Source organism: Methylobacterium sp. A49B (assembly GCF_053346215.1).
Window position 1 is genome coordinate 56,715 of sequence record NZ_JBKFBO010000097.1, and the last position, 53,083, is coordinate 109,797.

General features: G+C 69.9%; 62 protein-coding genes (1 of these 62 running past the window's edge). 34 read left to right on the forward strand and 28 right to left on the reverse strand.

The window, feature by feature from the left end:
* Positions 1-175, forward strand: partial view of a hypothetical protein gene (locus ACLBX9_RS15675; protein WP_447719572.1) — the 3' end only. The gene continues 320 nt to the left of window position 1, outside the view; 175 of the gene's 495 nt are visible here — the last part of the coding sequence; its start codon lies off the left edge, out of view; the stop codon is at positions 173-175.
* Between the two features lie 17 nt (positions 176-192).
* Here ACLBX9_RS15675 and ACLBX9_RS15680 read toward each other — a convergent pair whose 3' ends face one another.
* From ACLBX9_RS15680 to ACLBX9_RS15715, 8 genes are all read right to left on the reverse strand, one after another.
* Positions 193-438 carry a hypothetical protein gene (locus tag ACLBX9_RS15680; RefSeq protein WP_447719573.1) on the reverse strand — a complete coding sequence of 82 codons (246 nt, stop codon included), beginning with the start codon at positions 436-438 and terminating at the stop codon, positions 193-195.
* An 88-nt stretch (positions 439-526) separates the two neighbouring features.
* Positions 527-1,375 carry an HIRAN domain-containing protein gene (locus tag ACLBX9_RS15685; protein ID WP_447719574.1) on the reverse strand — a complete coding sequence of 283 codons (849 nt, stop codon included), beginning with the start codon at positions 1,373-1,375 and terminating at the stop codon, positions 527-529.
* Positions 1,372-1,668: a hypothetical protein gene (locus ACLBX9_RS15690; RefSeq protein ID WP_447719575.1), complete on the reverse strand. Its 297-nt coding sequence runs from the start codon at positions 1,666-1,668 to the stop codon at positions 1,372-1,374. The genes ACLBX9_RS15685 and ACLBX9_RS15690 overlap by 4 nt, the downstream gene beginning before the upstream one ends.
* 45 nt (positions 1,669-1,713) lie before the next feature.
* On the reverse strand, positions 1,714-3,549 hold the full coding sequence (locus ACLBX9_RS15695) for a ParB/RepB/Spo0J family partition protein (RefSeq protein WP_447719576.1): 1,836 nt from the start codon (positions 3,547-3,549) through the stop codon (positions 1,714-1,716).
* Between the two features lie 74 nt (positions 3,550-3,623).
* Positions 3,624-3,809 (reverse strand): hypothetical protein, encoded by a 186-nt coding sequence (locus ACLBX9_RS15700; RefSeq protein ID WP_447719577.1) that lies wholly within the window; start codon positions 3,807-3,809, stop codon positions 3,624-3,626.
* A gap of 54 nt (positions 3,810-3,863) precedes the next feature.
* Entirely contained in the window at positions 3,864-4,400 is a 537-nt protein-coding gene (locus ACLBX9_RS15705) for a hypothetical protein (RefSeq protein WP_447719578.1), read from the reverse strand.
* Positions 4,401-4,470: 70 nt separating this feature from the next.
* Positions 4,471-5,637 carry a hypothetical protein gene (locus tag ACLBX9_RS15710; RefSeq protein ID WP_447719579.1) on the reverse strand — a complete coding sequence of 389 codons (1,167 nt, stop codon included), beginning with the start codon at positions 5,635-5,637 and terminating at the stop codon, positions 4,471-4,473.
* Positions 5,637-5,918 (reverse strand): hypothetical protein, encoded by a 282-nt coding sequence (locus ACLBX9_RS15715; protein ID WP_447719580.1) that lies wholly within the window; start codon positions 5,916-5,918, stop codon positions 5,637-5,639. The genes ACLBX9_RS15710 and ACLBX9_RS15715 overlap by 1 nt, the downstream gene beginning before the upstream one ends.
* Before the next feature lie 219 nt (positions 5,919-6,137).
* Here ACLBX9_RS15715 and ACLBX9_RS15720 point away from each other — a divergent pair, with 219 nt between their 5' ends.
* Positions 6,138-6,869, forward strand: coding sequence for a hypothetical protein (locus ACLBX9_RS15720; RefSeq protein ID WP_447719581.1), 732 nt, complete (start codon positions 6,138-6,140; stop codon positions 6,867-6,869).
* Positions 6,870-6,954: 85 nt separating this feature from the next.
* Complete coding sequence (locus ACLBX9_RS15725; protein ID WP_447719582.1) at positions 6,955-7,755, forward strand: hypothetical protein; 801 nt, start codon at positions 6,955-6,957, stop codon at positions 7,753-7,755.
* Between the two features lie 73 nt (positions 7,756-7,828).
* Here ACLBX9_RS15725 and ACLBX9_RS15730 read toward each other — a convergent pair whose 3' ends face one another.
* Positions 7,829-8,161, reverse strand: a complete 333-nt coding sequence (locus ACLBX9_RS15730) for a hypothetical protein (RefSeq protein WP_447719583.1) — start codon at positions 8,159-8,161, stop codon at positions 7,829-7,831.
* 216 nt (positions 8,162-8,377) lie between these two features.
* Entirely contained in the window at positions 8,378-8,749 is a 372-nt protein-coding gene (locus ACLBX9_RS15735) for a hypothetical protein (RefSeq protein WP_447719584.1), read from the reverse strand.
* A 750-nt stretch (positions 8,750-9,499) separates the two neighbouring features.
* Here ACLBX9_RS15735 and ACLBX9_RS15740 point away from each other — a divergent pair.
* The 4 genes from ACLBX9_RS15740 (at position 9,500) to sorB (ending at position 12,358) form a co-directional block, all read left to right on the forward strand.
* Positions 9,500-9,988, forward strand: coding sequence for an RNA polymerase sigma factor (locus tag ACLBX9_RS15740; RefSeq protein WP_447719585.1), 489 nt, complete (start codon positions 9,500-9,502; stop codon positions 9,986-9,988).
* Positions 9,988-10,692, forward strand: coding sequence for an anti-sigma factor family protein (locus ACLBX9_RS15745; protein WP_447719586.1), 705 nt, complete (start codon positions 9,988-9,990; stop codon positions 10,690-10,692). Before ACLBX9_RS15740 ends, ACLBX9_RS15745 begins: the two co-directional genes overlap by 1 nt.
* Positions 10,693-10,812: 120 nt before the next feature.
* Complete coding sequence (gene sorA / locus ACLBX9_RS15750; RefSeq protein ID WP_447719587.1) at positions 10,813-12,024, forward strand: SorA family sulfite dehydrogenase catalytic subunit; 1,212 nt, start codon at positions 10,813-10,815, stop codon at positions 12,022-12,024.
* A gap of 13 nt (positions 12,025-12,037) precedes the next feature.
* Entirely contained in the window at positions 12,038-12,358 is a 321-nt protein-coding gene (gene sorB, locus ACLBX9_RS15755; RefSeq protein WP_447699795.1) for a SorB family sulfite dehydrogenase c-type cytochrome subunit, read from the forward strand.
* Positions 12,359-12,400: 42 nt separating this feature from the next.
* Here the strand turns inward: sorB and ACLBX9_RS15760 are convergent, their stop codons facing one another.
* Genes ACLBX9_RS15760 through ACLBX9_RS15770 form a run of 3 tightly spaced genes read right to left on the reverse strand, consistent with a single transcriptional unit; the run spans position 12,401 to position 14,462 of the window.
* Entirely contained in the window at positions 12,401-13,840 is a 1,440-nt protein-coding gene (locus tag ACLBX9_RS15760; protein WP_447699794.1) for a YncE family protein, read from the reverse strand.
* A 48-nt stretch (positions 13,841-13,888) separates the two neighbouring features.
* The gene (copM, locus tag ACLBX9_RS15765; protein WP_447699793.1) at positions 13,889-14,287 is read right to left on the reverse strand and encodes a CopM family metallochaperone; all 399 of its coding nucleotides are present in this window, start codon (positions 14,285-14,287) and stop codon (positions 13,889-13,891) included.
* A 22-nt stretch (positions 14,288-14,309) separates the two neighbouring features.
* Positions 14,310-14,462 (reverse strand): hypothetical protein, encoded by a 153-nt coding sequence (locus ACLBX9_RS15770; RefSeq protein WP_447719588.1) that lies wholly within the window; start codon positions 14,460-14,462, stop codon positions 14,310-14,312.
* A gap of 21 nt (positions 14,463-14,483) precedes the next feature.
* Here ACLBX9_RS15770 and ACLBX9_RS15775 point away from each other — a divergent pair, with 21 nt between their 5' ends.
* The 3 genes from ACLBX9_RS15775 to ACLBX9_RS15785 all read left to right on the forward strand — a co-directional run bounded on the left by ACLBX9_RS15775 (position 14,484) and on the right by ACLBX9_RS15785 (position 16,756).
* Positions 14,484-14,993 (forward strand): RNA polymerase sigma factor, encoded by a 510-nt coding sequence (locus ACLBX9_RS15775; RefSeq protein ID WP_447699791.1) that lies wholly within the window; start codon positions 14,484-14,486, stop codon positions 14,991-14,993.
* Entirely contained in the window at positions 14,990-15,787 is a 798-nt protein-coding gene (locus tag ACLBX9_RS15780; RefSeq protein WP_447719589.1) for an anti-sigma factor family protein, read from the forward strand. The genes ACLBX9_RS15775 and ACLBX9_RS15780 overlap by 4 nt, the downstream gene beginning before the upstream one ends.
* Positions 15,788-15,871: 84 nt before the next feature.
* A complete protein-coding gene (locus ACLBX9_RS15785; RefSeq protein ID WP_447719590.1) occupies positions 15,872-16,756 on the forward strand; it encodes a LysR family transcriptional regulator in 885 nt (294 codons plus the stop codon).
* A gap of 13 nt (positions 16,757-16,769) precedes the next feature.
* Here ACLBX9_RS15785 and ACLBX9_RS15790 read toward each other — a convergent pair whose 3' ends face one another.
* The 9 genes from ACLBX9_RS15790 to ACLBX9_RS15830 all read right to left on the reverse strand — a co-directional run bounded on the left by ACLBX9_RS15790 (position 16,770) and on the right by ACLBX9_RS15830 (position 32,799).
* A complete protein-coding gene (locus ACLBX9_RS15790) occupies positions 16,770-17,849 on the reverse strand; it encodes a molybdopterin-dependent oxidoreductase (protein WP_447719591.1) in 1,080 nt (359 codons plus the stop codon).
* 65 nt (positions 17,850-17,914) lie between these two features.
* Positions 17,915-18,997, reverse strand: coding sequence for a YeiH family protein (locus ACLBX9_RS15795; protein ID WP_447719592.1), 1,083 nt, complete (start codon positions 18,995-18,997; stop codon positions 17,915-17,917).
* A 488-nt stretch (positions 18,998-19,485) separates the two neighbouring features.
* The gene (locus tag ACLBX9_RS15800) at positions 19,486-21,510 is read right to left on the reverse strand and encodes a TonB-dependent receptor (protein ID WP_447719593.1); all 2,025 of its coding nucleotides are present in this window, start codon (positions 21,508-21,510) and stop codon (positions 19,486-19,488) included.
* Positions 21,511-21,755: 245 nt separating this feature from the next.
* A complete protein-coding gene (gene nikR, locus ACLBX9_RS15805; RefSeq protein ID WP_447719594.1) occupies positions 21,756-22,244 on the reverse strand; it encodes a nickel-responsive transcriptional regulator NikR in 489 nt (162 codons plus the stop codon).
* A gap of 244 nt (positions 22,245-22,488) precedes the next feature.
* Positions 22,489-22,872 carry a response regulator gene (locus tag ACLBX9_RS15810; RefSeq protein ID WP_447699785.1) on the reverse strand — a complete coding sequence of 128 codons (384 nt, stop codon included), beginning with the start codon at positions 22,870-22,872 and terminating at the stop codon, positions 22,489-22,491.
* A complete protein-coding gene (locus tag ACLBX9_RS15815; protein ID WP_447719595.1) occupies positions 22,869-25,451 on the reverse strand; it encodes a PAS domain S-box protein in 2,583 nt (860 codons plus the stop codon). The genes ACLBX9_RS15810 and ACLBX9_RS15815 overlap by 4 nt, the downstream gene beginning before the upstream one ends.
* 311 nt (positions 25,452-25,762) lie before the next feature.
* Positions 25,763-27,676: an HWE histidine kinase domain-containing protein gene (locus ACLBX9_RS15820; RefSeq protein WP_447719596.1), complete on the reverse strand. Its 1,914-nt coding sequence runs from the start codon at positions 27,674-27,676 to the stop codon at positions 25,763-25,765.
* A 131-nt stretch (positions 27,677-27,807) separates the two neighbouring features.
* Positions 27,808-30,213: a PAS domain S-box protein gene (locus tag ACLBX9_RS15825; protein ID WP_447719597.1), complete on the reverse strand. Its 2,406-nt coding sequence runs from the start codon at positions 30,211-30,213 to the stop codon at positions 27,808-27,810.
* 357 nt (positions 30,214-30,570) lie between these two features.
* Positions 30,571-32,799: a CHASE3 domain-containing protein gene (locus ACLBX9_RS15830; protein WP_447699781.1), complete on the reverse strand. Its 2,229-nt coding sequence runs from the start codon at positions 32,797-32,799 to the stop codon at positions 30,571-30,573.
* Positions 32,800-33,063: 264 nt separating this feature from the next.
* Here ACLBX9_RS15830 and ACLBX9_RS15835 point away from each other — a divergent pair, with 264 nt between their 5' ends.
* Together ACLBX9_RS15835 and ACLBX9_RS15840 are read left to right on the forward strand one after the other, a co-directional pair.
* Positions 33,064-33,309 carry a hypothetical protein gene (locus tag ACLBX9_RS15835; protein ID WP_447699780.1) on the forward strand — a complete coding sequence of 82 codons (246 nt, stop codon included), beginning with the start codon at positions 33,064-33,066 and terminating at the stop codon, positions 33,307-33,309.
* A gap of 392 nt (positions 33,310-33,701) precedes the next feature.
* Positions 33,702-34,310: a recombinase family protein gene (locus ACLBX9_RS15840; RefSeq protein WP_447719598.1), complete on the forward strand. Its 609-nt coding sequence runs from the start codon at positions 33,702-33,704 to the stop codon at positions 34,308-34,310.
* Positions 34,311-34,391: 81 nt separating this feature from the next.
* Here ACLBX9_RS15840 and ACLBX9_RS15845 read toward each other — a convergent pair whose 3' ends face one another.
* Entirely contained in the window at positions 34,392-35,504 is a 1,113-nt protein-coding gene (locus ACLBX9_RS15845; RefSeq protein WP_447719599.1) for a DUF4062 domain-containing protein, read from the reverse strand.
* 113 nt (positions 35,505-35,617) lie between these two features.
* Between ACLBX9_RS15845 and ACLBX9_RS15850 the strand changes: the two genes are divergently transcribed.
* The 21 genes from ACLBX9_RS15850 (at position 35,618) to ACLBX9_RS15950 (ending at position 48,534) form a co-directional block, all read left to right on the forward strand.
* Complete coding sequence (locus tag ACLBX9_RS15850) at positions 35,618-35,992, forward strand: MarR family transcriptional regulator (protein WP_447719600.1); 375 nt, start codon at positions 35,618-35,620, stop codon at positions 35,990-35,992.
* Position 35,993: 1 nt separating this feature from the next.
* Complete coding sequence (locus tag ACLBX9_RS15855) at positions 35,994-37,040, forward strand: protein kinase domain-containing protein (protein WP_447719601.1); 1,047 nt, start codon at positions 35,994-35,996, stop codon at positions 37,038-37,040.
* On the forward strand, positions 37,037-38,632 hold the full coding sequence (locus tag ACLBX9_RS15860; RefSeq protein ID WP_447719602.1) for a hypothetical protein: 1,596 nt from the start codon (positions 37,037-37,039) through the stop codon (positions 38,630-38,632). The genes ACLBX9_RS15855 and ACLBX9_RS15860 overlap by 4 nt, the downstream gene beginning before the upstream one ends.
* A gap of 861 nt (positions 38,633-39,493) precedes the next feature.
* The gene (locus tag ACLBX9_RS15865; RefSeq protein ID WP_447719603.1) at positions 39,494-41,551 is read left to right on the forward strand and encodes a hypothetical protein; all 2,058 of its coding nucleotides are present in this window, start codon (positions 39,494-39,496) and stop codon (positions 41,549-41,551) included.
* 148 nt (positions 41,552-41,699) lie between these two features.
* Positions 41,700-42,650 carry a hypothetical protein gene (locus ACLBX9_RS15870; protein ID WP_447719604.1) on the forward strand — a complete coding sequence of 317 codons (951 nt, stop codon included), beginning with the start codon at positions 41,700-41,702 and terminating at the stop codon, positions 42,648-42,650.
* Between the two features lie 97 nt (positions 42,651-42,747).
* Positions 42,748-43,152 (forward strand): hypothetical protein, encoded by a 405-nt coding sequence (locus ACLBX9_RS15875; protein ID WP_447719605.1) that lies wholly within the window; start codon positions 42,748-42,750, stop codon positions 43,150-43,152.
* Positions 43,152-43,412 (forward strand): hypothetical protein, encoded by a 261-nt coding sequence (locus ACLBX9_RS15880; protein WP_447719606.1) that lies wholly within the window; start codon positions 43,152-43,154, stop codon positions 43,410-43,412. Before ACLBX9_RS15875 ends, ACLBX9_RS15880 begins: the two co-directional genes overlap by 1 nt.
* Complete coding sequence (locus tag ACLBX9_RS15885; protein ID WP_447719607.1) at positions 43,409-43,864, forward strand: hypothetical protein; 456 nt, start codon at positions 43,409-43,411, stop codon at positions 43,862-43,864. The genes ACLBX9_RS15880 and ACLBX9_RS15885 overlap by 4 nt, the downstream gene beginning before the upstream one ends.
* Positions 43,864-44,169 (forward strand): hypothetical protein, encoded by a 306-nt coding sequence (locus ACLBX9_RS15890; protein WP_447719608.1) that lies wholly within the window; start codon positions 43,864-43,866, stop codon positions 44,167-44,169. Before ACLBX9_RS15885 ends, ACLBX9_RS15890 begins: the two co-directional genes overlap by 1 nt.
* 1 nt (position 44,170) lies before the next feature.
* On the forward strand, positions 44,171-44,635 hold the full coding sequence (locus ACLBX9_RS15895; protein WP_447719609.1) for a glycoside hydrolase family 108 protein: 465 nt from the start codon (positions 44,171-44,173) through the stop codon (positions 44,633-44,635).
* Positions 44,636-44,665: 30 nt separating this feature from the next.
* Entirely contained in the window at positions 44,666-45,235 is a 570-nt protein-coding gene (locus tag ACLBX9_RS15900; RefSeq protein ID WP_447719610.1) for a hypothetical protein, read from the forward strand.
* 180 nt (positions 45,236-45,415) lie between these two features.
* Positions 45,416-45,637, forward strand: coding sequence for a hypothetical protein (locus ACLBX9_RS15905; protein ID WP_447719611.1), 222 nt, complete (start codon positions 45,416-45,418; stop codon positions 45,635-45,637).
* Entirely contained in the window at positions 45,634-45,843 is a 210-nt protein-coding gene (locus tag ACLBX9_RS15910) for a hypothetical protein (protein WP_447719612.1), read from the forward strand. Before ACLBX9_RS15905 ends, ACLBX9_RS15910 begins: the two co-directional genes overlap by 4 nt.
* Position 45,844: 1 nt before the next feature.
* On the forward strand, positions 45,845-46,144 hold the full coding sequence (locus ACLBX9_RS15915; protein ID WP_447719613.1) for a hypothetical protein: 300 nt from the start codon (positions 45,845-45,847) through the stop codon (positions 46,142-46,144).
* Positions 46,144-46,590, forward strand: a complete 447-nt coding sequence (locus ACLBX9_RS15920; protein WP_447719614.1) for a hypothetical protein — start codon at positions 46,144-46,146, stop codon at positions 46,588-46,590. The genes ACLBX9_RS15915 and ACLBX9_RS15920 overlap by 1 nt, the downstream gene beginning before the upstream one ends.
* A gap of 2 nt (positions 46,591-46,592) precedes the next feature.
* Positions 46,593-47,198 carry a hypothetical protein gene (locus tag ACLBX9_RS15925; protein ID WP_447719615.1) on the forward strand — a complete coding sequence of 202 codons (606 nt, stop codon included), beginning with the start codon at positions 46,593-46,595 and terminating at the stop codon, positions 47,196-47,198.
* Positions 47,195-47,563, forward strand: a complete 369-nt coding sequence (locus tag ACLBX9_RS15930; RefSeq protein ID WP_447719616.1) for a hypothetical protein — start codon at positions 47,195-47,197, stop codon at positions 47,561-47,563. Before ACLBX9_RS15925 ends, ACLBX9_RS15930 begins: the two co-directional genes overlap by 4 nt.
* Positions 47,560-47,982, forward strand: a complete 423-nt coding sequence (locus tag ACLBX9_RS15935; RefSeq protein WP_447719617.1) for a hypothetical protein — start codon at positions 47,560-47,562, stop codon at positions 47,980-47,982. Before ACLBX9_RS15930 ends, ACLBX9_RS15935 begins: the two co-directional genes overlap by 4 nt.
* The gene (locus ACLBX9_RS15940; protein ID WP_447719618.1) at positions 47,979-48,161 is read left to right on the forward strand and encodes a hypothetical protein; all 183 of its coding nucleotides are present in this window, start codon (positions 47,979-47,981) and stop codon (positions 48,159-48,161) included. The genes ACLBX9_RS15935 and ACLBX9_RS15940 overlap by 4 nt, the downstream gene beginning before the upstream one ends.
* Positions 48,158-48,340: a hypothetical protein gene (locus tag ACLBX9_RS15945; protein ID WP_447719619.1), complete on the forward strand. Its 183-nt coding sequence runs from the start codon at positions 48,158-48,160 to the stop codon at positions 48,338-48,340. The genes ACLBX9_RS15940 and ACLBX9_RS15945 overlap by 4 nt, the downstream gene beginning before the upstream one ends.
* Positions 48,337-48,534 carry a hypothetical protein gene (locus ACLBX9_RS15950; protein ID WP_447719620.1) on the forward strand — a complete coding sequence of 66 codons (198 nt, stop codon included), beginning with the start codon at positions 48,337-48,339 and terminating at the stop codon, positions 48,532-48,534. The genes ACLBX9_RS15945 and ACLBX9_RS15950 overlap by 4 nt, the downstream gene beginning before the upstream one ends.
* Here ACLBX9_RS15950 and ACLBX9_RS15955 read toward each other — a convergent pair.
* Entirely contained in the window at positions 48,518-48,745 is a 228-nt protein-coding gene (locus ACLBX9_RS15955) for a helix-turn-helix transcriptional regulator (RefSeq protein ID WP_447719621.1), read from the reverse strand. The two genes, ACLBX9_RS15950 and ACLBX9_RS15955, sit on opposite strands and share 17 nt — an antisense overlap.
* 152 nt (positions 48,746-48,897) lie before the next feature.
* Between ACLBX9_RS15955 and ACLBX9_RS15960 the strand changes: the two genes are divergently transcribed.
* The gene (locus ACLBX9_RS15960) at positions 48,898-49,854 is read left to right on the forward strand and encodes a BRO family protein (RefSeq protein WP_447719622.1); all 957 of its coding nucleotides are present in this window, start codon (positions 48,898-48,900) and stop codon (positions 49,852-49,854) included.
* Between the two features lie 148 nt (positions 49,855-50,002).
* On the opposite strand, the gene ACLBX9_RS15965 is transcribed toward ACLBX9_RS15960, so the two are convergent.
* Genes ACLBX9_RS15965 through ACLBX9_RS15980 form a run of 4 tightly spaced genes read right to left on the reverse strand, consistent with a single transcriptional unit; the run spans position 50,003 to position 52,981 of the window.
* Positions 50,003-50,344, reverse strand: a complete 342-nt coding sequence (locus tag ACLBX9_RS15965) for a hypothetical protein (protein ID WP_447719623.1) — start codon at positions 50,342-50,344, stop codon at positions 50,003-50,005.
* Between the two features lie 5 nt (positions 50,345-50,349).
* Positions 50,350-50,703 (reverse strand): hypothetical protein, encoded by a 354-nt coding sequence (locus ACLBX9_RS15970; protein WP_447719624.1) that lies wholly within the window; start codon positions 50,701-50,703, stop codon positions 50,350-50,352.
* Positions 50,684-51,256 (reverse strand): hypothetical protein, encoded by a 573-nt coding sequence (locus ACLBX9_RS15975; protein ID WP_447719625.1) that lies wholly within the window; start codon positions 51,254-51,256, stop codon positions 50,684-50,686. Before ACLBX9_RS15975 ends, ACLBX9_RS15970 begins: the two co-directional genes overlap by 20 nt.
* Positions 51,257-51,277: 21 nt before the next feature.
* Complete coding sequence (locus ACLBX9_RS15980; RefSeq protein WP_447719626.1) at positions 51,278-52,981, reverse strand: AAA family ATPase; 1,704 nt, start codon at positions 52,979-52,981, stop codon at positions 51,278-51,280.
* Positions 52,982-53,083: the final 102 nt, after the last annotated feature.

Here is a 53,083-nt window from a genome sequence, read left to right on the forward strand (position 1 = left end):
CGACTTCTCGGTCGTCGCGCTCACGAGGCACACTGCGTCAGCGGTCTGGGGCGGCTCCGAGGGCAACGGATTCGCGGTGCTCGCCGACGACATCTACGCCTACCGGGAGGCCATGTCCGCCCCGGACCTCGATGCGCTCCACTCGCTGACGCCCCAGGCGTGGGAGACCCGCTAGGGTCCCGGGGCGGCTCGTCAGGCGCGGGCGGGCAGACGGATGAGCGAGAGCTGCAGGATCTCGCCGAGCGTCCATTCCCGCCCCGCCAGGGCCCGGTGCACGTCCTCGGCCAGTCGAGGGATTTCTGGCATCTTGGACGCCGCGACCTGCGCCGCCATCAGCTTGGCCCGGCGCCGGCGCAGGTCGCGGCGCTCGGGCACGCCATGGATGCGCGCCCTACGGAGCTGGCGGTCGAGCTGGTCGATGATGATCCTGGTGGTCATGGGCCATCCTACGGCTTGGGGGGTTGCGTGGAGGTGAATGGGCAGCTGGCCGCGGCGATCTCGGCGGCGCGCGGGGGGACTCGGAGAGTCATGCGATCCAGTCCCACGGGGGCTCCTGGCGGTGGTGCATTGTTCCCCGGACCTGCCAGTGGTCGACCTTGCTCCGGGGCGCCCGGCACCAGGTTCGCAGGGCGGCGTCGAGCTCAGGCGTCATCTCGATGTCGTGCGTGTAGCGGCCGATCGGGTTTCCGACGCCACCCGCGATCCGGACGACCGTCGACCGGCTGCAGGCCAGGGCCCTGGCGAGGGCCTCCGGGGTGCAGCGCCCGCCGACGGCGGGGAGCTCCGGATCGAACGGGACGCCGAGCAGGACGTCGACGGCCTGCCGGAGCCGCCGGGTCCGCATCGTGCACGCCCGGTCCGCGGCCCGCTCGGCCCGCTTGAGCGCCCGGCGGTAGAGCCGGCCTTCCTCGATCGGCCGGGCGCTCAGGGCCTCCCGGACGACGTGGCGCATGTGCCGCTCGTGCCAGGGCGCGGCCGCGGCCCCGACGATCAGGGCCCGGCACGACCAGGCCTCGCCGTCGCCGGCGTCGACCACGTACGCCCGGGCGGGCGCGCCGGCATCGAGGAGCGGGGCGACGTCGCAGGCGAGCGTACGCGGGACGTGCCCGAGTTGCCGGTCGTTGCGCCAGACGACCCGGATCGCGTTGCGGTCGTGCGGGTTCTCGGGATCCCGCATGAGCTGCAGGCGGTCTCCCGCTGCCGGCATGACCAGCACGTCAAGGTCCTCGTCGTGCCGGTGGTAGTCGTAGAACTGCAAGCCCGCGACCTCGCATGTGAACCACGCCTCGCCGCGGGCAAGACCGTCGTGCTCGATGCCGACAGGCGTGTCGGCGAGCCCGTCGAGGTCGGGGACGATCGGCAGCGGATCCCTCACGCTGGCCTCCCGCCGATCGCGGTGACGGGCTGCCGGACTGCTCGCGCGATGATCGTGACGATGGAGTGATCCGTCTCGAACGTGATGGCACCCCGCGCCGGGTCGATGGCGTAGAGCCTGGGCGGCATCAGCGAGTCGTGGCCGACCACGTCCACGTCCCACATGCCCTGGGCTGGCCGGCCGTACGGTGTCCGGACCATGTACGCGATGCCCGCCTGGACGTCCCGGATCGTCTGCGTGAAGCGGCTGCCCTCTCGGCCGCGCGAATCGAACACGCTCACCATCAGCTCCATCGGTAGGGTGGGATCCGGGGCGACCGGGCGGCCGCCCCGGCAGGGTCAGGCGGCCTCGGCCTCGGCCAGGGCCTGCTCGGCGCCGGGCCCGGCATAACCCGGCCAGCGGATCTCGCGGGGCAGCCAGCCCGTCGGGACGACCGTCGCGATCGCAAGCGCGACGAGCTCGCCCTTCTTGACCTTGCCGGCCCGGGCGGCTGCCTCCGCGCCGCAGGCCTCCTCGATCGCGGCGAGCGTCACGGCCTTCGGGGCCGAAGCGAAGAAGTCCGTGGCGTCGAATCGGCTGTGCAGCCGGGCGGTGAGCACGTCGGCATCCATGGCGCCGGCGAGGCCCTGGATCGCCGCGCTGGTCGCGGGGGCGCCGGCGGTCAACCCGGCGCCGGGCGTACGGGTCCGGAGGTCGACGCCGCGGGCCAGGACGCGACCGAGGCTCGCGAAAAGCTCGGCATCCGACATCGTGAGGTAGCGGTCGAACAGGACCTGGAACGTCTCGTTGTCGGACACCCGGGCGGCCTCGTGCCCGAGGCCCTCCAGGCGCAGGCGGACCGGTGCCGACCAGGGGTTCTTGCAAGTCGCACCGGCCAACAGGCCAGCCAGGGCGACCCGAGGCTCGGTGTCGAGGGCGTCCCGGACGGCCTCGGTCATCTGCGTGGAGAGGCGGTCGACCAGGGCCGATGACAGGCCTTTCACATCCGGTTCGGCGGTGGCGGCGTCGGGCGCGGTCTCCGCCTTGGCAGGCTTCGCCTGGCCCGGTCGGACGACGTAGTCGCGGACGTGGATCTCGCCGCTCCAGCCCCAGGACACGACGCATCCGGAGCGTGCGCGATCGTCGGGCCCGAGCTGCGTCATGAGCGAGGCCTCGATCGCCCGGTGCTCAGCCGTCAGCGCCTGCACCGCCTCGTCGGACACCGACCCGTCGTCGTCGGCCTCCGTGATGGCCTCGATCTCACGGAGCCGCGCCGCCTCCGCCGCCGTCGGCTCGCGCCTCTCCGCATGCAGGGTCGCCCAGCTGTAGCGGGCCTCGGCCGGGAGGTCGGATTCGAGCTCGACCCAGGCCCACCCCTCGGCCCGAAGCTCGTCGCGCCGGGCGATCAGGCGCTCGTCGGACAGCCGCTGCAGCAGGGCCCGGTCCGTCACGGCCGTGGTGTCGCCGAACAAGTCCCTGACCAAGTTGCCCCCGGCCGCCTTGTAGGCGTCGATGCCGACGCGCTTCAGCATCGTCTCCGTGGAGTGTCCGGCGCCGAGCTCCTCGCGGATCTGGTGGCAGTAGATGCTGCCACCGGCCGTCGAGAGCTTGCCGTAGACGCGCTCCTGCTCGGCTACGGAGGGCGCGAGCGTGAACGCCTTCACCGCTTCGATGTTGACGCCGTGCTTCCCTGCGCGCCAGGCGTCGAGGATGCAGGGGGCGACCGAGCCCAGCGCCAGAAGCTTCTTCACGTGCGGGATGGAGACGCCGAAGCGCCCGGCGATCTCCTTCGGCTTGAGGCCGCCGGCCGCCAGCTCGGCGAACCCGAGCATCTGGTCGGCCTCGTGCATGGTCGACTGGGTCAGGTTGGCGGCGAGCCCCGCCTCCCGGGCTGTCGCGGCGTCGCGCTCGACGACGTCGATCTCGTGCTCGGCGGAGATCGTCCCGGCCGCGGCGAGGCGCATGAGCGCGGCCAGCCGCCGGTTGCCGTCGGCCACGTAGGACAGCCCCTCATGCCGCACGACGACGAGCGGCTGGAGCAAACCGACCGAGGCGATCGAGGCGGCCAGCTCGGCGAGGCCGTCCTCGCGCCCGGCGATCCGGACGTTGCAGACGCCGGCCGGGGCGCCCTCGTCGTGGCCGTGGCGGAGGCGGTTCAGGGGGGTCAGGGGGAAGCTGTTTTTGGTCAGGGTCACGGATGCAGCACCATCAGTGAGAGGGGGGGATATCGGGGGCGCCCCTGTCGCCGGGCGCGTCGACGCGGCGGGGGTCAGGCCGTTGCGACCTCGGGAGCGGGCAGCTCAGCGGGCTTCGGACCCCACTTCTTCAGGTCGACGTTGCGGATCCATCCGAGGCCCATCTTGCCGGTCGAGGCGGCGTGGTAGAGCACGTTCGTCGTGCCGTCGGTCGGGTCCACCTTCTGGACGATCCCGATATGCAGGCCCTCGATGCTCATCGGTGCCTCGGTCCCGCGCGGCTCGGGCACGATCTCGACGGTGTCGCCGACCTTCTACTCGGCCCGGACCTCCTTGCCGGCGGCCCGGTCCCGCAGCGCGGAGATGGCCTCGGATAGGGTGATCGGTTGCGGGCCTGCGGCCTCCTTGGCCAGCTTGGCCCGCCATGCCTCCTCGTGCGCCGGGGTCCAGGCCTCGAGGTCCTGCGACTCGACCAGGAAGGTGAGGACCGCTCCGCCCTTCATAACGGCGACGCGCATGTCGAGCACGCGCCCAAACCCGGACGAGGTGGCCTTGTCGAGAGGAACCCTCTCGTCGCGCAGGACCACGGGCGGGCTCCACGTCAGCCCATCGCCGGGGGCGCACCCGCCGAGGATCTCGATGACGACATGCGGGTCGCCGGCATTCGTCATGTTGCCGTCGGCGCGGGGGGTGACGAGGGTGCCGGCCGAGAACTGGACCGGCTTCGCGTAGAGCTGCGCCGTCAGGCCCAGGCGGGCGAGGATCACGTCGGGCGTCGGGGGCGGGGTGTTGGGCCGCTTGGTCTCGGAGAGGGCGGCGGCGGCGAGCGTCGAAGCTAGCAAGTCGAGCATGGGTTCCTCACTGGGTGGGGTGGCTCAAGGAGTGCGCCCCTGTCGCCGGGCGCGTCGGCGGGGGAGCCTGTCAGCTGGGCGGCTCCGCGGTTGTGGGTTGGCCCGGGCCTGGGGCCGCGAGGGCGAGGGCCTGCTCGATCGTGTCGGGCCCACCATCCCAGCGGGCCTCGAATCCGTCGGGCGTGACTGACGTCACGATCGCGTCCACCATCATGGCCCGGAAGCCCGTAGGCGGCTGCGCGGGCGCCCGTTCCGCCTCGGCCCTGGCGATCGCGGCGCGGTATGCCTGAATGAGGTCCCGGGAGCCGGAGGCCATAAGCGAGAATTGGCGGCCGGCCGAGAAGCGGATCCCGGATCGCGTCCGGAATGTCTCCATACCGGTGTCGAACGAGTACCGGCACTCGACGATCGGGTCAGGCTCGTTCGCGGTCAGCTCCATGGCGAGGTGGACCGGCGTCTGGTAGCTAACCGTTTCGAGGATCGGACGCAGGGGGTTCTCGTTGGAGCGGATCTCCAGGCGCTCGATGCGCTCCTCGATCACAGCCGCCCCACCGCCCCCGCCACCCGGGAAACCACCGTTTCCGGGTGACCCATGAGAAAAGACAGCGCCGCCGCCGCCAGCACCGAATCCGAATGGTGCGACGTCGCCGAGCGGGATGAATGCCGGACTGCCGGCCGATCGAAACTCGGCCCGGCCGGTGACCATCACGTACCGCGCGCCGACCGCATCCGACCGTATCGCCGCAAGGGCACCCGCGTGCGCCTCATGCAGGCTCCGCGCCGCCTCGGCTCGGGCCGCAGCTACGTCGGGCGGGAGCCGGTCATCACGGAATGTTCGGCCGTCCGCCAGTAGGGTGATCTCCGTGTCCTCAGAGACCCGCAGCGCGTGGCCTGCCACCTTGAAGGCCGCGACCAGGTGGGCGACCTGCATGGCCTCGAAGCGACCAACCTTGCTGTTCCGGGGGCCCTTGGCGGACATCACCCAAAGCTCCTCGACCTCCGCCGTCAGCACCGACACGCCGTCGGGCCGACGCAGGCTCCAGATGGCGTCGTCGTGCATCTCCTCCGAGCCGACGGCGGTGTCGTAGTCCCCGTCGCCGACGCAATGGCCCATGCAGCTGCCCTCGCGGTCGAGGGCCTGCCACGTCGTCAGGCGCACCCAGGCGTGCCCGTCGTCGGCCTCGATTCGATCGGCCGTCCCCTTGTCCCCGGCGGGCTGGCGCGTGGCGGCAGGCATCAGGGCCTCCACCTGCCGAGGGCGGCGCCGGCCATTGGGCTGATGGGATCCCCGACGCGGACGAGGTGCCGCTCGACCCCGACCCACAAGGCCATCCGCTCCGTCGGCAGCCGGCGCTCGCGCAGGACCTGAGACAGGTCGCCTTCGTGGATGGCGCGGGCCTGCGCGTATGCCCGCTGGGAGCCGGCCTCGGCCACGCCAGCGCGAAGCAAGGCGACGATGTCGTCGTACGTCACCACGGGCACCAGGCTCCCGGCACCCGAAAACGGCGCGGCACTCATCAAGTCATCCTCGCCTGATTAAATGATATTCGCCTTAGTTTGCCACTTGCGGTTTTGCGCGCAAGGGCGAAAATGTGGCTGCACGCAGTTTTTTTCGCTTCTGGAAGCGAACTGCCGTTCAGTATCATTTGCCGTAGATTGGGAACGCCGATGCTTCAAAGGATAGATTGCCCGATCCTTGGCGCGAAGAGCGCGTCAACTCTTGGCGAACCCCCGGCGTTGCTTGACCTCTCGTGGCGTCGGGCAGGCCACGGACGCTGGATCGCCGGGCGCACGGAGCAGGGCGATCACCTGCTCAAGAGGTTCCCCAACGCCACCGCGCGAGCCGGCCTCGCCGTCCGGGATCGCATCATCGAATGGGACCTCTCGGCCGCGGCGCAGATGCCCGACCTGCCGAAGCGGATCTCGCGCTGGGAGCAGGACGTCCGGCAGGACCTCGCGCACCACGCCCGGGTGAAGGTGGCGAACGGCGGCGTGGACGAGGGCGCCCTCGTGGCCGTGCAGGACGCCCTCGCCGACGGGCTCACGCGCCACGGCTGGGCGTTCCGGAGTAAGGCCCCCCTGGCTTGGGGGCTTGCCGGGGCCCGGCGGCTCACGCCCGGGCAAGTCCGCCTAGCGCACGCGCTCCTGGCCGAGGCCCGGGACGTCGTCGCGGCGGTGGATCGCCGGCTCGGCCAGCCCGCCTCGCCCGAGGACGTCGCCGCCGTCAGGGATCCGGACGTCAGGGCCGACCTGCTGGAGGCCTGCCGGCACCTTTCAGGCCTCGATGGGGACCAGGCTAGGGAGCGGAATGGGGTGGGTTGGTCGGCCGTGGCGAGCGCCGAGGGGCACCGCCTCGCGGCGATTGATTCGCTCGACGTCGTCCAGGCCGCGCACGCCCGGCCGCTCGTCCACGGGCACCGGCGTCAGCTGCCCCGGGACCTCAGAGATCGCCTCTTCCCCGAGGCGTGACATGTCCCGCTTTGTGCCTTTCATCCGCGAGGGGCACGCTCCTCTCACGGCACCCGCATCCAACCCGCCGTGAAGGAGAGAGACCGTGAACCTTAAGGACAAGTTCGCCCGCGCCGCCGCCGCCGTCGCCGCGATGATCATGGCGATGATCCGAGCGCTCTTCGGCGGCGTGAAGGAGGCCGGATCCCTGATCGCGGCCGACGCCCGCATGGTCGCCGGTGGCGTGCGGGGGGCCGTCGCCCACACCGCCCACCTCGCCGGCAGGGGGCTGACCGGCCCGCTCCGGGCCCTCGACCTGACCGCGAGCGGTATCGGCGGGGTGCTCGGCGCCCTGATACCGCACAGGCCGGTCGGGCCGCGCGACGTCGCGGACGCCGCCGTCCGCCGGGACAGCCGCAGGGCCTCTACCGCTCCCTCGTTCGATCCGGTCGGGCAGATGTCGCCTGCCGCGCGGGCCGAGCTGCACGAAGTGATGCTGCTCGGCGGGGCCGTGCAGAGGGCCGCCGAGGCCCGCGCCTCCGGGGACCTCGGTCGGGCCGAGTTCCTCAACCGGGACTTGCCCCCGAACATCTCCACCTGGCTGGCTGGCCTGTCGCCCAACGCCTTGCGCCACATCGCGGGGGCGGAGACCTCGCACGTCGCCGCCCATGTCGAGGGCCGCGCCGCATTCGACGGGATCCCGGCGGTGCCCCCGCTTGCCGCACAGCCCGCCCCGGTGGCGCTGGACACCCGCAAGCTTCTCGCCGAGATCCGGGCGCGGGCGGCCACGGACCGCGCCGAGGTGGCGGCCATGATGAAGCGGGGTCCCCGCCCCGTGCTGCCCACCGAGGACGAGGATGAGGACTACGCCCCCCGGCGTTCCGGCCCCCGCGCCGCCTTCGGCTGAAGGCGCCCCAACCGACAGAAAAGGCCGCCGGTCACCCCGGCGGCCTTTCGCGTTTCTGGGTCCCGGATTCGCCTCAGTGTCCGATGATTTCCCGCAGGCCCTGTGTCAGCTCCATCTCGGCGGCGAGGGCCTGCCGCAGGACGTCCGCCTCGGCCACGGACCGGGCCAGCGCCATCTCCATGGCCGCCAGCCGAGCCTCGGCCGCAGCGGCCCGCTCCTCGGCGTCGGCCTGATCCTCACGAGCGTCCTGGAGGCGGTAGGCGAGCCGGGTCACGGAATCGACGGCCTCGTCCCGCCGGGCGCGGCTTTCGGCCTTGGCGATCGCGAGCCCGAGATGGATCGCGGATCCGATGCTGGCGAACTTCCCGGCCACGTCGAGCGAGACTTCGGCGGCGATCCGGTTCATCGGGGGCTCCATCGGGGTCGTGGTATGCCCCATAGATGTGCCTGGGCGGACTCCCTCGTCCAGAGGTCCGGCCCGAGTTTCGAAGGGTATCCCTGGCCGTCGGTTAACCTGGGACGTGTCCAACGAGTGTTTTTGGGCCGACGAGTTGTCCCCCCGTTACCTTGGTCCAAAGAATCGCCTGACGCGATTTAGGTAACGAGGATTTCGGGTGCCGTCCTAGGCGGCTTTGTTCGGCTCTGAGGCCCTGCGAGGCGGGGTCAGCAGGCGGTCCTGTATCGCCGAGAGGACGGCCTCGGAGCGGTAGCGGACGGGCTCCCGGCCTGCTCCCTCCGACCGCACGGACCGCAAGAGGAGGTGCTCCTGCGTAAGCCTGAGCAGCGCCGCCGGGGTCACCGGCCGGGTCAAGGCGTCCCCGCCGCGCGAGAGGATCGAGCGGACCGCATCCCCCAGCGCCCGATCCAGCGTCGCAGCGTCGGGGCGGCCCTGGTCACGAAGGCGCTCCCGCTCGTCCTTCTTGCGCCGACGTCCGAGGCCGCGCTCGTGGGTGACGCGCTCGGCATGGCTCAGGGTGGAGATCTTCACGCGCATGGGGGGCTCCTCAATGCTGAGGATGCCCCGGGGCGATGCATAGGTCCATGACATGTCACGCCAGGACACCCCCGAAGCGTGAAATGTCCGGGCTTCCTGAACATTTGTTCATTTTCATGGGCGCACAGGTGGCGCACGTGCGCCCGCCGTCGGCCCGCCGTCGGACTACGCCTCGGCGCGAACTCGCGGCCGGATCGTCACGACGATCTCGTGATCAATGCTGGCCACGGCTGCGCAGAGCCTGTCCCACCCCCACCCGGCGATGTCGCCGCCCCTCAACTGGGTCCGGGCGTGGCTGTCCCGCATCCCCTCCGGATAGCCTACTGCCCTGGTAAGCCGGCAAGGCTTGGCGCTCGGGACCGCTGGCTTGAGGCGATCATGGAAGGTCTGGAGGGGACCGGCGTGGGCCGCGGCGACCTGCGCGGCGAGGGCGTCCTTCGCCCGGTCCGCGTCGACCCGGCCCCGGGGGCGTCGCAGCGGGCGACCATCTCGTCGCCCCGGATCCTCGCGGCGCCCTGGGCGCACAGAGCTGACATTCCGCAAAGCGCCCATCCCGGTCATACACTCGCATCCTCACGATGCCTGGAAGCAGACATGCAAGCTTGGCATCGATTGTTCAGCAGCAGCAACGCTTCGATCAGCACTGCTGTGATGTAAAGCCTCCGGACATCCACGGTCACCGACGACCGTCGCGAGTCGGTGTGCCATGTATCGTTGTGCTATGGAGTGCGGGGAGGATGACACGTCAGGATGCGGTCTATCGGTCAGCACCTCGTCGACGCATGGCCGCGTCTGTATCGCTACGCGTTGACCCTGACGCGCGAGCCTGACGCCGCACGTGACCTGATGCAGCAAAGCGCTCTGAAGGCGCTCTCCACGCGAACGACCCCCAGTGAGCCTCGGGCGGCCCGCGCGTACCTGTTTCAGATCGTGCGCCACGCCTGGATCGACCGAATCCGCCGTTCCCGCATCCGCAACGAAGACGATCTCCTCGATTGGCCTGACGAGGGGTTCGACGACCGCCTGATCGAGGCCATCGCCGTGCGCCAAGCCTTCGCCGCCCTTGATGCACCCTGCCGGTCTGTCGTGACCTGCGTAGATATCGAAGGCTTGAGCTATCGGGAGACCGCTGAACGGCTCGGTCTTCCCATCGGCACGGTCATGAGCCGGCTGCACAGGGCGAGGAGGATCATGCTGCACCGGATCGCCGGGTCATCCGATGGGAACGAGGTGCCGTGATGCGCTGGGAGACCCTCAATGCCTATGTCGATGGGGAGCTCGATGCGCAGAGCCGGCACGAGGTCGCGGAGTCGCTGGCCCGGGACCCGGTCCTAGCCGCGCGGGTCGCAACCCTGACCCGGCTGAAGCAGGGCGTGAAGGCGGCGGTCGTGCAGCCCCGGCGCGCGCCCATCGCCCGCGCCTCCCTCGGATGGGCCTGCGCCGCGGCCTTGGCCGTTCTCGTCGGCGCCGGGTGGCTGGTGATGGCGTCCCGGCCCCCGTCTGATTCCGCGCGCGCCGCCTTCGCCGCCTGGAGCGCGGCGGGCTCGCCCGCGAACGATGTGCGGCTCGCAAGCGGCGCCCGTGGCTTCCCCCTCGATCTCGCGGTGGCTGGCTTCCGCTTGGTCTACCTGTCCCCGGACGACGGTCCGGCCGGTCGCCTCGCCGGGTACGAGGGGCGCCATGGCTGCCGGCTGGCCCTCTGGAGCGGGCCGGCGCCTGCCCAGACCGGTCTCAAGATCGCGGAAGGCAGCCGCGGCCTGCGTCTGGCCCGCTGGGACAGCGAGGGGCGCCACTACGTCCTCCTGTCCGAGACGGTGCCGGCCGAGCGGTTCGCCCTGCTGGCCGAGGCGGCCGTGCTGCTCACCGCGCCGGACATGACCGACCGCCTGCGCATCGCCCTGGACCGGGCCACCGGCCTCCCTGAGCGCCCCTGCGCCGGGTGAGGGGCGAGGACGGACTTTATTTCGATCCGCCGCGAATAGACCGGGGGCGCCATGCGTCTCCTCCTCCGCACAAGGCGGGCCCGGTCACCGGAGCCACGCGCGGACGGGGAGGACTTTCGAATGCTCGACAGACGGGATCTCATCAGGCGCGCGGGCCTCACGGCTCTGGCGGGCCTCGGCGGCGGCAGCCTCGCTCCGCTTCGGGCGCTCGCGGAAGACACGGCCACGCTGCCCTTCGGCAACGGCGAACGGCCCCTGGTGGCCTATCCGGGCAAGCGCCCGCTGCTCCAGATGACCGCGCGCCCGCCGCAGCTGGAGACCCCGTTCTCGGTATTCGACGAGGGCGCGATCACGCCCAACGACGCGTTCTTCGTCCGCTACCATCTCGCCGACATCCCGACCGAGATCGATCCCGAGACCTACCGGGTCGCGGTCAAGGGGCATGTCGAGAAAGAGGTCTCGCTCTCGCTCGCCGACCTGAAGGCGATGCCGACGACCGAGATCGTCGCGGTCAACCAGTGCTCGGGCAACTCCCGCGGCTTTTTCGAACCGCGCATGGCCGGGGGGCAACTTGCCAACGGGGCGATGGGCTGTGCTCGCTGGACCGGCGTGCCGCTGAAGGCCGTGCTCGACAAGGCCGGGGTGAAGGCGGGCGCCGTCGAGGTCGCCTTCACCGGCCTCGACGGCCCGGTGATCCCGGAGACGCCGGACTTCGCCAAGTCGCTCAAGCTCGACCACGCCAGCGACGGACAGGTGATGCTCGCCTGGGGCATGAACGGGCAGGACCTGCCGTGGCTCAACGGCTATCCCCTGCGCCTCGTCGTGCCGGGCTTCTACGGCACCTACTGGGTCAAGCACCTGGAGAGCATCAGCGTGCTCGACAAACCCTTCGACGGCTTCTGGATGCAGAAGGCCTATCGCATCCCCGACAACGACTGCGCCTGCACGCAACCCGGCAAGGCGGCGGACAAGACCGTGCCGATCAACCGCTTCACCGTGCGCTCCTTTCTCACCAACCTGACCGACGGGGCGGACGTGAAGGCCGGGCGCACGCCCTTGCGCGGCATCGCCTTCGACGGTGGTTCCGGGATCAAGTCGGTGGCGGTCTCGACCGACGACGGCAGGACCTGGACGGAGGCACAACTCGGGCAGGATCTCGGCCCCTACGCCTTCCGGCCCTGGACCCTCGCGGTCGACCTGACGCCGGGGGCGCATGCGATCCGGGTGCGGGCCACGGGCAACGACGGGGTGAGCCAGGCGATGGAGCCGCGCTGGAACCCGGCCGGATACCTGCGCAACGTGGTCGAGACCACCCGCGTGCGCGCGGCCTAAGGGAGTGACGAGAATGACCCGCATCACCCTCGCCCTGACGGCGGCCTTCGCCCTCGCGGCCGGCACGGCCCTCGCCGCGCCGAAATCCTACGAGGTGCCGGAGCCGACCGCGACCCTGCGGGCGCCCAAGGCCGGCACGCACGCGGAGGGCTTCGAGGCGGCCCAGGCGAACTGCCTCGTCTGCCACTCGCCGGACTACATCGCCATGCAGCCGCCGGGCAAAGGCGCGGCCTTCTGGGAGTCCGAGGTGACCAAGATGGTCAAGGTCTACCATGCACCGATCGACGAGGCGCAGGCCAAGGCCATCGCCGCCTACCTCACCGACACCTATTGAGGCTTGCAATGGGGGGCGGTCCTGCGACCGCCCCTCCTCTCGTTACCGCGGCGCCTGCGTCTGGACCGTCGCGCCGGTCTCGCCGGGCTTGCCCTCGACGATGACGAGGCTGCGCCGGGCGGCCGCATCGGCGTTCTGCGTCACCTGCCGGATCGGGCCGACGGCGTTGACGATGGCGGCGCCCGCCGGGTTCGTCATGAAGGCGGCGAGCGGCTCCAGGGGCCCGGTCCCCTTCGGATCGGCCGCGAGGGCCAGGACGTAGGGCTTCTTCGGCGTGAGGCCGGTCACCGCCGCTTGCAGGGTTTGCAACACGCCCTGGTCGAACAGCGTCACCTGCGTGGCCGCCTTGCCGTCCGGCCCGGCCAGCGTCAGCGTGCTCGATTGGCCCGCCACGCCCAGCGGCTGGAGGTTCGGGGCGCCGGCCCCCTCCGGCACCGCCTCCGAGACGTAGGCGACGCCCTGAGGTCCCTGGCCGATCGGGATCGTGGCGATGACGGCGTTGCTGCCCGTATCGATCACCGCGACCGCATCGGCATTCTCCAGGCCGACATAGATCCGCGATCCGTCGCCCGAGGGCCAGAGGCCGTGGGGAAGCGCACCGGTGGGGATGGTCGCGACCTGCGAGAAGTCGTCGGTGCGGAACACCTTCACTTGGTTCAGGCCGCCGATCGTCACGTAGGCGAACTGCCCGGCCTTCGTGCGCGCGATGTTGACGTGGTTGGTGATCGGGCCCGTCTCGATGGTCTTGATCGCCTTGAAGGGCGGCGTGGCCTCGAACACCTGGACGCGGCCGACGTCCTTGAGGGTGAACCACACCTGCTTGCCGTCCGGCGTCGCCGCGATGTCGGGGCAGAACGGGCTCTCCTGTTTGATCCGCCCGACGATCTCGCGGCTCTTCACATCGATGGCGACCGTCTCGGGGCTGAAGCTGGAACAGACGTAGCCGTAATGCCCGTCGGGCGAGAAGATCGTCATGCCGGGCCCGTTCGGCACGGTGATCCGGCCCGTCTCCTTGCCGGTCCCCGCGTCGAGGATCGCGATGTAGTCCTCGCCCCGCACGCTCACCCAGACTTCGCGCCCGTCCGGCGTGAAGAATGCCTCGTGCGGCGAGCGGCCGACATAGGTGGTCTGGCGCACCGTGTTGGTGGCGGTGTCGATGAAGCTGACCGAGTTCGAGCCGATCGAGACGGCGAGCAGGGTCTTGCGGTCGGGCGAGAAGCCCATCCCATGGACGAGAAGCTGGCCGCGATAGAGCGGGCTCAGGTTCGCGGGCGTCGTGTCGCCGAGGCGGATCACGCCGAGGAGTTTGTTGGCGGCGGGATCGATCACCGAGACCGTGTTGGAGAACTGGTCCGAGGTGTAGAACCGGTCTCGGGGGCCGACCGGCACGTCCGGCGCCGAGGCGGACCCCGGTGCCTGACCCGCGAGGGCGGTTCCACCGAGGAGGGCGAGCAGTAGGGTCGCCGGAATGACGTATCGCATCGTAAGGTCTCTTCGCGCTGACGAGGGGGATGGCAAGCGGCGATCCGCTCAGTGATGGTGAGGGGCCAGGCTCCGCTGCGGCGTGGCTTGCGCGACCGGCCGCTCGGCCAGGGCGCGGCGCATGACCTCGATCTCCTGCGCCTGCTCGACGATGATGCCCTGCGCGAGCCGGCGCAGGACCGGATCGCGGCCATAGGCGAGTTCGGCTTTCGCCATCTCGATCGCGCCCTGATGGTGCGGGATCATCATCGCGGCGAAGTCCCGGTCGGGGTCGCCGGACGGCGCCACCGCCATGTCCGCGTGCATCCGCGCCATCGATTGGGCCATCATCGCATCGAAGCCGCCGGGGGCGGTCTGCGCGTGCCCGGCGCGCATCATCATGCCGCCGCTCAAGACTCCCCCGGCCATGAGCAGGGTGATGAGGATCGCCGTCGGTGCGCCGCGCATGGTGTCTCCCGCAGTGTCGAGGTCACGCGGTGAGAGATGCCGGCGGGGCCACGATATTCCCCGCGACACCCGGCGCATCGATCACGGATGCGTGATCGGATTTCGCCATAAAATCCCGGAATAGATCCGGCGTTTCCGGCATCTCTTGTCTGAGTGGCGGTGCGAGCAGGGCCATCGCACCGATCCGGAGACCACCTTGGACGATCTCGCCGTCCTGATCGAACCGCAGATACCGGCCCTGCGCCGCTACGCGACCGCGCTGCTGCGCCAGCGTGAGGCGGCCGACGACCTCGTTCAGGACACGCTGGAACGGGCGATCCGCGCATGGCCTCAGCGCCGCGAGGGCGATCTGCGGGCGTGGCTGTTCGCGATCCTGCGCAACCGCTACCTCGAAGGCGTCCGCCGCCGCAGGGGCATCGAGGTCGGCGTGGAGGCGCTGGACACGATCGCCGACATGGGGGCCGATCCCGAGGCGGCTTTGGGCGCGCGGGACGTGCTCGATGGGATCGCCGCGCTTCCCGAGGAGCAGCGATCCGTCCTGCTCCTCGTCGCGGTCGAGGACATGTCCTATGCCGAGGTCGCCGCCGTGCTCGCGGTCCCCGTCGGCACGGTGATGTCGCGCCTAAGCCGGGCCCGGGGGCGGATGCGCGCCTTTCTCGATCTGGCCCCCACGATCCTCACCGGGCATCTGCGGAGGGTGAAATGACCGCGTCCGACCCGCGTCCCGTCGGCGAGGACGACCTGCACGCCTTCGTGGACGGACGGCTCGATCCGGGCCGCCGTGCCGCCGTCGAGGCGTGGCTCGCCGCACACCCGGAGGCGGCAGCCCGGGTCGCCGCCGATCGGGAGGTGCGGGACCGCCTGCGGGCGCGGCTCGCGCCCGTGGCGGAGGAGCCCATCCCCGCCCGCCTGCGCATCGCGAACCTCGCGGCTCCGCGCCGAATAGGCATCCCGCGCTGGTGGACGAACGTGGCGGCGGCGGCACTCCTGCTCGCCCTCGGGGGCGCGGCCGGGTGGGCCGGGCGCGGCGCCGTGCCGGGCCCGGGCGCCCCCGCCGAACCGATGACCCAGGCGGCCGTCTCCGCCTTCCGCACCTACGTGGTCGAGGCCGCCCATCCGGTCGAGGTCCGCGCCGACGGCTCGTCCGAGCTCGTGCAGTGGCTCACCGCGCGACTGGGGCGGCCTGTCACCGTGCCGGATCTGCAGGCGCAGGGTTTCCGGCTGATGGGCGGCCGCCTGCTCCCCGCCGGGGACGGGCTGGCGGCCATGCTGATGTACGACGACGACCGGGGCACCCGTTTGACCCTCTACAGCCGGGTCGGGCCCTCCGGTGGCCGCGGCGTGTTTCGCTATGCCCGCGCGGACGACGTGGCGGCCTTCTCGTGGATCGATTCGGGCATGTCCTACGTGGTGACCGCCCGCACGGACGAAGCGCGGCTGCTTCGGGTTGCCCAGGCGGTCGATGCGCAGGTCTCGGGCCAACGCGACGGTGCGCGGTGACGCGCGCGTCCGGTGTGCATAGAGACGCGACGGCCCCGCCTTACCTCTTCCCGTCAGCCCAGGCCCTGCTGAGCCCGAGACGCCATGACCCTCGACCAGTTGCGGATCTTCGTGGCGGTGGCCGAGCGACAGCATGTCACCCGGGCGGCCGAGGCTTTGAATCTCGTCCAGTCGGCCGTTAGTGCCGCCATCAACGCGCTGGAGACCCGGCACGCCGTCAAGCTGTTCCACCGGGTCGGCCGGGGCATCGAGCTGACCGAGGCCGGCCGCCTCTTCCTCGGCGAGGCCCGCGCCGTGCTCGCCCGCGCCGGGGCGGCCGAACAGGTGCTCGCCGATCTCAGCGGCCTACGGCGCGGCACGCTGGCCGTCCGGGCGAGCCAGACCATCGCCAGCCACTGGCTCCCCCGGCACCTCGTCGCCTTCCGGGCGGCCTACCCGGACATCATCCTGCGTCTCGGCATCGGCAATACCGCCGAGGCGGCCGAAGCGGTGCGGGCGGGCACGGCGGAACTCGCTTTTGTGGAAGGCGCAATCGACGACGCCAGCCTGGGCAGCGCCCCGATCGCCGAGGACCGGCTGGTGCTCGTGGTCTCGCCCGGCCACCCGTTGGCCGGATGCGTGCGGCCGGAACCCGCCGACCTCGCGTCGGCCTCCTGGGTGCTGCGGGAGCCTGGATCGGGTACGCGCTCCGCTTTCGAGGCGGCGCTCGTTGCCTCGGGTATCGCGCCGGATGCGCTCGCCGTCGCCCTGGAACTGCCGTCGAACGAGGCCGTCCTCGCCGCCGTCCTGGCGGGGGCCGGCGCGAGCGTTCTGTCCGAAGCGGTGGTGGGACCCTCGCTGCGAACCGGCGCACTCGTCGCCGTGCCCTTCGTCCTGCCGACGCGGACCTTTCAGGTCCTGCGCCACAAGGAGCGTTACCGCAGCCGCGCGGCCGACACACTGCTCGCCATGATCCAAGCTGCCCCCTGACCGACTGCGCGACTCAGGCGACCTCGACCCGCACACGGTGCCACGAGGCGCTGAGGTAGCCCTTGAAGTTCCAAGTGTCGTCCGGCTGCGCCGGCTGGGTCTGCCCGGCCGAGTCCCAGGCGCGCACCGCGAGTTCGTGTTCGCCGGGTGGAAGGTCCAGCACGATCTCCCAGAACGTCCAGGCGAAGGGCGCGTCGGCCTCGTGTTCCAGTGTGGCCTGGCGCCAGGAGCGCCCGCCATCGCCCGAGACATCGACCCGCACCACCGCCCGGTCTCCCGCGATGGCGTACCCACGGACGGGCGTCTCGCCCGCTTCGAGCCGAGCCCCGCGCGGGGGCTCGCAGATCGCCGCGTTGAGCGGCATCGTCTCGATGGTGTGGCCTTTGGCAGGATCGGCGGTCTCGGCCGTCACGTCCGGCGGGAACAGCTTGTAGTCGTCGGCTTGCATCGGGTTGGCCGACGGATGGTCCTGCACCGTAATGCGCCGCAGCCATTTTGGGCTGCGCACTCCGGCAAAGCCCGGCACGACGGCGCGGGCCGGGAAGCCGTGCTCGGGCAGCAGCGGGGCCCCGTTCATCGCAAAGGCCAGCACCGTCTCGTCGGCGAGCGCCTTGGCGAGGGGGATCGAGACGCCGTAGGGCTGGCCCTCGACCACGTCGTGACTCTCGAAGGCCACATGGAGATTCGCCCGCGGCGTCACCCCTGCCGCCCGCAGGACGTCGCCGAGGCGGATACCCGTCCAGTCGGCCGTACCGATGGCGCCACCGTCCCAGGGATCGCCCGAGACCGGCGCCACCGCCCGCAGGTCGGCGCGGCGGTTGCCTGCGCACTGCATCGTGGCCGTGACGGTCGCCTCGGGGAAACGCGCGCGCAGATCCGCCAGGGACAGATCGAGGGGGCCGATGCCCTCGCCATCGACGGACAGGCGCCAAGTGGCGGCGTCGATCTCCGGCAGGTCGCCGTGGGAGCGGACATAAAAATCGTCCGCAGGGGTCCGGTAACCGGCCCGTAGGCGTGATAGCGGCGGCTCGGCATTATAGGGCCGCTCGCCGTGGACGATCAGGCGCGCCATCCGCTCAGCCAAGCTCGACATCGGGTGTGTCTCTCGAAGAAGGTTGGGGTCCAACGCGCTCGGACGTGCCAAGTGGCAAGCTGCTCTCAGGCGATACCGAGCAGGCGGATCAGCCCGAGGCTCACGGCGGTCAGGGCGGCGAGCGAGGCGACGACCGCCAGGGTGACGCGGGGTCCCGCCTTGACGACGCTGCGCACATCGACCCCGAGGCCGAGGGCCGCCATCGACACGATAGTTAGCCCGTTCGCCGTCGCGGCCATGGGGTGCACGGCCGCCTCGGGAATGAGCCCCGCCGAGCGGAGCCCCGCCAGGGTCAGGAAGGCGAGGATGAACCACGGCACCAGCCGGTGCAGCGGCACCCGGCTCGGGGCGGGGCGCTCCCCTTCCGTCAGGGACGGTGCGGCCGCGTCCGTTTCCGCGCGCAGCCGGCTCGCCCCCAGCGAGAGAGCCAGCACCACCGGCCCGAGCATCAGCACGCGGACCAGCTTAACCAGGGTTCCGACCTGGACGCTGAGGGCGGCCACGGGGGCTGTCGCGGCGAGCACCTGCGGCACGGCATAGACGGTGAGGCCCGCGAGCACGCCGTACTGCATCGGCGAGAGCGCGAGCAGCGGCACGAGCAGGGGCAGGCCGAGCACGACGAGGACTCCGAGCACGGCGGTGAACGCGATGGACGAGGCGACGTCCTCGCCGTCCGCGCCGATCACCGGGGCCGCCGCCGCGATCGCCGAGTTCCCGCAGATCGAGTTGCCGCAGGCGACGAGGATGGCGAGGCGCGGGGCCAGCCCGAGGGCCCGGCCGATGCCGTAGCTCCCGGCGATGGCGAGAGCCACCACCCCCGCAATGCCGATGAGTAGCCCCGGCCCGGCCGCAAGCAGTGTACCCAGGCTCAGCGAGGCTCCGAGCAGGACGACGGCGATCTCCAGGACGGTCTTGGCGCCGAATGCGATACCGCGAACGAAGCGCGGCCCCGGGCTCCAGGCAGTACGGACGGCCGTGCCCAGCACGATGGCAAGAACGAGAGCCTCCAACCACGCACGGCCGAAGAGATACTCCTCGACGCCTTCCAGGGCGAGGGCGGCGCCTGTCACCGCGAGGCACAGGATCAGGCCGGGCAGGACGTGGCGCAGGGCAAGCTTGCGCGACATGGAAAAGGTTGCTGCGAACATGGTGCGGACACATCGTGGGCTGGATCTGCTCTGATCATGGCCGCAGCCGATCGATCATTCCAACGGAACGTATCGAACGTTTTGATCGAATTATTTGATGACTCACCGGCGGTCAGCAGCTCTCGTTTCTCCACACGGCCGTAGCGCAATCGGAGTCAGTGGACAGAATTCGCGGAAGCCCTGCAGATCTCGGTTCCGGAGTTTCCAATGCGAACGACCGGAGCCTTCAGACGAGCTTGTGTGGCCTGAACAGCCAATAGTACGCCGAGCTGAGGCCGTTGAAATTACGGCTGATTTTCCCTTCAACTCATCGAAGCGGACGGATCGATTTCGGCCACGTCCAGCTTCGTTGGCGGACGCCTTAAACGGCTGAGCTGGGTGGATTTCTGCCGGTCCGCTTCTGAGCAGAAAGGCGTCGAAGCGGGCGTAGCCGTGTCGCTGACGCACCTCAAGAGGCAGTCTGCCCGTCCGAATGCGGATGAATAAAATCAGAAGCGGCCCGCGATGGTGAGGCGCACAGCCGTGGGCTCCACCGGGTGGAACACCCGGTCGATCAGCCCCTCAGCGGGCTCGCCGGGCAGGCGCGAGACATACGCGTAGGTGATCTGATCGGACTTGCTGTTGGTCAGGTTCAGCACGTCCAGCGAGACGCTGACGCCGTTCTCGAAGTTGTAGCCGATCCGGCCGTTGAACAGCGCGGTCGCCCGCGAGCGGATCGTGTTGTCCTCGATCAGCGGCCGGGGCCCGAAATAGCGGAAGCGGAGCGACCCGAACCAGCCGAGCGGCTCGCCGAACGTGACGCCGGCCGACGCGATGGTCGTGGGCGCCTCCGGCACCCGGTTGCCCACCGGGTCGTAGCTGGAGAACCGGGCATTGGTGATCGTCAGATCGCTCTCTAGCGAGAGCCAGGGCGTCACGGCATAGCGGTTCGTCCACTCGACGCCGAAGCGCCGGGTCGGCCGGCTCGGCTCCGTGGTGCCGGTATCGCCCTGGAAGATGTTCTCCGAGGCGAAATCGAGCCGGAACAGCGCGACGCTCGTCTCCAGCCCCGCGATCGACCGGTTGCGCAAGCCGACCTCGTAGCCCGTGGAGGGCACCAGGAACGGCGAGCGCGTGATGTTGAACAGCGGGCTCGCGGGATCCACCGTGGCGGTGACGCCGCGGGCGTCGTTCGAGTGGAAGCCGCCGCCGTAGTTCACGTAGAGCTCGGTATCGAACCACGGGCCGAGAACGAGGCCGAGCTTCGGGTTGACGATCCCGTCGGTAGCCTTGCCGGAATTGGCGGGCGTGTCCGAGCGGACATCGGCGTAGTAGCCGTCCGCCCGCACCCCGACGCTGGTGCGCAGCCACTCCGTCCAGTGCAGCCGCGTGTCGAGGTAGAGCGCGCCGCTCGATTCCAGCACCCGGTCATCGAGCACACCGGAGCGGTACTGCCGGTTCGTCGTATTGAAGAGGCCGACGCGGATGGAGTCTGTGCGGGTCTGGGCGCCGACCTCGACCTCAAGCGGACGGCCGAACAGGTCGCCCTGGAAGATGTGCAACACCTCGCCGCCGCCGAGGATGCGCTGGTCGAGCTGGTGGAACTGGTCGCCGTTGACCGGGTCGTTGAGGAAGTAGGTGAAGTCGTTGAACAGGTTCATCTGGTAGCGGATCACGTAGGCCGAGGCCCGGGTGACGCCGGTTTCGTCCGTCGCGCTGAACCGCCCAGAGAGAGAGAAGCGACTCGTGTCGCCGCCATCCGTAGGGTTGATCGTGCCGTAACGGCTGAGCTGCCCTGAGACGACGGCACGCTCGGGGATCTGGTTGGTGGCGGTCCAGCGGGCTGCATAGGCCATGCCGGTGATCGAGAAGCCATCGAGCGCCGTGCCTTGGCTGTAGCGGGCGACCCCGTTGAGCTTGCGCAGAGCGTCCGGGACGACCCAGGGCCCGTCGTAGACCTGCGCCTCCCCAGCAACGAGGAGGTTGCCCTCGCCCAGCGGCACCGAGGCGATCGACAGGGCGCGCTTGTAGCCGAAGCTGCCAATCGAAGTCAGCGCGAGGTTCGTCGCGACGCTGTCGAGGTAGTCGATCCGGACCGAGCCCGCGGAGGCGAAGTCGCCGTCGCGCACGAAGTACGGGCCCTTGTGGAACTCCACCGCGCCGACGAGTTCGGGGATCAGGAAGTTCAGGTCGGCGTAGCCCTGACCGTGGGCGTGAGTGCGCATGTTCACCGGCATGCCGTCGACGCTGATGGCGATGTCGGTGCCGTGGTCGAGGTTGAAGCCGCGCAGGAAGTACTGGTTGGCTTTGCCCTCGCCGCTGTGCTGGGTGACGATCAAGCCCGGGACCTCTTCGAGCACCTCTCCGGGGCGTGTGACCGGTCGGGCGTTGATGGCCGCGCCGCTGATGATGCCAGCGCTGGCGGAGTCCACCGCCAGCAGGGCGCCGCCGATTCCGGTAACGCCTCCGACGTATCCGGCGCTGGCGTTCGGCGTCCCTGGCGTGAGAGTGGTCGAAGGCTGCGCGGAGACCACGGAGATCTCGGACAGCGTGACCGCGGACGGTGATGGCGCAGCCGCATCGGGAGCTGCCCATCCAGGAGTGCATGTCGCGATAACGAGGCCGCTGGTGGTGAGCAGCGGACGGGTGACGCTGCGAACGCGAGTGCCTAGCGAGGAGCAACTGGGTCGGGAGATCGGACGAGGCACTTGCAGACCGGGCGAAGCGTGACGGTTTGCTTATTCTGGCACGGCTGGAGTATGAGAAATATACGGATAACTCACACCGCCGGATTAGCCTGGCCCTGTTGCTCGTGAGACGCAGCACCATCGGCAGCCTTGTTGTCATGGCCATGCAGATGATGAGCTTCGTCACCTTCAGGGATGAGATGCAGATGACCGTAACGGACCCCGCGCTGGGTGATGACGGCATCCGTGTAGCTCTGCATCTGAGAGACCGACCCGTGCAGAACGGCCACCTCCAGGCAGTCGTTGTGGTTGAGGTGGACGTGCATGCTGGCGATAGAGACGCCGTGCTGGTGACCCTGATCGGTCAGCCGGCGGGCCAGATCGCGCGTGCCGTGGCTGTAGACGTAGCTGAGCGCCCCGTAGCAGGCCGCTGATCCAGCGCCGGCGGCGCGAGCAGGCGCCAGGGCGTCTCGGACAATATCGCGCACGGCCTCGGAGCGGCTGCCGTAGCCGCGGCTGTCGCAGAGTGCATCAATCGCCGTCAGCAGTTCGTCGTCGATGGTGATGGTAACGCGCTGCATAGGTGTCTCGATGTGACCGTCGCGGCGCAGCCAGGTGGCACCGCTTTCCACCCTTAGTCGAAGTCGTCGGAGAACGGACGAACGGCCGCTTTAGAGAACCGTCGACAGCGTTTCGATCGGCTGGGGTGGGTGGTTTTGAGCCGTTCCGCTTTCGAGCGTTAGATCAAGGGAAGCAGGCTTCCCTGTTCCACTCGCTTCCGATCCTTTGCGCCATCACCTCCACGGTGCGGCCGGAGAGTTTGGCTCACGCGGCGAAGCTACGGATTGCTGAGATCACCTTGCCCTCGCGGAAGGGCTTGTCGCAGAACACGCCCCGCGCCGGGATGGCGTCGAGGTCCGGCGCCAGAGCACCTGTCAGGACCAACTCGATGGGCGGCCACCGATCCCGGATCATCGCCATCAGCTTCAGCCCGGTGGTCGAGCCGCGCACGTCGAGATCGGCGAACACCACCCGGATGTCCGTACGCTCCTCCAGGGTGCGGACCGCCGCCTGGGCGGTGCGCACCACGACCGCGTCGCACCCCGCCTCCTCGACGAAGTCCCGCATGATCCCTGCCAGGATCGGCTCGTCCTGGAGCACAAGCACGACCGGCCGTACCCCGTCGCCGTCCGCCTCGGTCATTGTCATGAGCGCTGCACCTCGACCATCGGTGCGCGCATCACCGCGATCACCCCGTCCGTGTCGTATGTAACGTCGACTTCGCCCGTTCCGACGAGGCCCGTGCGGATTAGGCGCGAACCGAAGCCCCGTCGGGTCGGCGCCGTTACGGGTGGGCCGCCGTGCTCGCGCCACCGCAGAACCAACCCTGGCTCCCCCGTCGCGCCGTCGATCCACCACCGCAACTCGACTTGGCCTTCCTCGCCGGACAGGCTGCCGTACTTGGCCGCGTTGGTTGCCAGCTCGTGAAGCAGCAGCGACGCCGACAGAGCGGCACTGGGGCCGAGCGCCACATCGGGGCCATCGAGCGTGAAGCGGCGGGCCTCGGCCGCGGTGCCGAGCACCTCCCGGCACACGGTCCGAAGATCCGCCGCCGTCCAGTCCTTGCGCAGCAACAGGTCGTGGGCCGACGCCAAAGCCTGGATGCGCTTCTGGAATGCCTCCACCGGCTCGCGCTCCCGGACGGACCGCAGAGTCTGGTGCGCGATGCTCACGACCATCGCCATCGTGTTCTTGAGGCGGTGGGAGAGTTCGTGGTTCAGCAGGTCCTGCCGCTCCTCGGCACGCCGCCGCTCGACGGCTTGGCGGGTCAGCTCAGCGATCTGGCGGACGAACGCGACCTCTGGTTCATCCCAGGCCCGCGGGCGGTCGTCGTTCACGTAAAGTACCGCCACAGTCCTGCCCTTCTCGACGATGGGTACGTTGACGAGCGTGCGGGCGGAGACCGCCTCCAAGGTCGCGGCGGAGGCGGCGGTGCGCGGATCCTCGCGTACGTCCGGGATGACGACCGTCCGCCCCTGCCGGAGGTCCTCGGCGTAGAGGCCGTAATCGTCCATGCGGTAGCGGCCGGCCAGCGTCGGGAACCCCGTCGCAGTCCAATCCTCTTCCACGACGAAGCTATCGCCATCCGAGCCAACGGTGCCGTAGCCCACCCGGCTAACGCCGAGCACGCGACCGAGAATGGCGGCGCCCGCCTTCGCTATCGCGTCGGTTCCGATGTCGGCCCGCAGCCTTTCCCCGAGTTCCAAGAGGCCGCTGCGACGTGCATCGGCCTCAACCCGCTCGGTCACCTCCAAGAAGATCACGCCGAAGCGCTCGTTGCTGAGCGGGAAGGCCCGGCCCTCGTACCACCGCGCCAGGGTGCCGACCTGTCGGATGAACGTCACCGGCTCTCCGGTCTCGACCACGTCGGCGAACTCGTCGACCCAGGCGTCCTCAATACCCGGAAAGACTTGGCGGATCGTGCGTCCCACGACGCTGTCCGTTGCGACGCCGACGAGCCGGCCCCAGGCGGAGTTGACGTCGACGTAGCGCCAATCCGTGATGCGCCCGGTCGGATCGCGCACGACCTCGCCGACGATGAACCCCTCGCTCAAGCGCTCGAACAGGTCGCGCCAGTGGGCCTCGCTCGCCGCAAGGCGCTCCTCGAACGACTTCTGCTCGGTGATGTCGCGCGAGACGGACAGGATCCGCTCCGGCCGCCCGTCAGGGCCAAAAATCGGCGTCACCTGAACATCCCACCATTTGGCATTGCCGAGGAAGGTGTCCGCGCGCCCCTGGAAGTGGCCGATCCCCCCGTCCCGGGCCATAGCCAAGGCCGCCAGCGCATCGGCGTTCCCCTGGCCCTGCCAGAAGCTCGGCCATGGGCAGCCCTTGATGTGATTGAAGTCGCTGACTTCCATCACCTGCATGCCGCCCTCGCTCATGAAGGTCAGGCCGCCGTCGAGGTCGAGCACCTTGATGCAGTCGGCGGACGACGCCAGGACGCTACGCATGAACTCAGTGTCGGCCTGTTCCTTGGTGGCGAGGTTGCGCTCCTGCGTGCGGTCGCTGAACGCCTTGACGAAGCCCCGGTGTGTCCCGTCGAGCCCCCGCAGCGAGGTCATGTCGCCAACCGCATAGAACCGGCCGCCGTCCTTACGCAGATGCCAGCGCATGTCCTCGGCATGGCCATCGCGGAAGACGCCGTCCATCTCCTTGCGCATCTGACCGGTCGTTCGATCCTCCGGCGTGAAGATCCGCTCGATGGGCTGCCCGCGCATCTCCTCGGCCGACCAGCCCAGGATGCGCGTGGCCCCGACGTTCCAATCGGTCACCGTACCAGCGGTGTCGGTGACGATGATCGCCATCTCGCTGGCGCTGTCGAAGATGGCGCGTTGGCGTGCCTCGCTCTCGGCTAGGCGCTCTCGGTTGCGGTGCGCCTCGGTGACGTCGATCTGGCTGCCGAAGCGATAGCGCAGCCGTCCCTCGCCATCGAAGACGGGGCCGACGAACAGGGCATTGACGAAGGGCGTGCCGTCACGACGGTGGTTGGTGATCTCGACGGTGAGGTCGCGGTTTTCCCGGAGGGCGGCGCGGATGGCGTCGACGCGGTCGGGCTCGGTGTCGGGTCCCTGAAGAAAGCGGCAGTTTCGCCCGACGACCTCGTCGATTCCGTAGCCCGTGAGTTCGAGGAAAGCGCGGTTGGTGAAGACGATCGGATCGTCGTCCTGGTTGGGATCCGTCAGGATCATCGGCAGGCCGGTCTTGTCGACGGCGGAGAACAACACGTCGGTGTCGGTCGATGCCGGGCGTGGGTGCGGGTCGGATGGGCCCGGGCCGTAATCCGGTCGGTCGGCCAACTTCGCCCTCAGGCGGCGGACCTCTGCCTCAAGCTCCTCGCGCGTGAGGCATCGCAAATCGTTATCCATCGAGAAGTTCGCCTGCCCCCCGGCAACCAGCATCGTCCATGGGCGAGGCTGATAGCGAAGCACCGACGCCTCGTCACTGCGGCTTTCCGATCAACGCCTTGGAGGAGTTCGCCATCCAAGATTGTCCGGCGAAAGCGCAGGAGGAGATCCGCCACCCTGTCGGCCTATCGTCAGGCTCGCGACTGCAGGCTCTCCATCGGCACGCTCACCACGCAACTGACGCCCTCGACCCGGTACTCGATGGCGACCCGTCCGCCGCCCATTCCGCGCTCGATCAGGCGCGAGCCGAAGCCCTTGCGGTCCGGCGGGGCGACCGGGGGGCCGTCCCGCTCCCGCCAGTCCAGCCGAAACTCGGCATCCTCCCTGTCCCCGGTTACGTTCCAGTCGAGGTCGACACGGCCGGCCGCAGTGGAGAGGGCTCCGTACTTGGTCGCGTTGGTCGCGAGCTCGTGCAGCACCAGCCCGAGCATCAGCGCCGCGCTCGGCCCGATGAACAGGTTCGGCCCGGAGATGTGGAACCGACCGGCTTTGTCCTGGTGCAGCGCCAGCGTCCCCCGCACGAGGTCGCGGACGTTGGCCGTCTCGGAATGTCCGAGCAGCAGGACGTCGTGCGCCTTGCCGAGGACGACCAGACGGGCCGCCAGCGCTTCCTGCGCCGCCGGCAGGCTCGCCGCGTTGCGCAGGGTCTGCGTCGCGATGGACTGCACCATGGCCAGGGTGTTCTTGAGCCGGTGGCTGAGCTCGCGGTTGAGGATGTCCTGCGACGCCTCGGCGGCCTTGCGGTCGTCGATGTCGCTGACCGCGCAAACCGCCCCGACCGTCGAGCCCCGCTCGTCCTCGACCGCCTCGCCGGTAATCATGATCCAGCGCCGCGCACCGCCCGGCCTCTGGTACAGCACCTCCAGGACCGCACGCTTGCACTCGCCCCCGGTGATGCGCGCGAGGGGATACTCGTGTCCCTCAACCCGCCGCCCGTCCTCGTGGAAGGCCACGAACGCACCGTAGGCGTCGCTCGACGAGGCGTAGAGCGTGTCGTGGCCGAGGATCTCCGCCAGGCGCTGGTTGCCCATCAGGATGCGGCCCGAGGGCGCCTCGGCGAGCAGGATGCCGACCGGCACGGTCTCCATGATCGACTTCAGCCGCGCCTCGCCTACGGCGCGGGCCGCGTCCGCCAGCTTGCGGGCGGTGATGTCCACGGCGACGCCGGGATAGCGCAGCGGCCTGCCTTCGTCGTCGAGAAAGCACCGCCCCCGGGCGTGCACCCAGGTCAGCGTCCCGTCCGCGCGAAGCAGGCGGTACTCCTCGCTGAACTCGCCCCCTGTATCGAGGGCGGTCTGGATGCGCTCGCCGACCCAGCCCCGGTCGTCCGGGTGGATGCCGTCGACGAAGGCGGCGAGCGGCGCCCCCCCGGCGGCATCCTTCGGATCGACGCCGTACATGCGGGCGAACTGCTCCCCTGCGTAGAGCCGGTTGGCCGGGATGTCCCAATCCCACCACCCGAGGCTGCCGGACGCCGCGAAGGCGAAGGCCAGCCGCTCCTGCGACGTCCGAAGCGCGTCGCGGGTCGTCCGCATCTCCGCGTTGAGCCGCCGTTCGCGCATCAAGGTCATCACCTGCCGGGCTAGCCGTTGCAGGGCGTCCGCCTCCCTTTCGGTCAGGCCCCCGGGCCGGGGGTCGTGGTCGATGACGCACAGGCTGCCGAGCACCTGCCCGTCCGCGTCCCGCAGCGGTGCCCCGGCATAGAAGCGGATGAACGGCTCCCCGGTCACCAGCGGGTTGTCCCGGGTCCGCGGATCGACGGTCAGGTCTGGGATGGTCAGGAGGTCCTGAGCGGCCAGAGTGTATGCGCAGACCGAGGCGTTGAGGGTCGTCTCGCAGAGCGGGAAACCGACCTGCGCCTTGAACCATTGCCGGTCTTCCGCGACGAAGCTGACGAGCGCGACGGGCGTGTCGCAAACCAATGCGGCCAGTTGGGCGATGTCGTCGAATTCCGCCTCCGGCGGGGTGTGCAGGATGCCGGTCGCCGCCAGCGCTTCGAGGCGGACCGGATCGCGTACCAGGGACGGTAGGGCAGGCTTCGGCATGTTATCGGGCGAGTGTCGGAATCGTAGACTAGACGAGTTGCGCGCAACCGTCTTGTGGTCTGAGGTTACATCCCGGTCCGATCATGGATGAATTCGGTGTCGGGCTTCGGAGAGTACGAACGGTCGTGTCGTCAGGGACGTTTCGACCTTGCCTCCTGGATGGCGCGACGGAGGATGCGCGACAGGTCAGCCACCGAGTACGGCTTGCGCAACAGGTCGAAGCCGTGGGTACCCTCGGCCGCCAGCACGTCGCTGTAGCCTGAGGTCAGGACGACCGGAATGTCCGGTCGTCGCCGTCGGATCTCGCCCGCGAGCTCGACGCCGTTCATGCCTGGCATCATTACGTCCGAGAACACCACCTCGAACCGGAACGGGATGCGCTCGATCTCGGCCAGGGCCTTTTCCGCGTCGGTCGCCCAGACCGTCGAGAAGCCCAGTTCGCTCAACGCTTGCTGGGCGAAGGCCCCGACATCGAGGTTGTCCTCGACGACAAGGACGCAAGTGCCATGGCCTTCCGCCAACGCCTCCGGTTCCGCGTCGGGCACCGAGGCGGCGGCTGGGGCGACACGGGGAAGGTAGAGGGTGAAGGTCGTCCCGGCGCCCTCCCGGCTCTCGACCGTGATCTCGCCGCCGGACTGCTTGGCGAAGCCGAACACCTGGCTGAGGCCGAGACCTGTGCCCTGGCCGACGGTCTTCGTCGTGAAGAACGGCTCGAAGATGCGCTCCAGGTTCTCCGGCGCGATGCCCGATCCCGTGTCGGAGATCGAGACCGCGATGAAGTCGCCGCGCTGGGCCGGGTGCGCCCGGACGGCGGGGATGCGGGTGGTGCGGCGAAGGCGGATGCGCAGACGACCCTCGCCGTCCATCGCGTCCCGGGCATTCACGACCAGGTTCACCAGCGCGGTATCGAACTGGCTTGGGTCGGCGTTCACGTGAAGGTCCTGCGGTTCGCCGGCAGGCAGGTCAAGCTGCACGTTCACGCGGGCGCCGGTGAGCGTGCCGACCATGTCGGCGAGCGCCGCCACCGCTTGGTTGACCGCGAAGGTCTCGGGCCTGAGCGCCTGCCGCCGGGCGAAGGCGAGGAGTTGAGCCGTTAGCTTGGCGGCCCGGTCGACCGTGTCGGAAATGGCACCGACGTAGCGCAACCGCCGTTCCTCGACGAGGTTCGGACGCTTCAACAGGTCCGTCGACGACTTGATGACCGTCAGCAGGTTGTTGAAATCATGGGCGACGCCGCCTGTGAGCTGACCGACCGCCTCCAGCTTCTGGGATTGCCGAAGTTGCTCCTCCAAGGCGCGGCGTTCGGTGATGTCGCGGCCCGCGGCGTAGAAGTGGTCGCCGCGCGGGATGGCGTTCCAGGACACCCAGCGATGGCCGCCGTTCTTCATCCGCATGCGCACGTCGACGTCTTGCAGGGCCGCGCCGCCGGTGACGCGCTCGAAGGCAGCGGCGGCCTCCGGGATGTCGGCGGGGTGGACCAAGGCATCGAAGCGGGCGCCGACGACCTCGGCGGCGTCCCAGCCCAGCATCTCCGTCCAGGCGTCGTTCGCCTTGCGGAAGGTGCCGTCCAGCCCGCAAACCACGAAAAGGTCGCGGCTGGCCCGCCAGACCATGTCGCGCTCGTCGGCCCGTTCCTGGGCGGTGGCCTCCAGATGATTTTCGAGGCGTCGCCGGTCGGTAATGTCGTTGAACAGGATGGCGACCCTGTGCTGTTCGGGCTCGCCCACACGCAGGGCGTGGACGTCGAACCAGCGCCCCAGGGCTACCGCGCCGCTCTCGAACCGCACCGGTCGTCCCGTACGTGCGACCTCGCCGTAGGTTTCGAACCAGTGGCGTTCATGGGCCGGCGCGAGCTCGGTCATCCAGCGCCCGACGGCGTCGTGTAGGCCCGTCTGCGCCGCGAAGGCCGGGTTCACCTCGACGAAGCGGTAGTCGACCGCCCGGTCCTCGGCGTCGAAGCGCATCTCGACGACGCAGAAGCCGCTGTCGACAGCATCGAACAGGGCCCGGTAGCGGGCCTCGCTCTCGGCAAGCACGCCCTCGGTGGTGCGGAACCGAGTGACGTCCAGCTGGCTCGCGAAGAAGTAGCGGAGCTGTCCATCCGGATCGAAGACGGGGCTGACGTAGAGCTCGTTGCGGAAGGGCGTGCCGTCGCGGTGGTAGTTCAGGATCTCGATGACGACGTCCCGCCGGGCCGCGATGGCGTCCCGGACCTTGGCGATGTCGGCGGGGTCCGTGCCGGGCCCCTGCAGGAACCGGCAGTTCCTCCCGATCAGCTCGTCGGCGTCGTACCCGCACAGGTTCTGGAAGGCCCGATTGGCGAAGACGATGGGGTTGTCGGGCAGGTTGGGGTCGGTGATGATTTGCGGCATGCGGGTCTTCTCCGCCGCCGTGAACAGTAGGTCGGTGGAGGCCGCGGAGGTCCGCTGCCCTTGGCCCGGCCGACGCAGGCCGTCGCCGAGTTGGGCCTCAAGCCTCGCCACGCGGTCTTCGAGCTCACGCTCGCGTCGGCGCAGCCTCTCGTTTTCTTCGTCCATAGGCCCCCGCTTGCGGGCGTGAGTAGCTTTGCGACCGACGTGGGACAACCACGAGCCGGACAACGCGGCGACACGGCGCAGGTCCGCCCGCGGGCACGGAATTTCCGGGCAGCACTACGGAGTTCACCTCGCGCGGGACATCGCGGACCTCCGCGCGTTGTCGTCCGCGTCCACTCCCGGGAGCCGAACGTGGGGGGCATGATGCAGTCCGATACGCCGAAGCCAGGGGACGACCCGTTGCCGCCCATCGGCGATCCGCCGCCGGACCCGGTACCGCCGGAAGGCGATCCGCCGGGCGAGCCTCCGGCGCCCCAGCCTCCTGGGCCGATCAACGGGCGCTAGGGGAACCCAGCGGCGTCAGGGACCCGCGTCCCTCACCGGGCGCAGGGGCACGACGTTCCCGGCCTCCGGTGGCGCCGCGGCACCCTTCAGGATCTCGGCGACCTTGCGGGCGAGCTGTTCGCGCTTGAACGGCTTGCCCACGAGGTGGACCCCATCGTCGAGCCGGCCGTGGTGCACGATGCTGTTCTCCGTGTAGCCGGACATGAACAGCACCCGCACCTCCGGACGCAGCGCCTGCACCCGTTCCGCGAGTTCGCGCCCGCGGACCTTGCCCGGTAGGACCACGTCCGTGAGCAGCAGGTCGACCGAGGCGAGGTTGGTCCCAAACACTCGGAGCGCATCCTCGCCGTCGACGGCTTCCAGCACTCGGTAGCCGAGGTCGGAGAGGATCGCGCAGGCGATTTCGCGCACCCCCGCTTCGTCTTCGACGACCAGCACCGTGGCCGAGCCACGCGGCAACTCGACTGGCGCGCCTGTGACCGGCGCGGCGGCCACGGCACCGACCGCCCGGGGCAAGTAGATCTTCACGGTCGTGCCCTCGCCGGGCTCCGAGTAGATCTTCACGTGTCCCCCCGACTGCTTGACGAAGCCGAACACCATGGCGAGGCCGAGCCCGGTGCCCTTGCCGTCGGGCTTGGTCGTGAAGAACGGCTCGAACACGCGCCTGACGACGTCCGGGGTCATGCCGTGGCCAGTGTCCGAGACCGCCACCATGGCGTAGTCGCCCGGCGTAATCTCGGCGTTGTTCCGGGCGTAGGCCTCGTCGAGGACCTTGTTGCCGAGCTCGATGGTGAGCCGGCCGCCGCCCGGCATCGCATCCCGGGCGTTCAGCGCGAGGTTGAGGACGGCGCTCTCCAACTGGGCCGGGTCGGCCATGGCAGGCCACAGGCCGGCGGTCTCGACGTAGCGGACCTCGATGTGCTCGCCGAGCGTGCGCCGCAGGAGCGGGATCAGGTCCGGCATCGTCGCGGCGAGGTCGACGGGCGCCGGGGCGAGCGGTTGCTTGCGCGCGAAGGCGAGGAGTTGGCCCGTCAGGGTCGCTCCTCGCTGGGCCGCCCACGCCGCACGCTCAATCCGCTGCTGCAGCCTGGCGTCGCCGTCGAGCTTAGCCCGGACGAACTCCAGGTTCCCGAGGATGACCTGCAGCAGGTTGTTGAAGTCGTGCGCGATGCCGCCGGTCAGTTGCCCCACTGCCTGCATCTTCTGGGCCTCGCGCAGCACGGCCTCGGCCTGGGCGCGCTTGGTCATGTCCGAGATGGTCAGGACGAAGCCGCCGTCCGGCATCGGCGTCCGGCGGATCTCAAGGTGATGCCCGTCCGCGCGCTCGCGCTCGTACGTGACCGCCTCACGGGGATTCCGGCTGCCGTGGCGGACCTGGTCCTCGGTCTCCAGGGCGGGGCGACCGGGCTCGCCGGTGTGGTCGGCGAAGGCGCCGTAAGCGATGCCGGGGCGGAGCATGGCCTTCGGCAGGTCGAGCAGCACCTGGAAGCACTCGTTCCAGTTCGCGAGCTTGCGCTCGGGGCCGAACACCGCGACGCCCTGGCTGAGGCTATCGATGGTGGTGCGTAAGCGCAGCGCCAGGGCCCGCTGCTCGGCCTCGGTCGCGTAGGAGCGCGACCATGCCTGGTTCAGGAGGCGGGCCGCCCAGAGCATCGTGAGGACGGCCAGTGCCGATCCGGCGATGACCATCCAGCGCACCCAGGCCGCCCGACCGTCGTTCTGCGCGAGGCGTTCGTCGAGCAAACGCTGCTCCTCGGCCAGCATGCCGTCGAGCATGACCTCGGCTTCGCGCATGTGGTTGCGGCCGGCGTCGCCGTTGACAATGCGCAGGGCGTTCTCAAGGCCGCCGTCGCGGCGCGCCTGCAAGGTCTGGGCGAGCTCCTCCAGCTTCTGCTGGATGGCCGGTGCCAGGGCGCGGATGCGCTCCTGCTGCGTGGGGTTGTCGGCGGTCAGCTTCTGCAACTCGCCCTGGAGCAGGCCGAGCCGGTCGCGGGCGGCGTCGTAGGGCGCGAGGTACTCGTCGCGGCCGGTGAGGACGTAGCCGCGCTGACCACGCTCGGCGTCGCGCAGGGCGATCGCGAGGTCCTTGGTAGTGCTCAGGACCCGGTAGCTGTGCTGCGACCACTCCCGGGCCTCGCGCGAGGCGTTGAGGCGCTCCCAGGTCACCGCGCCGACCAGGGCGACGATGGCCATGAGGACACCGAGCACGAGGAGGTTGGCGCGCCTGACGAGGTACTGGGTCATGGTGTCCGTGATTGCGCCGGCCGCCCGCGGCCAGCCTTCGGACGCAAACGCCGTGCGACCTTGGCCGTAAGCTCGGGACGAGGGCCATCGCCTGCCCGCTGGTCCGTAACCATCGCCTATGTCGCGATTGCGGGAATTTGCGGGCGGGCCGACGGAGGGAGCGCATTTCAACATAATGGACACGGCCCCGGCCTGCGTCATTGTCCGCAGTGGCTGGGGGCTCGTCGAGGCGTTGTCGGATGCGACCGTCCGACCGGAGCCGTTATGCTGAACCCGTTCTTTGCCGCGTTCCTCCTCGCCGTGGAGGCCCAGAAGGTCATCGAGTTGCGGCTCGTGCGGATCGCCTGGGGCGGCGCCGAGGGCCAGGTCGAGATGGTCTCGATGGTCGGTGAGAAGGTCGTGGCGGCGATGGAGGCCGCCAACACGCTGATGGCGGGCGGCAGCCAGGGCGACGTCATCGCGCGCTACCGGGAGCTCGTCGCGGACAACACCCACCGCCTGATGGCCTGAGCCGAATTCGGAGACGACGGGGTGTAGGCTGTCATAAGCCGACGTTGCGGGCGTACCTGCCCTGATTGCGCGACTTGACGAAGCAATTTTCGAGACCCGCACACGTATCTTCCGTCCGTCCGAGGCCTGGTCCGCTTACGGGAGGCGCTCAGCCGCTCATGAACGACTGCGTTGGGTCGGTAGGAGCCCGTCCGCTTTTCCAGCGGATCTCCTCCGAGGCAGCCGTTCCGCTTACGGCCACTAACGGTCAGAACGCCTGTCCGTAACGGAATCGGCATATGGACACCCGGGATCCGCGCTCGGGGATCCGGGCCGCCCAAGAGGATAACCGTCTCACAAGACCCGTACGCTGATCCTTTCAATGGCGGGGGGCCAATCGTACACTTCTCGCCATGACGATTCTGATCGGCTACGCCCGCTGCTCGACCGACCGGCAGGATCTCGCGGCCCAGCGCGCCGCCCTGGAAGGGCTCGGGGTCGCACCGGAACGGGTCTACACCGACCACGGGCTGACCGGCACGAGCAGGGACCGCCCGGGCCTGGCGCAGGCGCTGGCCGCCACCCGGACAGGCGACACCCTCGTGGTTCCCAAGCTCGACCGGCTGGCCCGCTCGGTCCCGGACGCCCGTGCCATTGCCGACGCGCTGGTCGGACGAGGGGTCAAGCTGGCCCTGGGGGCGAGCGTCTACGATCCGGCCGATCCGATGGGGAAGATGTTCTTCAACATCCTGGCCACCTTCGCCGAGTTCGAGAGCGACCTGATCCGCCTGCGCACCCGCGAGGGAATGACGATCGCCAAGTCCCATGGTAAACTCAGGGGCAAGAAGCCCAAGCTCACCGAGAAACAGCAGCGAGAGCTGCGCCGGATGAACGACACGGGAGAATGCGCGATCGCCGACCTGGCCGAGCTGTTCTCCGTCTCGCGGCCTACCGTCTACCGAACCCTCGCACGGCAATCGGATGGGATCCCGCGACCCGGGATCCCATCGACGGCCCCGTAGCAACCAGAGGCTCCCATCGGGGTACGCACCGGATGGCACTGAGGGCCCGGGGTGGGGCCCCTGCGGCCGCCCACGCCGACGTCAGTTGGTGTTCGTCCGGTATTCCCGGCGGAGCAACGTCACGAGATCCTCGACCAAGTCGCGCTCGTCGTGCTTGAGGGCGGCCCGGGTACGCAAGGCCGGCGACAGCGTCACCGGACCCGGCTCCTTGTGGCCGAAACCGTGGCTGACGGAGCCTCGGTTCGCGGTCGCCTCGCTGCGGGTGCGCCAGATCATATACTGGGCGTCGGCGATCGAGGCCGCCAGGACGACGTGCGTGAGACGTTGGGTCGGATCGACCCGGTCTAGGACCGCCACCGCATAGCGGAGGATCCGCGTCAACAGGTCGGCGACATCTTCCTCAATGACCGCCCCCATCATGTCGTCCGAGCGCGGGAGCGGCAGCGTGAACAGCATGTGCCCCTGCGGCATCATCGTCACGGCGGCGTCGCGCTCCTGACGGATGACGAGCGCACCGCCCTCGACGGCATTCCCGATGCCCTTGCCTCGGTCGAGGATCTGGGTCCCGCCGAAGAGGCTCCACTGCAGCAGCTGCTCCGCCAGGTCGCGATCCTCGATCTGGCTCGGCCGCAGGATCGACTGCTCCGGGCCCATGACGACCGAGATAGACAGGCGCTTCTGGCCGGATGAGTGGCTGCGAGTGTCCTTCGGGAGCATGCCGATCGCGCGACCAAGCATGGCGCCCTCGTCGACCGGCCCCGCGGCCTTGGACATCTCATACTGGTGCACGGCTCGAACGATCTTGCCCCGCAGGTCGTCGGGCCCGGTGAACCCGCCGCGGAACAGGCCGCCGCTCCAACCCTGAACCTCGGCCACGAACGCGGCCTCGTCGTCGTCCCGATCGACGCCTTCCTGGACAAAGGCGATCACGGGTCTGGTCTGGCGGGCCTCCCTGTACTCCTCGTGCGTGGCAGAGAGGCCGGACTCCTGCTTCGCCCCGTAGGACTTGCCGAGGATCAGCACGACGAGGCCGGCGTGGCGGATCCCTTCGAGGCAGGCGACCTGCGGCGATGCCGGACGGGCGCCGAAATCTTCCGCCATGATGACCTCGTGGCCGAGATCGGTGATCGCGGAGCGGGCCGCGTCGCGGATCGGCTCCAGGCCAGAAATGAGTGAGCTGACGAAGATCTTCATCGGGTGACCGCCTCTGCGTTGCGCCCGATGCCACCGGATCATGGACACCGCGCTTGTGTTCGTACTCGTTTTGATGATATGAACCCAAAAATGGGTAAGAACAAGAGGTTGGTGTGGGCACGCCGTTAGAAGCCGACGATGCGCAGCGTCTGCGCGACCTGCGCGACGCCATCGCCGCCGCGGGCGACGAGCTGTCGCTGCCGCAGCTCCTGGCGCTCCTGACGATCGCGGTGGAGCCGAACCTCTCGGTGAACGATCTGGCCGAGCGGCTGGGCGTTCCTCAGCAATCGGCCAGCCGTTTCGTCGCCGTGCTGCTCGGGCGCTACCAATCCGCATCTGGCGCCGGCCCCAAGGAGCCCCTGATCGACCAGGGCGTCTCCATCACCGACCCTCGCAAGCGCGCTCTCACCCTCACGTCCGCCGGCCGGGATCTCGTCGCCAGGATGACGGGCGCCGGGCCGTCTTCCAGCCACTCGAAGGGACACTGACATGTCGGCAGCCGACAAGCTCCTCGGCCTCGATCTGAAGAACGGGTGGAAGGTGACGAGGCACCTTCAGCGCGGGCCCAGCGCGACCGGCGGAATGTTCTCGCAGAGCTACATCGCGGAGAAAGGCACCGCTGTCGGATTCCTGAAGGCGTTCGACTTCTCGCCGGCCCTTGAGCCGGACGTCGACATGGCGAACGAGATCCAGAAGCTCATCGCCTGCTACAACCACGAGCGCGCCATCCTCGACCATTGCCGGGGGCGCAAGCTCTCCAAGGTCGTGATCGCCCTCGACCACGGCGACGTCCAGGTGCCGGGCATGGGCCCCATGGAGGGACGCGTCTTCTATCTCATCTTCGAGATGGCCGAGGGCGACGTGCGGGTGCAGATGGACACCAGCACCGCGTGCGACGCCCTGTGGTGCATGCATGCCCTCAAGGACATCACGCTTGGGCTCTGGCAGGTCCACAAGGAGATGATCGCCCACCAGGACGGCAAGCCGTCGAACGTGCTCGCCTATCCGGGCCCCTCCTTCAAGGTCGCCGATTTCGGGCGGTCTTCGCGGAAGGGCCAGCCGGCCGCCCACGACGACTTCAAGATCGCCGGCGACCGTGGGTACGCTCCCCCCGAGCAGCTGTTCGGCTTTGTGCACCCCGAGTTCACGAACCGCCGGATCGGTTGCGATCTCTACATGCTGGGAAACCTCGCCGCCTTCCTGTTCTCCGGGGTCAACATCACGCCCCTCCTCCTCTCGAAGCTGGATCCGCAGCATCATCCCCGCGCCTGGGGCGGCACCTACGAGCAGGTCCTGCCCTACGTGCGGAACGCCTTCTCCGCGGTCCTGGCGGACGTGAGCCCGCTCATCGACGAGCGGGTCCGCGCCGACGTGCTCGGCCTGGTGCGCGAGTTCTGCGATCCGGACCTCCAGCGCCGGGGGCATCCCGACCACCTTGGCCAATCCACCCAGTTCTCGCTCGAACGGTACGTTTCGAGGATGGACTTGGCCGCGAAGCGGCTCAGCATCCTCATGCGTACCGGGAGGGCCGCATGACGCCCGAATCCCTCGCGACGCAACGGCGCCTCGTCCCACGTTGGAGGAGCCTGACGCTCACCCTGCGCGCGCGCGAGCTCGGCCTGGGTGGGAGCCCGAAGCCGGCCCCCCACCTCTCGCCCGAGATGGTGCAGCGTCTCGAACGCTGGCGACTGTTTCCCAGCATCGTTTCCGCATCCGAGCTCGTCGAGATCGCGATCGTCGAGTGCCGGGAGACGGAAGCCCTCAACGCCGCACGCCGGCTTATCGCGCCGAACAGCACCGCCGCACCGCTCGTCCGCGCCCAGGCGGCGGAACTCCTCCAGCGCAACGGCGAAGAGGTGCCCGACAAGCTGGTGCATGCGAGGCCGACCGACGCCACCGCTTGGCGGGACCTTACCAGGCTGCATCCGCACGACGCGCTGGCATGGGTAGAGCTGGCGCTGCACCAGACGGTCGCCGGGCGGGACAAGCGGGCCGAGCGATCGATGCGTGTCGCTCTCCAACTCTCGCCCGACAACCGGCACGTGCTGCGCTCGGCGTCGCGGCTGTTCCTGCACTTGGGGGATCCGGAGCGGGCGCACGACATCGTGCGCAGGAGTGCCGCGACCCGGGGTGACCCGTGGCTGCTCGCCGCGGAGATCGCCTTGGCCGAGCTTGCCGAGCGGGATCCGACCTTCTTTAAGCAAGGCGTCCGCTTCGTCGATGACGGGGGGATGTCTCCGCACCAGATCACCGAGCTCGCAGGCGCGATCGGGACGGCGGACCTCCTCGGCGGTGGCGTGAAGCGATCCCGACGCATGTTCCGCACGAGCATGGTCGACCCAACCGGCAGCTCGTTGGCGCAGGGTGAGTGGGCGACTCGGCACCTGGGCGTTGATCTTGTCCCGCACGAGCGGCTGGACACCGTTTCGGAGGCGCACGAGGCCCAGGCCTTCCATCTCTACCGGAGGGCCCGCTTCGACGATGTTCCGAGCGCCTGCGAGGCTTGGTCCCGGGTCGATCCCTTCTCGCTCCGGCCTTACGAGTTCGGCGCGAGCACGGCCGCCTTCACGGAGGATTTCCCGAAAGCGGAGGAGCTGTCGGCCCGAGGTCTCCAGCGAAACTCGGATTCGCCGATCCTGTTGAACGTCCGTGCCTTCGTCATGGCGTCCCAGAACCGTCTAGCCGAGGCCAGCAAGCTCCTGCGCCAGGTCGATGCCGAAAAAGCGTCCCCTGCCTTCAAGCACCTGACCGGGGCGAACAACGGAATGGTGGCTTTCCGGTCCGGCGACCTGGCCAAGGGCCGTCAGCTCTATCTGGAGGCTGCGGAAGGTTTCCGGAAGGCGCACATGCCCATGCCGAGCGCCCATGCTCGGGTCTTCCTCGCTCGGGAAGCGCACCTGGCGGGCGACCCGGATGCCCCGAAGCTCCTCCTTGAGGCACAGAAGGCCGTCGAGCGCCTTGGCTTCACGGAGGTGTCGTTCACTTTGGAGAAGGTGGAGACAATGATGGGGGTCGCGCCGCTGAGCCCCCGCAAGCCGAACACCGCGCCTCCTCGCCCCGAGCCTTTGCCGACGAAGCCTCGGGTCATCACGTGGAGCACGCCGGGCTGGACCAGGCCGGGCTCGTGATCCGCGGCCAATCATTCCAGCGACCCGCCGGCGGCGACGCCGGTGGGTCTTGGTGACGACAGAGCCTATCGGGGACCGAGCGAGGCCCGAAGCCTCCAAACTTGCATTGACCTTGGTAGCTGCTGGTAGGCCAAGGCTAGGGCATAAATGGACGTTGATTTTTGAAGACCACAGGCAGATCATTGCAAGCATACGCATCCGATCGCTGACGAATTCAGTCATCGACGCACCGAATTCAGCCGACGTAGCGATTGCGTAACAAAGTTAACAGACGACATGCCAAGATCGTCACCGCAGACGAACACTACGCGTAAGTATTTTCCGCTCGTACGCCGGCCTGACTTGCTTGACGGTTTGGCCGTCGGCCAAGTGGTCCGAGACCATCCTATTCCGAGGGATAGCGAGCGATGAAAACCAGTTCATTTACAAACTCGGCAACAACCTGACGGGACATCTTCCTTACATATCGGCAGGAAACGTAGGGTCCCGACCGCCCCCGGGGGGGAGGGGGTGCCCCGGGGGCAGGCTTCCCTCGTCGAGGCAGGGTCACCCTCCGCCGACGGCCGTCCACTCCACGCGCGCATGCCCTCGACCCCGGCTTCCCTGACCACGGGGCCGACCGTGCCGCGCGCCCCGTGTCCCGATCCAGGTCACGGCGCGCCGGGTCGACGGGCCATCCGATTCGCGCGCGGGATGGCCATTGGCGGGGTGGGCCGACCCCCTGCCATGAGGCGCCTCCTAGGCGCGGGCAGGCTCAGTAGTCGGCCGCAGGACCCCCGGTTTGGAGATTGCCAGCGACGCGGCTAGCCTCCTCGATGTCGATGGGTGTGCTGCCCCATCGTCAGCTCGATCCGACCCCAGATGATGACCGCGAACGCGCAGACATCCACCACCCCCTGCGATGCCACCCGCGCCCACCTCCGGGCGGCCCATGTCGCATGGCTGCATCCCAAGGGTTCGGTCGGGCGCGCCTGGGTCGGGACGAAGGTCATCGATGTCGATGTGGAGCGCTTCGAGGGCGAGACGCTCGACTCGGCCGATGCCGTCCTGAGGCAGCATGCCGCCGATGATCGGTACACCAGCCTGAACCGGTTCTGGGGTCGCCGGCGCACGGGGGAGTGCCTGAAATCGGTCGGCTCGCTCGTCCTCGACTGGGACTACCAGCGAGACGAGAGCCTGCCCTTCTATGGATGGGCGCCCGAGGCCGTGCGCGATGTCCTCATAGAGGCCATGGTCGCCGCCGGGATACCGCTGCCCTCGATCTGGGTCGCCTCGGGATGTGGACTGCAGGGGACGTGGGCATGCGACGGCGTGAAGGCTGCCGCGTGGGCGCGCGTGCGCGCGGTCTACGATGCCCTGCATGGGCCGGACCTCGCCACGAACGGCATGCCCAAGGTCAAGCGCAGGCACGCCGACCCCGAGCTCGATGCGATCGAGGCCAAGCGCCTGCCCATGTGGCGCCTGTTCCGCGACGCCGGCCTCGACCGCGTCTGCCGCGACAGTGCCCGCGTCGTGCGGCTCGTCGGAAGCATGAACGTGAAGTCCGGGACCATGGCGAGGCTCATCGCGCCCGCCACATTCGAGGAAGCGGCGCGCTACACCTTCCACGCCCTGGCCGACGCCATCCTGCCCGTGTCCCGGCGCGAGATCGAGGAGCGCAGAAGGGCCCGTGCTGAGGCCCAAGCGGCATCGGCCGCCAACGACAATCCTGCCCCTGCGCGTCCCCGTCGCCATGCCGGGCCGGCCGGACGATGGGTCGGCATCCTGCGCGACCTGCACGCGTGGCGGGACGGCATGGGTGGCCCGCCCAAGGGCAAGCGCGAGATTTGGCTGTTCCTCACCGCGAACGCGACCGCGCACGTCCGGGGTGGACGCCGAGAGGATTGGGCCGCCGAGCTCGCTCCTCTCGCAGGCCTGACCGTGAAGGAGGCGATCAGCGCCCTCGGGACGCTCGACCGTCGCAAGCGCCGCCACGAGGCTGGCGAGACCGACGAGTTCAAGGGCGTCGAGCAGACCGTCCTCTACAACCACGCGGCCGCGACGATGGTGGACCTGCTCGACATCCAGGTCGAGCAGGCTGAGAGGTTCGGCCTGCGCCCCCTGTTCCCCGGCGGCGGCAAGGCCATGACCCCGGCAGAGAGGCAGCAGGCACGCCGCCGTCGCCTCGGGATCGAGAGCGCCTCGGATTCGGCCGAGCGTCGGCTTTGGATCGGCATGTGGGCGTTGGGCCAGCGCACCGAAGGCTGGAGCCTCGCCGAAATCTGTGACTTCCACGAGCATGGCAAGGAGGCGGTCCTATCTGCCATGCGCCTCGCCTCCGACGAGTACGGGCTCGGCGGAGCGATCGATGTCGAGACCTTGAGGGCCGCCCGTGATGCCGAGGCTCTGCGGCGGTCCTCAGTCATGGCCGAGCCGCAGACCGAGGTCCTGGCTGACGCCACCGGGAGCTATGAGGCTGGAGAGCCTGTCGGGTCCGCGTCACGCTATATTGTGGGCTCTGCCTCGCGTGAGGCCCGCCCCGCCTCCAAGATCGTATCCGGCCCGATCCGGATCACCCGCTTCACGCCCTTCCACGTCGTCGTCGAGACCGGCACGGGACGGTGGTCGTGGACGCGGTACGAGGGCGTTCTGTGCCGGGGCTGGACGAACGAGTGGCGCCTGGAGACCGACCGCGCCGCCGTCACCCCGGAGGACGCTGCGCTTGCCGAGCAGGCCCGCCAGGACATCGAAACCCGGTCATCCATCGCCTCCCGGGGTGCTAGGCGCCGACCTGGCCGGGACAGGTCTCGGACCCGTCAGGCGGCCGTCCGCAGGGCTCCTCTGCCGCCTCTCGACCTGGCTCGCGAGGCTGAGGCTTACTTGGACGCCTCGGGTGGCTGGTCGACGCCGCGCCGTCCCCCCGCGCTTGTGGCTGCCTAGGCGACGCGGTATTGTCGGGACGCCTGGGGTACGGGCGAGATGCAGCACATCTCGGAGGCCCCTCCGCCGCGCGCGGGGGGGCCTTCATCTATTTCGGGCCCCTGCGTGGCGCTGACCGGGACACGGGCCCCGTGGCAGCCTCCCCGGCATGGCACGCCGCAATCAATCCTCCCAGGGCTTCAGCCTAAGCGGCTTCGATGGCGTCGACCTTGCCGTCGACCTCGGCGAGGCGATCGACCGCTGGAGGGACGAGTTCGTCCGCACGGTCGGCATGACCGACCCGAACCGGGGCATGGCCAAGTATAGGCGTGCCGCGGGATGGGCCGTCGACGAGGTCGCCAGGCAGGCCACCATCAACATCCGCTATCGCTTCCACCAGACGCTGAAGAGAAGGTCGCCGTGGACCGAATCCGCGGTCGCCTACAAGCGGCTGAGCAAGGCGGAGCTGAACGCCCTGGAGAGGGGCGAGCGCAGCCCGGAGGACGTCTACGCCCAGGTCTTCGTGAAGGCCAAGCAGTCGGCGTACCTGAAGTACAGCTTCGGCATGGAGACGAACGTCCGCCTGCCGGGCGACGTCGGGCTCGCGCAGAACCGGATCCTCATCCCCTGGTGGGACAACATCACCAAGACCCAGGGCGTCCGGCCCACCAAGGACGGCGGGGTGCCCCGCGCCTTCCTGTCCCGGCTGGCACGCGAGGTCTCGGCCGACAGGGCACCCAAGAAGTCGGGCACGCAGGGGCGCTGGGGGGTGTACTACGGGGCCATCAAGATCCACGGGCAGCCGCACGAAGGCTACATTGCCCGGCCGCCACGGGTGCCCGTGACGGAGCAGGACGTCCTCCACCGGGGGCACTCGGCCCTCGATCAGGTCATCCAGACCCGTGGGGGCGACCTCCGGCGCATCGGCCGCCGGCTGAAGGACACGGACCACCCGCGCGTCCTGTTCCTCGCCGTCGACAAGGCACGCTACCGGCCGATCCTGCAGAAGCCTTGGGACGAGGCCTGCTCGGACGCTGCCGCGCGCGTGCCGGAGCTCATGAGCCAGCAGCTGAACGAGAACCTCGCGCACATGATGAAGAGGGGCACCTACCTGCGCTGAGCCGTCCCCGGCGGGACCGGGAGGCCCACGACATGGGGAACCGGGTCTATCCGAATTCGGGGCGAGGGGGGACGCTCGGTGCACAGGAGCGATCCCCGTGCCCCCAGCCCCGACGCCGGCACCCGTGCCGTCCAGCATCCAAACCCCGGCCCCCGCGCCCCAGCGGGGCAATCCCAAGGGGATCCGCGCCAAGGCCACCGACCACGCCGTCCGCAGGTTCGCCGAGCGGGCGATCGGCGTGGTGGTCGACGAGGCCGTGGACGACACCGCAGCGATCGTCGAGCTCGCCCACCGCGGCGTGAACGTCAGGCGGGTCCGGAAGACCCTCGGCGAGCTCGGCGGCCTCGGTGTCGCGAACGGTGCTCAGGCGGTCATCGTCAACGGGTTGAAGCTCGTCATCCGGGACCGCTGCGTCGTCACCGTGCTCGCGAAGAACCAGACGCGCGAACCTTCGGCTCAACCGGCTCGCGTCACGTGCGTGCTTCACGCGGACTTCAGCTGATGACGGACGCCCCCTTCACCTTCGAGGGCTGCGCCGACGCGGCCGCCTGCCGGGACGGGATCCGCCCCCTGCTCGCCAAGGGCATGGACTGGTCCGAGGTCCACTGCGGCCGCTGCGGTAAGCGCGGCATCGTCCGCCACGCCGACCTCGACTCGGCCGAGCCCGCCAAGCCCGCGGCCGCCGCGAAGGCGAAGCCCGCCTTGGCCGAGCCCGAGGCCCCGGCTGCGGCCCCCGCCGTCGAGCCCGAGGCCAAGCCATGACGTGGGGCCCCTACAACCCGCACCGCGTCCCGCACGTGTCGCGCGAGGGCGAGTGGCTGTCGGCCGCGATCCTCGCCGCCTTCGCCACGGCCCTGCTGCTGCCCGGGCCGACGTTCGCCCGGCCCATCTTCGTTAACCTCGCCGCCGTCGCGCCTGAGGGCACCTGGGGCATGGCCCTGATGCTCGTGGCCGTCGTGCGCGGCATCGGCCTCTGGGTGAACGGCAACTGGCGGCGCAGCCCGACGCTCCGCTTCGCCGGGGCCGCGGCCGGGGCCCTCATCTGGTTCACGCTCGTCCGGATGTTCTCCGACGACGGGTACCCGGGCCTGAACACGGCCTGCCTCGTCTACGCGGCCCTCGGCGTCTTCGACTTCCTCGCTGCCGGACGCTCCCTCCTCGACCAAGGGCGCAACGACCAGCGCGCCGCCATCCACCGCCGGGAGACCGTTTGATGCTGGCCGGTGCGTACGCGCTGCTCGTCGCGATCCCTGCCGACGTCCTGAACGCGCTGGGCGTCGTCGCCGGCGGGATCGGCACGGCCGTCTTCTACTTGTGGGGCCGGTTCCGGAAGCTCCCGCCCGCCGCCGCGGCCGCCGCCGAGCCGCTGCGCGCCGCCCTGTCCGAGACTGACCGTGAGCTCGGCTTCACCCTTGTCAGGACCGGGACCGACCTGACCCGCGCCCTCCACGAGCACGGCGACCTGCTGCGCGACGCGCTGCCGTCCCATCCCGGCCGCCGCAACCGTTCGAGGACCTGACATGGCGCGCGAATCCTTCAGCCCCGCGATCGCCTACGTCCTCGCCCACGAGGCGGGCTACGTGAACGACCGGAGGGACAACGGCGGCCCTACGAACCTCGGCATCACCCAGGCGACGCTGTCGGCATGGCGGGGCGTGCGGGTCACCGCTGCCGACGTGCAGGCCCTCGGCCGGCCCGAGGCGACGGCGATCTACCGGTCCGAGTTCTGGGACCGGATCCGCGCCGACCTGCTGCCCCGGGGCCTCGATTACGCCCTGTTCGACTTCGCGGTGAACAGCGGCGCCGGGCGCGCCGCGCGGTACCTCCAGGCCGTGCTCAAGGCCCGCAAGCTGTACGCCGGCGACATCGACGGCGGCATCGGGGCCAAGACCCTTGAGGCCCTCGCGAAGGTCACAGACGTCGCCCGGCTGGTCGCCGACCTGTCCGCCATGCGGCTGAAGTACCTCAAGACGCTCGACGACTAGCCTCACTTCGGCAAGGGCTGGACGAGGCGCGTGGCCGAGGTCCAGGCCGTCGCCACCCGGATGGCCGATCCCGCTCCGGCTGTGCCGCAGGTCGCTGCGCTGCCGGAGCCTGCGCCGTCCTCTCGTGGCGCGAGGGTCGCCGTGTCCCGCACGCTTCCCGGCAAGGCGGCGATCCTGTCGGTCGCCTCGGCCGTCGGCGAGCAGGCCTCCGAGTACGCCGGCACGTTCAGCGCCCTCCAGGACATCGCCCCGGTGTTCAAGTGGCTGTTCGCGGCCTTCACGGTCCTCGGCGTCATCGCGGCCATGGCCAAGGCGATCCAGCTCGCGCAGGGCAACGGCGACATCCCGCGGGTGCCGCGCTCCGCCCGGGCCCCGGATCCCGCAGGGGCCCCGATTGAGGCCCCTGCCGCACCGGTCGCTGCCGTCGAGGCCCCGTCGACGCACGCCGAGTTCTTCGCCAGCGTCGACGCGGCCGAGGCCGAGCTTGGGTCGATCGCCGAGGATCCGGCTGACCCGGAGGGCACCGGTCCGAAGCTGTTCCCGGCGCCCGAGCCGACGCACGTCGAGACCGCGGTCGCGGCCGAGGCGGTGCCGGCCTGATGGCGAGCCCGCTGGCCCTCGCGCTGCCGCTGGCAGTCCGGCTCTGCCTGAGCCTGGCGTGGCCGACGCCGTCGGGGGGCGTCCGGCCGGGATTCGCGTGCCCGTCCGAGGCGCCGGGGCCCGCCCCGGTGCTGCCGACGCTCCCGGCTCCGGCCGTCCCGCGCAGGAAGGGATCCTGACATGGCCGATGCCTCCACGCCCGCGCCCCGGGTCGACCTGTTCGCCGAGCAGGTCGCCCACCCCACGGACCCCGGCCACTGGATGCGGACGGGTCGGACTATCCGGGTGACCTACGCCCCAGGATCCCAGGCCGTGCTGGCGATCGACGTCCAAGCCGCCCCGGACGGCCCGTGGGAACCCTTCACCCCGCCGTACACCCCCGCCGCCGGAGCCGCCTCATGACCTCGACCGCCATCTGCGTCCTCGGGCTGTTCGCCTTCCTGGCGTTCAGCCACCTCGTCTCGGAGGTCGGCTCCGTGCTGCGGGCCCGCGCCAAGCCGCCGGCCTGCCCCTGCCGGGAGCTCCACACCTTCGTCATCAACACCGATGGCGAGGTCCGCCCCGTCACCAGCGCCTCGCCCGAGGCCGCTGCCAGGAAGGTGCACTGACATGGTTACCACCGTGACTTGCACGCCCGCCGTGATCGAGGAGCAGGTCTTCGGCGAGACCACGCGCCTGATCCTCACGGCCCCGGGTCCGGACGGAGGCGAGATACTCGGGGAGCCGATGGACACCGGTCGCAGCTTCAGGGTCCGCACGGTCATCTACTCGGACGGAGAGGTCTCCCGCTGCGAGGTGATCTCGGTCGATGTCCAGGGCTGGCCGGACGGTCCGTGGAAGCGTGTCGAGCTGACGGACCCGAGCCTGCCCGGGCGGATCTCCAAGAAAGTCGCGGAGGGCCGCTCCTGATGGACGCCTTCAACCCCTTCAAGATCGCCGCCTTCTGGACCGGGATGGCCCTCGGGAACCCGATGCTGGCCCAGGAGCTCGCCGCCGAGGTCTGGGGCACCCGACCGCAGCCGGCCCCCGTCCCGGCCGAGAAGGCCGCCATCGGGATGACCCGCAGGGTCGAGGACATCCAGACCCGGTTCTCCACCGAGGGGCTGGCCGAGGTGAACGCCGCCTTCGCCGGCCGCTCATTCCTCGGACTCGCCGGCGACGTCGCTGCGCTTCGCGATGCGTTTGATGGGGCGGTCGAGCCGCCTCGGTGGGCCATCTCTGATCCCATCGTCCTGGAACCCGGCCGGATCGAGGAGCTGCCCGCCGGCTTCGTGGTCCGGTCAGCGGGACCCAGCGAGATCGAGGTCCAGACGGGCCCGCTCCCGACGCCGAAGCCCCGGAAGAGGAAGTCCTGACGATGAGCGCGCTCGCCACCATCCGGGCCGTCTTGGCCTGGCGCCCCAAGTTCCCGGCGATCGCCCTGCCGCGGCCCCGGCTCGCCCCAATCGTGGACGCCGTCGAGGCTGTTGCTGGCGGCGCCGTCGAGGGCATCTCGGCTGCGGCAGGGGCCGCTGTGAGGGCCCAAGCCAGACGCCCGCGGTTCGCCCTCGACGCGGCGCTCGCGTGCGGCGGGGCCCTCCTGTTCCTCGTCCTGGTGCTCGGGTCGTCCTGGCACGCCTATCGGAAAGGCGAGGCCGCGCAGGCCGCCGTCGCCGCCGCGTGGCAGGCCAAGGCCGTCACGGCGGAGTCCCTGGCCAACGGGAACGCCGACGCGGCAGGCCGCCTCCACCGCGCCGAGGCCCGACTCGCCGCCGAGGTGGACAAGCACGGCCGGGACAACCTCGCGTCGGACGCCCGGTACGCTGAGGCCCTCGATGCCGCCCGCCGGGCGACCGAATCCGCAAAGTCGGCCCGGGTCGCGTGCCTGCCCATCGGCAAGGGAGAGGGCCCGCCCGGGTCGGCCCCCATGACGCGGAGCATGCGCGACGCCCTGGGCGTGCTCAGACGGGGAGTGAACCAGTGAACCGGATCTTTGCCCTCTTGATCCTGGCGGCCGGCCTGTTCCTTGGCGCCTGCGCGACGAAGGTCGACACGACCGCCTCGGTCGCCCCGCATGTCGAGCTCACCGTCGGGGCCGCGGCCGCGCCGGTCGCGCCCCCGCCGGCGACGGTGGTTCGGCAGCAGGTCCTGGTCACGCCGCAGGTGCCGATGGCGTGGAGGAAATGTCCCGACGTCCCGCCGGTGCTCGCCGACGCCGCGACGCAGGACGAGCTGACCGTCTGGACACTGGATACCCGGTACGTCGCGCAGGCCTGCAAGGCCAACCTCGGCTCGATCGACTCCCTGCTGACGAAGGCCGAGGCGGACGCCAGGCGGGGAAAGCGGTGAAGATCCGCTCCCGCCCTGAGGCAAAGGTACTCCGCGCGTCTGTCTCCCTGATGTGGCTGGGCGGCAAGACGCACACCGAGATCGCCGCGTCCTGCGGCATCTCGCGGGCCTACGTCGGCTACATCGTCCACCATCTCCGTGCCGCCGGGATGGATCTGCCGCGCCGGAAGCCGGGTCGCCGCCCTGGTACCCGCGTGGCGAGCTGCCGTGCGACCGTGCGTGCCACCCCGCGTCCTCCCCTGACCCCTTTCTCGCCCGACCGCGACGACATCCTCGACGCTTGGGCCGACGGCGTGCAGGCCCGTGACCTCGCTCTGCTGACGCGCCGGTCGGTCGGCTCCGTGAAGCAGATCATCCACCGCGCCCGGCTCATGTCCGACCCACGGGCGATCCCGCACTCGCGCTGGCCTGCAGCATGACGCCCGCGGCCGCCCTCGTCGCCCTGGCGTGCTTCGCGGCCGAGCCGGCTCCGCTCGTGAGGCCGGAGGTGTACCGCGCGCTGTTGGGCGAGCCGACGGCAGCCGGGCCGTCCAAGGCCGACGTCGCCGCCGCGATCGCGGCCGTCGCCCCGCTCCGCCGGCGCGGGGGCCATCGGTGAGCCCCGAGGTCGCCGCCGTCCTCGCCGCCGCGGCCGCGCTGGTCGACGGCCGGCGCCGGTCGATGGAGCTCCCCATCGACAGGGTGCTCCCCGGGTCGTGGGAGGCCGCCCTGGAGCGGGCCATCCAGGACCTGCGCGCTGCCGGGCAGGATCCCGCCCCGGCCGGGGATCGCCCGTGACGCTGCCCGCGCCCGATCGGCACGCCCTCTCGCGACAGGTCGACCTGCTGCGGGCCATGGGGGGCTCCGATGCCGTCCGGGGCTACTCGTCCGACGAGAAGGCCGCGGCCCGGGACAGGATCGCCAGCGCCCTCGGGCGGGCGGCGGGCGTGAAGGGTCCGCAGACCGTGCGTACCCTCAGCGGGCCAGCCTGACGCCTCGCCGCCGTCCCCCGGGCCCGGCGACGAATTCGACGCCCTCGCCCATGAGCGTCCCCATCACCCGTTCGACCGTGGCCTCGGATGCGGTCCCGCGCTCGACGTCCGTCCACGTCCTCGGGCTGACGCCGACGAGCGCGGCCGCCTGCTCCTGCGTCAGGTCGAGTAGGGCGCGTGCCGCGCGAATCTGCTGGGGGGTCGGAAGCATAGGCGTAGCCTGCCATGGCGGGGCGGCATCGAACAGCCCCGCTGCGGAAAATCCGCGAACGGTATTGCGGAAAACCCGCAGCGGTGGGAGCCTACTCACACGGTCAGACTGGTTAAGGATTCGCTCCCAGCCGGTGCCGCAGGAGTCCCAGAATGAACGCCCCGACGCCCCGCCTCACCGGGACCCCGATCCCGGTCCAGGCCACCGAGCCGACCGAGTTCAAGTTCATGTTCGGCAACCAGGAGATCCGTGGCCTCGCCTTCGGAGACAAGGCTGTCTTCCTCGCCCAGGACGTGGCCGAGGCCCTCTTCTACCGGGATGCGGCCAACCTCAACAGGGTCCTAAAGGCGAGGGAAAAGGGTACTCACTCCGTGAGTACCCATGGGGGCATCCAGCGCAAGTCGACCATCACGGAGGCCGGCCTGTACCGCGCGATCATGCAGCGGAAGTTGGCCAACGAGATGGACCCGGCCCGCCGCATCACCGTAGAGAAATTCCAGGACTGGGTTGTCGAGGACATCCTCCCCCAGATCCGCCGCATGGGCAGCTACTCCACGGCGCCCCTTCCGATCCCGGCGCCGGTGCAGATCGATGTCCGGGACCAGCAGCAGCTCGTCGTCATCGCCACGCAGCTCATCGCCCTCACCGGCGAGCTGAAGGCCGAGCTGGAGGACAAGACCAGGGCGCTCGCGGCCGAGTCCCAGGCCCGGCAGGTGACGACCGTCGCCCTTTCCGAGGCGCACGAGCGGATCGACGCCCAGCGGCCAGCTGTGCTGGCCCACGAGCGCCTCGCGATGTCGGAGGACTGGCTGACGCTCTCCGAGGCTGCCGTGTCGCTCATCATCCCCCGGGGCAGGCTCATCGACCACCTCCTCTCGCTCGGCTACCTGACGCGGGCTGGTGTCGGGAAGCGCGAGCGCCTCCGCTCCACGATGGCGGGCGCCAAGGCCGGATGGATCCGGCAGTGCCCCAGGGAAGTCCGGCGCGAGGACGGCCGGATCGTCACCGCGTTCCATCCGCACCTGACGTCAGCGGGGATGGCCGGCCTGGTCGAGCACTTCTGCCGGGGCGTGCGGGCGACCCAGCAGCCCCTCATCCCGGGCGTCTGACCCCGACGCAAATCTGCGCTGGGGTGGCCCCGCGCCGCCCCCGCCGACCGATGCAACGTAATGATACCTAAGCGCCTTTCGCTTCCTTTGCCGCCCTCCGAGTGGCCTCCTTAAAAGCCGACGTATCCGTCGTCCGTCGGCACCTCGATCAGCTCGCCGGGCATGGCAGCCTCCCCGTCCAGCGCCTGAAAACCACCGAATCGTGGAGCATCGCGCCCGATGGCAACACGAGCAGATCCGTGTCGTACGGCACCACCGAGCCGCCGTTCGCGTAGCACTTCGCCGACGTCACGTGCCCGTGCTTGAGCCGGACGGCCTGGCAGTCCAGCCCGTCGATGCCCAGGCCGCCATCGTCGCCCACGACGAGCGGCAGGACCTGCTCGCCGTGCACTGGGCAGTACACCCCGGACTTCGGCAGGAGCCATGTCGTGTCGGCGGCCGCCGGGACGGTGAGGGCGGCCAGGGTCAGGGCAAGGGCGGCGGTACGCATCGGGGCTACTCCGAACGGGGGGCAAGGGCCCAGGCGGCCCCGTCGGCTTCGAGCCAGACGGCGGCCGCACTGCTGATGGGGGTGCCGTCTGCGAGCCGGAATCCCGACACGCTGAGGCGGTAGCCGAAGGAGACGGCCCCGCCCGGCCGGGGCACGCCGACAAGGGGGAGGCCCCGGGCCCAGGCGTGGACGTCACGGGACGCGGCCTGGAGGCAGCGCAGGCGGGCCGCCTCCGAGGCCCGGAGCGTCACGCCGGCCAGGGCGATCTCGGGGACGTACCCGACGACTCGGCCGGCGACGCGCACCGACCACGCCCTGCGGGTAAGGTTCCGGTAGACGTCAGCGCTTGGCGTGCTCATCGCACGCCGTCCGGATCCAGCCACCCGGCCGGACGGACCCCGGCGCACCGCATGCGTCGCAGACCGAGCCCGAAACCCACTCGGCAGTCCGGAGGATGTGCGACACGGTGTTGGAGCGCGACGCGTAGAACCTCAGCGTCCCAAACTTCTCCTTGACCTGCCTGCTCTCGAAACCGCTCGGGACCCCCTCGTCGCGCATCCATTCGGCGAGCGCGGAGAGGAGCCAGTGCCAGCCGCGCGAGGTCTCTGTCGGGATCGTGTAGATCTCGGGGTAGGTCTCGTGCAGGTTCAGGTAGCTCTCGGCCGGGACATCTCGGGGCGCCTGGCTTCCCTGCCAGCGCAGGGCGATCATGCGGCTCGTGAGCTCGGCAACGTGGGCCCTATCCGGGGCCCCTTCGAGGCTGGCGCGGGGCCGCGACAGCCGGGGGATGTCCCATCGGACGCGGGGCCCGGCCCCGGTCGTGTTGACCCCGGCGACGGTGATGCCGGCGGCGCCGTCGCCCAGCGCCCCCGAGAGGTACGCCATCGCCTCGGCGCGGATTGGGTCAGTCATGTCGGTCTCCATCGCTCAGGGTCACTGCAGGGGGGCGGCTTCGCGGGCGTCGAGGACGGCCTCGATGAGGCGGCGCAGGGCGCGCAGGCTGCCCCCCGGCCAGTGCTCCTCCAGGGCGGCCCATTCGATCGCGTCGATCGGGGGTACCCAGGCCGGGTCGAGGCCGCGATCGGCGCGGGCGTCGTTGAGGATCGAGGGCGCGAGCTGCCGGAGATGCTCCGGGCCCGGCTCGCCGACGCGGAGTACCAGGCATCGATCCACCAGGGCGCGGGGGATGGTGTCGATGTCGTTGGCCGTCAGGATCCATGTGACGCGGCTCGCGTCGACGTCCGCCTGCAGGTAGCTGTCCCGGAACCGAGCCGCCGTCTCGATGCCCAGGAGGTTCACAAGGACGTCGGCGCTCGACCCGTTGTGCTTGCTCGTGCCGATCTTCTCGATCTCGTCGAGGACGATCGCGACGTTGGCGGTCTTGGCCCGGATCATCTCCCGCACGACGATCGAGAACCCGCCCGTGGACCACCCCCTCGCCGTGCCGGCCAAGGTCATCGCATCCGCGACGCCTCCCATCGGGATCACGCCGGGGCTCAGCCCGAGGACCTCTGCGAGGCGGCGGGCGTATCGGGTCTTCCCGCCGCCTGGAGGCCCCCAGAGCAGGACGTGGGGCAGCCGGATCGATTCCTGCCCGGCGAGCGGGCGCAGCAGGCGGTCCGTGATCCGGCCGAGGTGCGGGAACTCGGCCATCAGCTCGGACCGGGTGACCGACAGGTCAGCGGGGGGCACCGCCAGAGGAAGGCGCACGCCGACGATCGCCGCCGCCTCCTTGACCGGGTCGCTGTCCATCCGGCCCGGCTTCTTCACATGCGACACGTCGCCGACGACGACCAGACCCGGCAGCTCCGGCAGCACCTCGGCCGAGTCGCTGTACGTCTTGCCGTCCTCAGGCGCCTTGGCCTTCGGGGTTGGCAGCGGATTGATCCCGGCACGGTCCTCGGACACCAATCCGTTCAGCTCCGCTAGGTCATCCAGGGACGGCTCCGGCGGGGCCGGGGGCTCGTCGAGCACGCCCTGGACGAGCCCAAGGACATGGCCGAACCCACGGATGAGTGGGCTACTCTGCTCGATCTGCACGTGCCGCGATTCGGGCAGGTAGACCCCAGTGTTGACGTCCTCCTCGTCGAAGCGGTCGAGCTGTGCGGCGGTGGCCAGGTAGTCGATCGCCGACCGGGCGAGCCCCCAAGTCACGACGTCGACGTAACCCGAGTGCGGCCTGCTCCCGAAATACATGACGCACAACATCGCGCAGCGGCGGTTCGCGTCGGCGCTGCCGATCGCCGCGAGCCAGCACGCGCAGCGGTCGCCGAGGTCCTCTAGGACGCGCGCCGTCTCCGACAGGACCGGGCGCTTGCCGGCGCCGTCGTCCATCATGTTGAGGACGGTATTCAGCTCGTCCATGAGGAACCGGATCGCCCCGGTGGTCGGCGTGGCGAGCACGCCCTGGATCCCCAGGGCGACCTTGGGGGGCAGCTTGTGGGGGCTCTCCTCCGCCACGAGCGGCCCCAGGACAGCCTTGGCGTCGGCGTAGACGTCGCCGCCGACCATTTCGGCGCCGCTCAGGATGTCCAGCGTCGAGGGGATCGGATGCCCTTCGGACGGCCAGCGCGCCTTCTCGAACAGCGCGCGATGCATGCGCACGGACGCCCGCGCGTTCTCGTAGACCTTGGACATTGGGGGGAGGCTCGCTGAAAACGGGTCACGCGCAGGCGGGCGCCGAGCTCGGGGGCTCAGGCGGCGGTGGCGGCTATCCGTTTTAAGAAGCGAGCGAGGGTC

Bases quoted from the DNA above. Each gene is read 5' to 3' on its own strand.
- ACLBX9_RS15700 (WP_447719577.1), bottom strand. From the start codon at position 3,809: ATGAGCATCGAGGGCCTGCATATCGGGATCGTCCAGAAGGTGGACCCG.
- ACLBX9_RS15890 (WP_447719608.1), top strand. From the start codon at position 43,864: ATGCTGGCCGGTGCGTACGCGCTGCTCGTCGCGATCCCTGCCGACGTC.
- ACLBX9_RS15870 (WP_447719604.1), top strand. From the start codon at position 41,700: ATGGCACGCCGCAATCAATCCTCCCAGGGCTTCAGCCTAAGCGGCTTC.
- ACLBX9_RS15880 (WP_447719606.1), top strand. From the start codon at position 43,152: ATGACGGACGCCCCCTTCACCTTCGAGGGCTGCGCCGACGCGGCCGCC.
- ACLBX9_RS15865 (WP_447719603.1), top strand. From the start codon at position 39,494: ATGATGACCGCGAACGCGCAGACATCCACCACCCCCTGCGATGCCACC.
- ACLBX9_RS15820 (WP_447719596.1), bottom strand. From the start codon at position 27,676: ATGCCGAAGCCTGCCCTACCGTCCCTGGTACGCGATCCGGTCCGCCTC.
- ACLBX9_RS15705 (WP_447719578.1), bottom strand. From the start codon at position 4,400: ATGCTCGACTTGCTAGCTTCGACGCTCGCCGCCGCCGCCCTCTCCGAG.
- sorA (WP_447719587.1), top strand. From the start codon at position 10,813: ATGCTCGACAGACGGGATCTCATCAGGCGCGCGGGCCTCACGGCTCTG.
- ACLBX9_RS15980 (WP_447719626.1), bottom strand. From the start codon at position 52,981: ATGTCCAAGGTCTACGAGAACGCGCGGGCGTCCGTGCGCATGCATCGC.
- ACLBX9_RS15840 (WP_447719598.1), top strand. From the start codon at position 33,702: ATGACGATTCTGATCGGCTACGCCCGCTGCTCGACCGACCGGCAGGAT.
- ACLBX9_RS15780 (WP_447719589.1), top strand. From the start codon at position 14,990: ATGACCGCGTCCGACCCGCGTCCCGTCGGCGAGGACGACCTGCACGCC.
- ACLBX9_RS15790 (WP_447719591.1), bottom strand. From the start codon at position 17,849: ATGTCGAGCTTGGCTGAGCGGATGGCGCGCCTGATCGTCCACGGCGAG.
- ACLBX9_RS15830 (WP_447699781.1), bottom strand. From the start codon at position 32,799: ATGACCCAGTACCTCGTCAGGCGCGCCAACCTCCTCGTGCTCGGTGTC.
- ACLBX9_RS15925 (WP_447719615.1), top strand. From the start codon at position 46,593: ATGAGCGCGCTCGCCACCATCCGGGCCGTCTTGGCCTGGCGCCCCAAG.
- ACLBX9_RS15885 (WP_447719607.1), top strand. From the start codon at position 43,409: ATGACGTGGGGCCCCTACAACCCGCACCGCGTCCCGCACGTGTCGCGC.
- ACLBX9_RS15795 (WP_447719592.1), bottom strand. From the start codon at position 18,997: ATGTTCGCAGCAACCTTTTCCATGTCGCGCAAGCTTGCCCTGCGCCAC.
- ACLBX9_RS15965 (WP_447719623.1), bottom strand. From the start codon at position 50,344: ATGCGTACCGCCGCCCTTGCCCTGACCCTGGCCGCCCTCACCGTCCCG.
- ACLBX9_RS15680 (WP_447719573.1), bottom strand. From the start codon at position 438: ATGACCACCAGGATCATCATCGACCAGCTCGACCGCCAGCTCCGTAGG.
- ACLBX9_RS15715 (WP_447719580.1), bottom strand. From the start codon at position 5,918: ATGAGTGCCGCGCCGTTTTCGGGTGCCGGGAGCCTGGTGCCCGTGGTG.
- ACLBX9_RS15955 (WP_447719621.1), bottom strand. From the start codon at position 48,745: ATGCTTCCGACCCCCCAGCAGATTCGCGCGGCACGCGCCCTACTCGAC.
- ACLBX9_RS15710 (WP_447719579.1), bottom strand. From the start codon at position 5,637: ATGCCTGCCGCCACGCGCCAGCCCGCCGGGGACAAGGGGACGGCCGAT.
- sorB (WP_447699795.1), top strand. From the start codon at position 12,038: ATGACCCGCATCACCCTCGCCCTGACGGCGGCCTTCGCCCTCGCGGCC.
- ACLBX9_RS15920 (WP_447719614.1), top strand. From the start codon at position 46,144: ATGGACGCCTTCAACCCCTTCAAGATCGCCGCCTTCTGGACCGGGATG.
- ACLBX9_RS15975 (WP_447719625.1), bottom strand. From the start codon at position 51,256: ATGACTGACCCAATCCGCGCCGAGGCGATGGCGTACCTCTCGGGGGCG.
- ACLBX9_RS15905 (WP_447719611.1), top strand. From the start codon at position 45,416: ATGGCCGATGCCTCCACGCCCGCGCCCCGGGTCGACCTGTTCGCCGAG.
- ACLBX9_RS15730 (WP_447719583.1), bottom strand. From the start codon at position 8,161: ATGAACCGGATCGCCGCCGAAGTCTCGCTCGACGTGGCCGGGAAGTTC.
- ACLBX9_RS15940 (WP_447719618.1), top strand. From the start codon at position 47,979: ATGACGCCCGCGGCCGCCCTCGTCGCCCTGGCGTGCTTCGCGGCCGAG.
- ACLBX9_RS15740 (WP_447719585.1), top strand. From the start codon at position 9,500: ATGCGGTCTATCGGTCAGCACCTCGTCGACGCATGGCCGCGTCTGTAT.
- ACLBX9_RS15735 (WP_447719584.1), bottom strand. From the start codon at position 8,749: ATGCGCGTGAAGATCTCCACCCTGAGCCATGCCGAGCGCGTCACCCAC.
- copM (WP_447699793.1), bottom strand. From the start codon at position 14,287: ATGCGCGGCGCACCGACGGCGATCCTCATCACCCTGCTCATGGCCGGG.
- nikR (WP_447719594.1), bottom strand. From the start codon at position 22,244: ATGCAGCGCGTTACCATCACCATCGACGACGAACTGCTGACGGCGATT.
- ACLBX9_RS15745 (WP_447719586.1), top strand. From the start codon at position 9,988: ATGCGCTGGGAGACCCTCAATGCCTATGTCGATGGGGAGCTCGATGCG.
- ACLBX9_RS15770 (WP_447719588.1), bottom strand. From the start codon at position 14,462: ATGGCCCTGCTCGCACCGCCACTCAGACAAGAGATGCCGGAAACGCCG.
- ACLBX9_RS15915 (WP_447719613.1), top strand. From the start codon at position 45,845: ATGGTTACCACCGTGACTTGCACGCCCGCCGTGATCGAGGAGCAGGTC.
- ACLBX9_RS15690 (WP_447719575.1), bottom strand. From the start codon at position 1,668: ATGGAGCTGATGGTGAGCGTGTTCGATTCGCGCGGCCGAGAGGGCAGC.
- ACLBX9_RS15960 (WP_447719622.1), top strand. From the start codon at position 48,898: ATGAACGCCCCGACGCCCCGCCTCACCGGGACCCCGATCCCGGTCCAG.
- ACLBX9_RS15760 (WP_447699794.1), bottom strand. From the start codon at position 13,840: ATGCGATACGTCATTCCGGCGACCCTACTGCTCGCCCTCCTCGGTGGA.
- ACLBX9_RS15835 (WP_447699780.1), top strand. From the start codon at position 33,064: ATGCTGAACCCGTTCTTTGCCGCGTTCCTCCTCGCCGTGGAGGCCCAG.
- ACLBX9_RS15825 (WP_447719597.1), bottom strand. From the start codon at position 30,213: ATGGACGAAGAAAACGAGAGGCTGCGCCGACGCGAGCGTGAGCTCGAA.
- ACLBX9_RS15895 (WP_447719609.1), top strand. From the start codon at position 44,171: ATGGCGCGCGAATCCTTCAGCCCCGCGATCGCCTACGTCCTCGCCCAC.
- ACLBX9_RS15855 (WP_447719601.1), top strand. From the start codon at position 35,994: ATGTCGGCAGCCGACAAGCTCCTCGGCCTCGATCTGAAGAACGGGTGG.
- ACLBX9_RS15810 (WP_447699785.1), bottom strand. From the start codon at position 22,872: ATGACAATGACCGAGGCGGACGGCGACGGGGTACGGCCGGTCGTGCTT.
- ACLBX9_RS15910 (WP_447719612.1), top strand. From the start codon at position 45,634: ATGACCTCGACCGCCATCTGCGTCCTCGGGCTGTTCGCCTTCCTGGCG.
- ACLBX9_RS15845 (WP_447719599.1), bottom strand. From the start codon at position 35,504: ATGAAGATCTTCGTCAGCTCACTCATTTCTGGCCTGGAGCCGATCCGC.
- ACLBX9_RS15970 (WP_447719624.1), bottom strand. From the start codon at position 50,703: ATGAGCACGCCAAGCGCTGACGTCTACCGGAACCTTACCCGCAGGGCG.
- ACLBX9_RS15785 (WP_447719590.1), top strand. From the start codon at position 15,872: ATGACCCTCGACCAGTTGCGGATCTTCGTGGCGGTGGCCGAGCGACAG.
- ACLBX9_RS15860 (WP_447719602.1), top strand. From the start codon at position 37,037: ATGACGCCCGAATCCCTCGCGACGCAACGGCGCCTCGTCCCACGTTGG.